Annotated in this window: 56 protein-coding genes; 23 read left to right on the top strand and 33 right to left on the bottom strand. The window is 65.8% G+C overall.

Annotated features, from left to right (window positions below):
• Positions 1–177 precede the first annotated feature (177 nt).
• On the bottom strand, positions 178–1,203 hold the full coding sequence (gene ruvB / locus IFR23_RS19110; protein WP_056061260.1) for a Holliday junction branch migration DNA helicase RuvB: 1,026 nt from the start codon (positions 1,201–1,203) through the stop codon (positions 178–180).
• A 54-nt stretch (positions 1,204–1,257) separates the two neighbouring features.
• Between ruvB and IFR23_RS19105 the strand changes: the two genes are divergently transcribed.
• Positions 1,258–2,166 carry a 2-hydroxyacid dehydrogenase gene (locus IFR23_RS19105; protein WP_192977204.1) on the top strand — a complete coding sequence of 303 codons (909 nt, stop codon included), beginning with the start codon at positions 1,258–1,260 and terminating at the stop codon, positions 2,164–2,166.
• 152 nt (positions 2,167–2,318) lie between these two features.
• Here IFR23_RS19105 and ruvA read toward each other — a convergent pair whose 3' ends face one another.
• The 5 genes from ruvA to IFR23_RS19080 form a co-directional block, all read right to left on the bottom strand.
• Positions 2,319–2,918 (bottom strand): Holliday junction branch migration protein RuvA, encoded by a 600-nt coding sequence (ruvA, locus tag IFR23_RS19100; protein WP_093399715.1) that lies wholly within the window; start codon positions 2,916–2,918, stop codon positions 2,319–2,321.
• A gap of 71 nt (positions 2,919–2,989) precedes the next feature.
• Positions 2,990–3,979, bottom strand: coding sequence for a hypothetical protein (locus IFR23_RS19095; RefSeq protein WP_192977203.1), 990 nt, complete (start codon positions 3,977–3,979; stop codon positions 2,990–2,992).
• A 346-nt stretch (positions 3,980–4,325) separates the two neighbouring features.
• Entirely contained in the window at positions 4,326–4,832 is a 507-nt protein-coding gene (ruvC, locus tag IFR23_RS19090) for a crossover junction endodeoxyribonuclease RuvC (RefSeq protein WP_056061275.1), read from the bottom strand.
• Between the two features lie 195 nt (positions 4,833–5,027).
• A complete protein-coding gene (locus IFR23_RS19085; protein ID WP_056051712.1) occupies positions 5,028–5,771 on the bottom strand; it encodes a YebC/PmpR family DNA-binding transcriptional regulator in 744 nt (247 codons plus the stop codon).
• A 30-nt stretch (positions 5,772–5,801) separates the two neighbouring features.
• Positions 5,802–6,347, bottom strand: coding sequence for a DUF1003 domain-containing protein (locus IFR23_RS19080; protein WP_192977202.1), 546 nt, complete (start codon positions 6,345–6,347; stop codon positions 5,802–5,804).
• A 113-nt stretch (positions 6,348–6,460) separates the two neighbouring features.
• Between IFR23_RS19080 and IFR23_RS19075 the strand changes: the two genes are divergently transcribed.
• Positions 6,461–7,924 (top strand): ATP-binding protein, encoded by a 1,464-nt coding sequence (locus IFR23_RS19075; protein WP_055873757.1) that lies wholly within the window; start codon positions 6,461–6,463, stop codon positions 7,922–7,924.
• Here the strand turns inward: IFR23_RS19075 and IFR23_RS19070 are convergent.
• The 4 genes from IFR23_RS19070 to IFR23_RS19055 form a co-directional block, all read right to left on the bottom strand.
• Positions 7,921–8,358, bottom strand: coding sequence for a nuclear transport factor 2 family protein (locus tag IFR23_RS19070; protein ID WP_192977201.1), 438 nt, complete (start codon positions 8,356–8,358; stop codon positions 7,921–7,923). The two genes, IFR23_RS19075 and IFR23_RS19070, sit on opposite strands and share 4 nt — an antisense overlap.
• Before the next feature lie 79 nt (positions 8,359–8,437).
• The gene (locus tag IFR23_RS19065) at positions 8,438–8,722 is read right to left on the bottom strand and encodes a DUF1294 domain-containing protein (RefSeq protein ID WP_192977200.1); all 285 of its coding nucleotides are present in this window, start codon (positions 8,720–8,722) and stop codon (positions 8,438–8,440) included.
• 89 nt (positions 8,723–8,811) lie between these two features.
• Complete coding sequence (locus tag IFR23_RS19060; protein WP_197942503.1) at positions 8,812–9,054, bottom strand: DUF2312 domain-containing protein; 243 nt, start codon at positions 9,052–9,054, stop codon at positions 8,812–8,814.
• A gap of 181 nt (positions 9,055–9,235) precedes the next feature.
• Positions 9,236–9,556 carry a DUF1244 domain-containing protein gene (locus tag IFR23_RS19055; protein WP_192977199.1) on the bottom strand — a complete coding sequence of 107 codons (321 nt, stop codon included), beginning with the start codon at positions 9,554–9,556 and terminating at the stop codon, positions 9,236–9,238.
• A 79-nt stretch (positions 9,557–9,635) separates the two neighbouring features.
• Between IFR23_RS19055 and pyk the strand changes: the two genes are divergently transcribed.
• The 4 genes from pyk (at position 9,636) to IFR23_RS19035 (ending at position 14,473) form a co-directional block, all read left to right on the top strand.
• Positions 9,636–11,099, top strand: a complete 1,464-nt coding sequence (gene pyk / locus IFR23_RS19050) for a pyruvate kinase (protein ID WP_192146814.1) — start codon at positions 9,636–9,638, stop codon at positions 11,097–11,099.
• A gap of 619 nt (positions 11,100–11,718) precedes the next feature.
• Positions 11,719–13,773, top strand: coding sequence for a carbon starvation CstA family protein (locus IFR23_RS19045; protein WP_192977198.1), 2,055 nt, complete (start codon positions 11,719–11,721; stop codon positions 13,771–13,773).
• A complete protein-coding gene (locus tag IFR23_RS19040) occupies positions 13,770–13,958 on the top strand; it encodes a YbdD/YjiX family protein (protein ID WP_056061299.1) in 189 nt (62 codons plus the stop codon). The genes IFR23_RS19045 and IFR23_RS19040 overlap by 4 nt, the downstream gene beginning before the upstream one ends.
• A complete protein-coding gene (locus IFR23_RS19035) occupies positions 13,955–14,473 on the top strand; it encodes a biliverdin-producing heme oxygenase (protein WP_192977197.1) in 519 nt (172 codons plus the stop codon). Before IFR23_RS19040 ends, IFR23_RS19035 begins: the two co-directional genes overlap by 4 nt.
• A gap of 11 nt (positions 14,474–14,484) precedes the next feature.
• On the opposite strand, the gene IFR23_RS19030 is transcribed toward IFR23_RS19035, so the two are convergent.
• Together IFR23_RS19030 and IFR23_RS19025 are read right to left on the bottom strand one after the other, a co-directional pair.
• Positions 14,485–14,787: a polyhydroxyalkanoic acid system family protein gene (locus IFR23_RS19030; RefSeq protein ID WP_056051730.1), complete on the bottom strand. Its 303-nt coding sequence runs from the start codon at positions 14,785–14,787 to the stop codon at positions 14,485–14,487.
• A gap of 26 nt (positions 14,788–14,813) precedes the next feature.
• Positions 14,814–15,233, bottom strand: a complete 420-nt coding sequence (locus IFR23_RS19025) for a VOC family protein (protein WP_192977196.1) — start codon at positions 15,231–15,233, stop codon at positions 14,814–14,816.
• Between the two features lie 354 nt (positions 15,234–15,587).
• Here IFR23_RS19025 and lnt point away from each other — a divergent pair, with 354 nt between their 5' ends.
• Complete coding sequence (lnt, locus tag IFR23_RS19020) at positions 15,588–17,120, top strand: apolipoprotein N-acyltransferase (protein WP_192977195.1); 1,533 nt, start codon at positions 15,588–15,590, stop codon at positions 17,118–17,120.
• Between the two features lie 72 nt (positions 17,121–17,192).
• A complete protein-coding gene (gene metK / locus IFR23_RS19015; protein ID WP_107963296.1) occupies positions 17,193–18,410 on the top strand; it encodes a methionine adenosyltransferase in 1,218 nt (405 codons plus the stop codon).
• Between the two features lie 393 nt (positions 18,411–18,803).
• On the opposite strand, the gene IFR23_RS19010 is transcribed toward metK, so the two are convergent.
• From IFR23_RS19010 to IFR23_RS18995, 4 genes are all read right to left on the bottom strand, one after another.
• A complete protein-coding gene (locus IFR23_RS19010; protein WP_192977194.1) occupies positions 18,804–19,883 on the bottom strand; it encodes an AI-2E family transporter in 1,080 nt (359 codons plus the stop codon).
• A gap of 149 nt (positions 19,884–20,032) precedes the next feature.
• Positions 20,033–20,317, bottom strand: a complete 285-nt coding sequence (locus tag IFR23_RS19005) for an LptM family lipoprotein (protein ID WP_107963164.1) — start codon at positions 20,315–20,317, stop codon at positions 20,033–20,035.
• A 143-nt stretch (positions 20,318–20,460) separates the two neighbouring features.
• The gene (locus tag IFR23_RS19000) at positions 20,461–21,090 is read right to left on the bottom strand and encodes a phosphatase PAP2 family protein (RefSeq protein ID WP_192977193.1); all 630 of its coding nucleotides are present in this window, start codon (positions 21,088–21,090) and stop codon (positions 20,461–20,463) included.
• Entirely contained in the window at positions 21,090–21,914 is an 825-nt protein-coding gene (locus IFR23_RS18995; RefSeq protein WP_192977192.1) for a formate/nitrite transporter family protein, read from the bottom strand. The genes IFR23_RS19000 and IFR23_RS18995 overlap by 1 nt, the downstream gene beginning before the upstream one ends.
• Before the next feature lie 64 nt (positions 21,915–21,978).
• Here IFR23_RS18995 and trmB point away from each other — a divergent pair, with 64 nt between their 5' ends.
• From trmB to IFR23_RS18980, 3 genes are all read left to right on the top strand, one after another.
• Positions 21,979–22,659, top strand: coding sequence for a tRNA (guanine(46)-N(7))-methyltransferase TrmB (trmB, locus tag IFR23_RS18990; RefSeq protein WP_192977191.1), 681 nt, complete (start codon positions 21,979–21,981; stop codon positions 22,657–22,659).
• A gap of 154 nt (positions 22,660–22,813) precedes the next feature.
• A complete protein-coding gene (locus IFR23_RS18985; protein WP_056053043.1) occupies positions 22,814–23,272 on the top strand; it encodes a DUF2721 domain-containing protein in 459 nt (152 codons plus the stop codon).
• Positions 23,269–23,664 (top strand): DUF4345 domain-containing protein, encoded by a 396-nt coding sequence (locus IFR23_RS18980; RefSeq protein WP_192977190.1) that lies wholly within the window; start codon positions 23,269–23,271, stop codon positions 23,662–23,664. Before IFR23_RS18985 ends, IFR23_RS18980 begins: the two co-directional genes overlap by 4 nt.
• Before the next feature lie 33 nt (positions 23,665–23,697).
• Here the strand turns inward: IFR23_RS18980 and IFR23_RS18975 are convergent, their stop codons facing one another.
• Entirely contained in the window at positions 23,698–25,278 is a 1,581-nt protein-coding gene (locus IFR23_RS18975; RefSeq protein WP_192977189.1) for an amidase, read from the bottom strand.
• A 119-nt stretch (positions 25,279–25,397) separates the two neighbouring features.
• On the opposite strand from IFR23_RS18975, the gene IFR23_RS18970 reads away from it, so the two are divergent.
• Positions 25,398–26,561 (top strand): MBL fold metallo-hydrolase, encoded by a 1,164-nt coding sequence (locus tag IFR23_RS18970; RefSeq protein WP_192977225.1) that lies wholly within the window; start codon positions 25,398–25,400, stop codon positions 26,559–26,561.
• Between the two features lie 291 nt (positions 26,562–26,852).
• Here IFR23_RS18970 and IFR23_RS18965 read toward each other — a convergent pair whose 3' ends face one another.
• Positions 26,853–27,239, bottom strand: a complete 387-nt coding sequence (locus tag IFR23_RS18965) for a VOC family protein (protein WP_056489810.1) — start codon at positions 27,237–27,239, stop codon at positions 26,853–26,855.
• Between the two features lie 165 nt (positions 27,240–27,404).
• Positions 27,405–28,235, bottom strand: a complete 831-nt coding sequence (locus IFR23_RS18960) for a ferredoxin--NADP reductase (RefSeq protein ID WP_056065556.1) — start codon at positions 28,233–28,235, stop codon at positions 27,405–27,407.
• 166 nt (positions 28,236–28,401) lie between these two features.
• Between IFR23_RS18960 and uvrB the strand changes: the two genes are divergently transcribed.
• Positions 28,402–30,600 (top strand): excinuclease ABC subunit UvrB, encoded by a 2,199-nt coding sequence (gene uvrB / locus IFR23_RS18955; RefSeq protein ID WP_192977188.1) that lies wholly within the window; start codon positions 28,402–28,404, stop codon positions 30,598–30,600.
• A gap of 51 nt (positions 30,601–30,651) precedes the next feature.
• Here the strand turns inward: uvrB and IFR23_RS18950 are convergent, their stop codons facing one another.
• Positions 30,652–31,029: a PRC-barrel domain-containing protein gene (locus IFR23_RS18950; RefSeq protein WP_056065550.1), complete on the bottom strand. Its 378-nt coding sequence runs from the start codon at positions 31,027–31,029 to the stop codon at positions 30,652–30,654.
• A 112-nt stretch (positions 31,030–31,141) separates the two neighbouring features.
• On the opposite strand from IFR23_RS18950, the gene IFR23_RS18945 reads away from it, so the two are divergent.
• Entirely contained in the window at positions 31,142–31,717 is a 576-nt protein-coding gene (locus IFR23_RS18945; protein ID WP_244655799.1) for a hypothetical protein, read from the top strand.
• A gap of 684 nt (positions 31,718–32,401) precedes the next feature.
• Here IFR23_RS18945 and IFR23_RS18940 read toward each other — a convergent pair.
• From IFR23_RS18940 to IFR23_RS18925, 4 genes are all read right to left on the bottom strand, one after another.
• On the bottom strand, positions 32,402–32,896 hold the full coding sequence (locus IFR23_RS18940; protein WP_192977187.1) for a DUF2501 domain-containing protein: 495 nt from the start codon (positions 32,894–32,896) through the stop codon (positions 32,402–32,404).
• A gap of 69 nt (positions 32,897–32,965) precedes the next feature.
• On the bottom strand, positions 32,966–33,592 hold the full coding sequence (locus tag IFR23_RS18935; protein WP_192977186.1) for a hypothetical protein: 627 nt from the start codon (positions 33,590–33,592) through the stop codon (positions 32,966–32,968).
• 44 nt (positions 33,593–33,636) lie between these two features.
• The gene (locus tag IFR23_RS18930; protein WP_056489828.1) at positions 33,637–35,154 is read right to left on the bottom strand and encodes a fumarate hydratase; all 1,518 of its coding nucleotides are present in this window, start codon (positions 35,152–35,154) and stop codon (positions 33,637–33,639) included.
• A 217-nt stretch (positions 35,155–35,371) separates the two neighbouring features.
• Entirely contained in the window at positions 35,372–36,166 is a 795-nt protein-coding gene (locus tag IFR23_RS18925; RefSeq protein ID WP_192977185.1) for a hypothetical protein, read from the bottom strand.
• A gap of 217 nt (positions 36,167–36,383) precedes the next feature.
• Between IFR23_RS18925 and IFR23_RS18920 the strand changes: the two genes are divergently transcribed.
• A complete protein-coding gene (locus tag IFR23_RS18920; protein WP_192977184.1) occupies positions 36,384–37,082 on the top strand; it encodes an NAD-dependent deacylase in 699 nt (232 codons plus the stop codon).
• Between the two features lie 259 nt (positions 37,083–37,341).
• On the opposite strand, the gene era is transcribed toward IFR23_RS18920, so the two are convergent.
• From era to lepB, 3 genes are all read right to left on the bottom strand, one after another.
• Positions 37,342–38,265 carry a GTPase Era gene (gene era / locus IFR23_RS18915; protein ID WP_235518981.1) on the bottom strand — a complete coding sequence of 308 codons (924 nt, stop codon included), beginning with the start codon at positions 38,263–38,265 and terminating at the stop codon, positions 37,342–37,344.
• Positions 38,266–38,546: 281 nt separating this feature from the next.
• The gene (rnc, locus tag IFR23_RS18910) at positions 38,547–39,209 is read right to left on the bottom strand and encodes a ribonuclease III (protein ID WP_107954640.1); all 663 of its coding nucleotides are present in this window, start codon (positions 39,207–39,209) and stop codon (positions 38,547–38,549) included.
• Positions 39,206–40,015, bottom strand: a complete 810-nt coding sequence (gene lepB / locus IFR23_RS18905; RefSeq protein WP_192977183.1) for a signal peptidase I — start codon at positions 40,013–40,015, stop codon at positions 39,206–39,208. The genes rnc and lepB overlap by 4 nt, the downstream gene beginning before the upstream one ends.
• 125 nt (positions 40,016–40,140) lie before the next feature.
• Here lepB and pgi point away from each other — a divergent pair, with 125 nt between their 5' ends.
• From pgi to gorA, 3 genes are all read left to right on the top strand, one after another.
• Complete coding sequence (pgi, locus tag IFR23_RS18900) at positions 40,141–41,631, top strand: glucose-6-phosphate isomerase (RefSeq protein ID WP_192977182.1); 1,491 nt, start codon at positions 40,141–40,143, stop codon at positions 41,629–41,631.
• Between the two features lie 160 nt (positions 41,632–41,791).
• Positions 41,792–42,169 (top strand): DUF4174 domain-containing protein, encoded by a 378-nt coding sequence (locus IFR23_RS18895; protein WP_192977181.1) that lies wholly within the window; start codon positions 41,792–41,794, stop codon positions 42,167–42,169.
• 106 nt (positions 42,170–42,275) lie between these two features.
• Positions 42,276–43,649 (top strand): glutathione-disulfide reductase, encoded by a 1,374-nt coding sequence (gene gorA / locus IFR23_RS18890; protein ID WP_342345012.1) that lies wholly within the window; start codon positions 42,276–42,278, stop codon positions 43,647–43,649.
• Between the two features lie 91 nt (positions 43,650–43,740).
• On the opposite strand, the gene IFR23_RS18885 is transcribed toward gorA, so the two are convergent.
• On the bottom strand, positions 43,741–44,529 hold the full coding sequence (locus IFR23_RS18885; protein ID WP_192977179.1) for an enoyl-CoA hydratase/isomerase family protein: 789 nt from the start codon (positions 44,527–44,529) through the stop codon (positions 43,741–43,743).
• A 123-nt stretch (positions 44,530–44,652) separates the two neighbouring features.
• On the opposite strand from IFR23_RS18885, the gene IFR23_RS18880 reads away from it, so the two are divergent.
• Positions 44,653–45,849: a thiolase family protein gene (locus tag IFR23_RS18880; RefSeq protein WP_192977178.1), complete on the top strand. Its 1,197-nt coding sequence runs from the start codon at positions 44,653–44,655 to the stop codon at positions 45,847–45,849.
• 145 nt (positions 45,850–45,994) lie between these two features.
• Positions 45,995–46,771 carry an SDR family NAD(P)-dependent oxidoreductase gene (locus tag IFR23_RS18875; protein ID WP_197978554.1) on the top strand — a complete coding sequence of 259 codons (777 nt, stop codon included), beginning with the start codon at positions 45,995–45,997 and terminating at the stop codon, positions 46,769–46,771.
• 119 nt (positions 46,772–46,890) lie between these two features.
• Here the strand turns inward: IFR23_RS18875 and IFR23_RS18870 are convergent, their stop codons facing one another.
• The 5 genes from IFR23_RS18870 to IFR23_RS18850 form a co-directional block, all read right to left on the bottom strand.
• Positions 46,891–47,115 carry a hypothetical protein gene (locus IFR23_RS18870; RefSeq protein ID WP_192977177.1) on the bottom strand — a complete coding sequence of 75 codons (225 nt, stop codon included), beginning with the start codon at positions 47,113–47,115 and terminating at the stop codon, positions 46,891–46,893.
• A 6-nt stretch (positions 47,116–47,121) separates the two neighbouring features.
• Positions 47,122–48,522 (bottom strand): dihydrolipoamide acetyltransferase family protein, encoded by a 1,401-nt coding sequence (locus tag IFR23_RS18865; RefSeq protein WP_192977176.1) that lies wholly within the window; start codon positions 48,520–48,522, stop codon positions 47,122–47,124.
• The gene (locus tag IFR23_RS18860; RefSeq protein ID WP_056053047.1) at positions 48,522–49,529 is read right to left on the bottom strand and encodes an alpha-ketoacid dehydrogenase subunit beta; all 1,008 of its coding nucleotides are present in this window, start codon (positions 49,527–49,529) and stop codon (positions 48,522–48,524) included. Before IFR23_RS18860 ends, IFR23_RS18865 begins: the two co-directional genes overlap by 1 nt.
• Before the next feature lie 56 nt (positions 49,530–49,585).
• Complete coding sequence (locus IFR23_RS18855) at positions 49,586–50,875, bottom strand: thiamine pyrophosphate-dependent enzyme (RefSeq protein WP_192977222.1); 1,290 nt, start codon at positions 50,873–50,875, stop codon at positions 49,586–49,588.
• A 139-nt stretch (positions 50,876–51,014) separates the two neighbouring features.
• Complete coding sequence (locus tag IFR23_RS18850; protein ID WP_192977175.1) at positions 51,015–52,034, bottom strand: fumarylacetoacetate hydrolase family protein; 1,020 nt, start codon at positions 52,032–52,034, stop codon at positions 51,015–51,017.
• A 150-nt stretch (positions 52,035–52,184) separates the two neighbouring features.
• Here IFR23_RS18850 and IFR23_RS18845 point away from each other — a divergent pair, with 150 nt between their 5' ends.
• The 3 genes from IFR23_RS18845 to IFR23_RS18835 form a co-directional block, all read left to right on the top strand.
• Positions 52,185–52,427 (top strand): DUF6894 family protein, encoded by a 243-nt coding sequence (locus IFR23_RS18845; protein WP_192977174.1) that lies wholly within the window; start codon positions 52,185–52,187, stop codon positions 52,425–52,427.
• 247 nt (positions 52,428–52,674) lie between these two features.
• Entirely contained in the window at positions 52,675–53,352 is a 678-nt protein-coding gene (locus IFR23_RS18840; protein WP_107963138.1) for a Crp/Fnr family transcriptional regulator, read from the top strand.
• Positions 53,353–53,604: 252 nt separating this feature from the next.
• Positions 53,605–54,984, top strand: a 1,380-nt coding sequence (locus IFR23_RS18835) for a DEAD/DEAH box helicase (RefSeq protein ID WP_192977173.1), incomplete at its 3' end; no start/stop codon positions are given.

The following is a 54,984-nucleotide window of genomic DNA, read 5'->3' as shown; positions in this document are numbered from 1 at the left end:
CGCACCCAAGTTCGATCGATCTCTGGGTGTGGATTCTTACAAATGAGATTGGTGCTGATCGCGGCGCGTAAATCTCATCGGCTCCGGTTGCCCCTCCCCCTTGTTCTCCCGCGAAGGCGGGAGCCCAGTCTGGGTCCCCGCCTTCGCGGGGAAACACGGTAGCGCGTACGCAACCAGTTACGCGTCGAACAGGCCGTCCTGGCTCCCCGCCGGCGGGTTCAGGCCAAGGTGCTTCCACCCTCCCGCATTCAGGAACCGACCGCGAGCGGTGCGCGCGATCAGGCCGAGCTGGATCAGATAGGGCTCGATCACTTCCTCGATCGTGTCGCGCGGTTCGCTGAGACCTGCCGCCAGCGTCTCCACGCCGACCGGGCCACCGCGGTAGATGTCGGCGATCATCATCAGATAGCGGCGGTCCATCGCGTCGAGCCCAAGCGAATCGACTTCCAGCCGGTTGAGCGCAGCATCCGCCGCCCGTGCATCGACCGTCTCATGCCCTGCGACATTTGCGAAATCGCGCACCCTTCGCAGCAACCGCCCGGCGATACGCGGGGTCCCCCGCGCACGCCGCGCAATCTCCATCGCGCCATCCTTTGCGATGCCCAGCCCGAGCAGCCCTGCAGCGCGCGTCACCACCCGCTCCAGTTCCTCGACCGTATAGAATTGCAGCCGCACCGGGATGCCGAAGCGATCGCGTAACGGAGTCGTCAGCAACCCCTGCCGCGTCGTCGCACCGATCAGCGTGAACCGCGGCAAGTCGATCCGCACCGATCGCGCGCTCGGCCCCTCGCCGATCATCAGGTCGAGCGCACGGTCCTCCATCGCCGGGTAGAGCACCTCCTCGACCGCGGGCTGCAACCGGTGGATTTCGTCGATGAACAGCACGTCGCCATCCTCGAGATTGGTCAGCAGCGCGGCGAGATCGCCCGACTTGGCGATCACCGGCCCCGAGGTGGCGCGAAACCCGACTCCCATTTCGCGCGCGACGATCTGCGCGAGAGTGGTCTTGCCGAGTCCCGGCGGGCCGAAGAACAGCACGTGATCGAGCGCATCGCCACGCGACTTCGCCGCCTGAATGAAGATGCGCAGATTCTCGCGCGCGGCCTTCTGCCCGACGAATTCGTCTAGCGTCTTCGGGCGCAGCGCGGCGTCGACGTCTTCGGGACGCTTGGCGGCAGTCAGGATGCGGTCTGTATCGGTCACATCCCCGCGATAGCGCGCTCGCGGTGAAGGGGGCAAGGCGGCTATGGGGGTGGGATGACCAACGACACCTCGCACCCCGATTTGTATCTGCTGGGCGGAGTCTCGCCCGCGCTGGAGGCGACGCTCGCCGAGCGCTTCACGCTGCACCGCAAGGATCCGCCGGCGACGACACGCGCGCTCGTCGGTGGCGGGAGCAGCGTGGTCGATGCGGCGCTGCTCGATCGCTTGCCCGCACTGGAGATCATCGCGATCCACGGCGTCGGCTACGACGGGATCGACCTTGCCGCGACCAAGGCGCGCGGCATCGCGGTGACGACGACGCCGGACGTGCTGACCGACGACGTCGCGGACCTCGCTATCGGGCTGATGCTGGCGGTGCAACGGGGGATCGTCGCGAACGACCGCGCGGTGCGGGACGGCGGGTGGCAGGTCGATCTCGCGCGCCGGGCGAGCGGGCGACGGATCGGGATCTTCGGGCTCGGCCGGATCGGGAGGGCCATCGCCAAGCGTGCTGCGCCGTTTGCGAACGAACTTCACTACACCGCGCGTTCCGCCAAGCCGGATTTCGCGGGCATTTTCCATGCCGACATCGCGTCGCTTGCAGCCGCGTGCGACGTGCTGATCATTGCCGCACCCGGGGGCGAGGCGACGTCGCATATCGTGGATGCGGGGGTTCTCGCGTCGCTTGGCGAGGACGGTATCCTCGTCAACATCGCTCGCGGTAGCCTGGTCGACGAACCGGCGTTGGTGGCGGCACTACTGGACGGGACGATCGCCGGGGCGGGGCTAGATGTGTTCGCCGACGAACCTGCGATTCCCGACGCGGTCAAGGCGCTGGATCAGGTTGTCCTGTCACCGCATCAGGGTAGCGCGACCGTCGACGGGCGGACGGCGATGGCGGCGTTGGTGGTTGCGAACCTCGACGCGCATTTCGGCGGACGACCATTGCCGACTGCACTCTGAGACAGGGACCTTGGGAAACCAAGCCCCCTTTCCGTTCGCCCTGAGCGAAGTCGCAGGGTGTGCCCCAAGAGAAGGTGCTTCGACTTCGCTCAGCACGAACGGAAGGTGGGAACGAGCAAAGGGTTAAAAAACGGACTGAACGAGTCCGAACCCTACGCCTTCGATGCCTTGCGTAGCGCCAGCCGGACCAGCGCATCGAGCGAAGCGCCCGGTCCCAGCTCCTCGTCCGCCGCCGCCACCGCGACACTCGCCTCGTTCGGGCGGAACCCGAGGTTGAGCAAAGCCGACACCGCATCCGCGGACGCGCCGGGTGCGGCGTTGACCACCGCCGGCCCGAGACCGAGCGCGATGCCGCCGACCTTGTCCTTCAGTTCCATCACGATGCGCTGTGCAAGCTTCGGCCCCACGCCGTTCGCGCGCGCGACCATCGCCTTGTCGCCACTCGCGATCGCGCGGCTCAGATCGACGGGCTCCAGCGCCGACAGGATCGCGAGCGCGACGCGGGCGCCGACCCCCTGCACGCCCGTCAGCAACCGGAACCAGTCGCGCTCGTCTGCGCTCGAAAATCCCACGAGCCGCTGAAAATCCTCGCCCACCAGCAATTCGGTGAACACGGTACAAGCCTCGCCGATCGGGCCTAAGGCCGACAGCGTGCGCGCCGACGCACCGACCAGATACCCGACGCCGCCGACGTCGATCACGGCATGGTCGATACCCGTTGAGTCCAGACGTCCCTTGAGATGCACGATCATTCGGCATGCGGTAGATCAAAGGAGGAGCGTCGTCATCCAGTCAAAATCCGCTCTCCGCACTTCACGGCTCGTTACACGCTCGGCCGCAACCGATCTTCCCCGGTCGTCGATCGCCCCGTGACCGGCGCAGGCGATTTGACGACGCCGTGAAGGGCCTGGGTCGGAGCGCCGATCACCGCAGCGCGCGCGCGCAGGCTTGCCCTCAGAAACACCGTGTCGGATGCAACGAAACGCCGCGGCGTCGTGCCGAGGAACGTGCCCGCGTCGCGCAGGAAATGCGAGGCATCGAAATAGCTGCTGTCAATCTTCGAATAGTCGGCCATGCCGTCCGTCCGGATCAGCCCGATGAACGACCGGAGAAACCGGGCACGTCGCAGCAGCAGCTTCGGTGGCATGCCGAAATGGCGCGTCGCCATGCGCCGCAGTTCGTGCGTCGGGATATCGAGTCGATCGGCGACGTCCTTCATCTCGATCACGCCGTCGGTCACCGTCAGCGCGGTGAAGGCGCGGATCAGATCTTCGCGCGGGTGCGCTCGCTGGAACAGCGGACCGAGAACCGCGTCGAGCAGCGGCTTGATGAACGAGTCATCGTCCAGCGCATCGAGCCCCTCGATCAGACGCGCGGAAAGCTCTGCACCGAGCACTGCCGACAATGGCGTGACCCGATTGTGGAAATCGCCTGCCGACCGGGCCGTCAGTCGCGACCAGCCCAGCGCGCTCAGGCCAATGCCCACGGCGATCCCACCGGTCGTTTCCGTCCGGAAGGCGCGGCTGGTAGGGCCGTAGAAGCTGGCCCGATCGACTGGCCCGAACCGGTGATTGCCGATCGATACGGTCAACGGGCCCGCATCGACGACGACCGAGATCATCGCCGGGGCGGGCAGATACCAGTTGAGCATCGGGGTACGATCGTCCGATGCATAGATCGCATAGCCCGTCAGATATTCGGACAGGCTGGGATCGGGGAGATCGTACCGCATCCGCATTCCGGGTGGCATCGCAAACGCGCCTGCCGGAACATTATGGCTGTTGGTGCCGCCGCTTACCTGATCGAGGTTCATCGCTCTACCTTGATCTATATTAAAGATTAACCATGGCGCGACTGCCACACTGTCATCGGTCTGGCCAGAAAAACTTTAATGGCCGGTAAGTCTTGGAATTTGCATCCGTTATGGACCCAAATCTAGAAACGCATCGAGCACACGGAGTGTCAGTCGGACAGTCCGTTTCAGTTACGATCGTCCTCCGTGAACGCCGTCGATAAGTTCTGCGGGGAGCAGCTTACCTGCCAACTCTAGTTGTCGGACTTTGTCCGATCTCAGCGTCATGATCGACGTCGGACAAAGACTATCACGCGTCGCCGGGTCTTCAAAGCTTCTAAGACCGAGCCGGACGCGGCGGCGAGGATCAGGCCCCGATCCCGGATCGCCGCGCCAGGGCGGCGGCACTCGCGACGTGATGCGCATGCGTGATCGCGACCGCGAGCGCATCGGCGGCGTCGGGTCCGGCAAGCTTGGCGCCCGGCAGCAGTACCGCCATCATCGCCTGGATCTGTTTCTTGTCCGCGCCGCCGGTGCCGACGACGCCCTTCTTGACGGTCGAGGGGTGATATTCGCCGATATGCAGCCCTGCACCCGCCGCCGCGAGCAGGACGACGCCGCGCGCCTGGCCAAGCTTCAACGTCGATTGCGCGTTGGTATTGCCGAGCACTTCCTCGACCGCGGCACCATCGGGGCGTTCGGTGCGAATGACGTCGATCAGCGCATTGTAGAGCGCTGTCAGGCGGCGAGGGAGCGCCATCGATGGATCGGTCTTGATCTGGCCGTTGGCGATATGGCTCAGGCGGTTGCCGTCGGCGCGAATAACGCCCCAGCCGGTGGTGCCGAGGCCAGGGTCAAGTCCTAGGATGATCATGAGAAGAAAGAAGATTGGTTCGCGCGGAGGCGCGGAGGCGCGGAGGGGATGCGTTCCTGGCGATCGTCTCGCGTCAGCGGGACTTTCGATTCTCCGGGCCGGCCGACAGAAATGAGGCCGCTGGCGCGGAGGACGTAGCCACGAAGCGCTACTCTCCGCGCCTCCGCGTCTCCGCGCGAACCAACCTTCTTCATCTCAACCCAAGGTCTCCATGATCTCGTCGGAGATCTCGTAATTGCCCCACACCGTCTGCACGTCGTCGTCGTCGTCGAGCGCGTCGATCAGCTTGAACAGCGTCGCCGCATCGTCCGCACCGACCGCGACCATCACCTGCGGGCGCCAGGCGAGCTTCGCGCCTTCCGCCTCGCCGAGCTTCGCTTCCAGAGCCTTCGCCACCTCGTGGAGGTCGCCCTGCGCGGTCCAGACCTCATGCCCGTCCTCGCTCGACGTGACGTCCTCGGCACCCGCCTCGAGCGCCGCTTCGAACACTGTGTCGGCATCGCCCGCGCTCGCCGGATACGAGATCAACCCGACGCGGTCGAACGCGTGGCTGACAGAACCGCCCGCGCCGAGGTTGCCGCCGTTCTTGCCGACCGCGACGCGCACGTTGGTCGCGGTGCGGTTGCGGTTGTCGGTCAGCGCCTCGATGATCAGCGACACGCCGCCGGGGCCGAAACCCTCGTAGCGGATCTCTTCGTAATTCTCGGCATCGCCGCGGCTCGCCTTGTCGATCGAGCGCTGGATGTTCTCCTTGGGCAGCGACGCCGCCTTGGCCGCGTTCACCGCCGCACGCAGGCGCGGGTTCATGTCGACGTCGGGCAGGCCCATCTTGGCCGCGACCGTGATTTCCCGGCTGAGCTTGCTGAACGCCGACGAGCGCTTCTTGTCCTGCGCGCCCTTGCGGTACATGATATTCTTGTATTTGGAATGGCCTGCCATCGGTGCCTCTAATAGCCTGATGCGGTGGCTTTAGGACGGTGAGGCCGTTTTCGCCAGAGCGTCGATCTTCTGCTCGATCGCGTCGAGCCGCGCGAGCACCAGATGATCGATCTTGTGGTGCACGCGCAAAATGTCGAGTTCGGCGCGCAGGTTGGTCTCGTAGTCGAGGCTCGCCGCCAAGCGATCCTTCGCCGATTGCCGGTTCTGGCTCATCATGATCACAGGCGCCTGGATCGCGGCGACCGTCGACAGCATCAGGTTGAGGAAGATGTAGGGATACGGATCGAACGCCGCGCCGAAATGCGTCAGGATATCCGAGTTCAGCAGCATCCAGCCGAGCAGCACGACCGTAAAGGCGATGATGAACGCCCATGATCCACCGATCGCCGCGACCCGGTCCGACAGGCGTTCGCCGAACGTCGATCGCTCGTCCGACACGTCAGCGGCATCGCGGCTGACCGTTGTGCCCGCCTCGATGCCGGCGAGGACGCGGCGCTCCTCGTCGTCGAGATCGCCCGGCGCCTTGCCGAGCAGTCGCTGCGAGAGATCGGCGAGCAGGGATTGTTTCGTAGCCATGTTTTGCGCCCTAGCCCGGAATGCGGATTATGCCAGTGCGCAAAGCCCCCACTTGCGACGGAAGCGACAAAGACTCCTTGCTCCCACACGCCCGCACCTGCCAAACGCGCGGCATGACGGTTAGCGTGAATATGGGCACCGACGGCAATGGTACTGCCGTCGGCGTCGACCTGGAGGAACTACTCGCCACCCGCCTGTTGGTGCAGGGCAATTCGGGCTCGGGAAAATCGCATCTGCTTCGCCGCTTGCTCGAGCGATCGGCGGGGCATGTCCAGCAGATCGTGATCGATCCGGAGGGCGATTTCGTGACGCTCGCGGGGCCGCACGGTCATGTCGTGATCGAAGCCGGCGACTATAGCGAACGCGAAATCTCGCGCATCGCGACGCGGTTGCGCGAACACCGGACGTCCGCGGTGCTCAGCCTCGAAGGACTCGAGGTCGAGGGCCAGATGCGCTGCGCCGCGTCGTTCCTGTCCGCGCTGTTCGATGCGCCGCGCGAGCATTGGTATCCCGTGCTGGTGGTGGTCGACGAGGCACAGATGTTCGCGCCGGTTACCGGCGGCGAGGTCTCGGAAGAGGTTCGTCGGGCGTCACTGGCGGCGATGACGAACCTGATGTGCCGTGGGCGTAAGCGCGGTCTCGCCGGGGTGATCGCGACGCAGCGTCTGGCGAAGCTTGCGAAGAACGTCGCCGCGGAAGCGTCGAACTTCCTGATGGGCCGCACTTTCCTCGACATCGACATGGCGCGCGCGGCGGATTTGCTCGGCATGGAACGGCGCCAGGCGGAAGCGATTCGCGATCTCCAGCGCGGCACGTTCATGGCGCTTGGGCCGGCAGTCTCGCGGCGGCCGATCACGGTGAAGATCGGCGACGTCGCGACCTCCGCGCGCAGCGGCAGCCCGAAGCTCACCCCCCTCCCCAGCGCCGCGCCGATGGACCTTCAGGACCTGCTGTCCGAGCCGGTGGTCGACGCGCCCGAACTCGGCCTGATGTTCGATTCGCGCCCACGTCGCGTGCCGGCGGAGGAACTGCTCGACGGCATCGCCCGCCCGCCCGAACCACGCACCGCCGCGCCGCCGCCGCCCGAGAAGACCGACGACGAGGTCGAGGCGGTCTACGCGGACGTGTTCCGCGCGATCGTCGAGGATCCGGAGTCGACGCTGCGGCCGCCGTCGGTGCTGTTCCAGGATTTCCAGGTGCGCTGCCGGATGGGGGGGCTGGCGAAACCGCCGCTAGACCTTCCCGGTTTCGTGCGTCGCCTAAGCTGCGCCCGCGCCGGCATCTTCGACATGACCGACGAAGCCTGGACGGCCGCCCTCGACGTTGCGAGCGGCCTCCCCGACGACATGCTCGGCGCGTTCCTTTTGGTGGCGCGCGCGGCACGTGAAGGCGAACCCTGCCCGTCCGACGCGCGCATCGCGGCCACGTACGGCACGAGTTCGATCGGCCGGGTGAAGCGCCTGATCGGCTACATCGAAAGCCGCGAACTGATCGTGTGCCGCACCGATCTCGCCGGCAAGCGCTCGATCACGATCCCCGGGCTGGGCTGGACAACGCTACCGGCGGAAGCGGCCTAGCGGATCGGCGTGAACTGCGCCGACACGAAACGCCACTCCTTGCCGATCCGTCGCGCGACGAAGCCGGCCCGCAGCGCGCGCGTCTGCATCTGGCCGTCCTTGCCGGGCACCGCATAAGCGATCCGCATCGTGACGACACCGATCGTGCCAGCAGGGCGCGCGACGGTTTCGGTAATCGTCATCGGCGGCGCGGGCTTCTTCTTGTCGGGAGCATAGAAACCGAACACGCGCTCGCGGGAATCGACCTCGCCGACGGGCGACACTTCCTGGTATTCGGGCGCCATCATCGCGATCATTGCCGCCTGATCGAACCTGTTGCGGACCTGAACGAACGCCTCCGCCCGCTGGGCGAGGTTGTGCGCCTCGGCCTCGACCGATTGCGCCGCCACGGGAGCACTGACCAGTGCCGCCGCGATTCCCAGAAATACCCGCATGCCTGCCCCCGATGCATTGTTGCATAACGGCAATACACCCAAGCTTCAGGTGCAGCAATGACGATACAAGTTGCCCAAACTAGAATGCGAAAGCGATGGCGAGACCGGCGATCACGCCGACTTGTACCATCGCGATCAGCTGGAGCCGGCTAACGAACGGTTGCTTACGTGTCTTGTGCCGGTAGCGACCTCGCGCCCAGAACGCACCGGGGCTACCGCCGAGTGCCGCGAACCAAAGCAAGCGGGACTCGGGGACGCGCCACGCGCCGGTCGACGATCGCCGTTTGTCGATCGCGAACGCGGCGACGGTGATCATGTTGATGATCAGGAACAGGACTAACGCCGCCACGATCGGGAGAAACATTCTCTACCGGTACATCGAGCGGGTTAACGCGGTGCCCCCTAGTGACCCGACACCATATCGGGCGAGGCACCGCGCGAGATCAGAAATCCTCAGATCATCCCCAACGCCTGAAGATACACTTCGAGGATCGCTTCCTCCTCCTGATATTCTTCCTTCTTCTTCTTCCGGATCGACAGGATTTTCCGGATCGCCTTGGGGTCGTAGCCACGGCCCTTGGCTTCGGCCATCACGTCCTTGATGTCGTCCGAGATACCCTTCTTCTCTTCTTCGAGACGCTCGGCGCGCTCGATCAGCAGGCGCAGTTCGTCCGCTGCGACCGCGCCGCCGCCCATGCCGTGTTGCCGTTCGTCAGACATCGAAAATTCCCCACTCGCCAGCGCCCACGCGCCGGTCAAAAGCCAATCAAGATACAAGCCCGCACCGGTGATCGCCGTCCGGAGACGTCCTGAATCATGCCGAATTGGGTGCGGGCCTGCGTCTAGGCGTTTACCGTGTTAGGCTCAATCGCCTGAATCAGACGGCCCCGTTTTTGGGCGCGTTCTTCGCGACGCTTTCCTTCATTCGCGCGAGTTGCTCGGGGTTCGCGTCGCCCTGGTGGTGCGCCTTCCATTCCGCATACGGCATCCCGTACACCGTTTCCCGCGCCGCATCCTTCGACATGCCGCCGGCCTCTTCGACCCAGTCCGACAGGCAGTTGCGGCAGAAACCGGCTAGGCCCATCAGGTCGACGTTCTGCGCGTCCTCGCGGTGTCGGAGGTGGCGGATCAGGCGACGAAAGGCCTGCGCCGCTACGGCATCGTCGAGTGTGGCAAGCGAGTCGCTTTCGGGATTCATTCGTATGCTCCGTGGTTGATCCCGCGGAGATAGGGTTTAAGGCCCGTCGCGGCAAAGACCTCCCCCAGGAAACGCACGCATGACAATGGCCATCGCCCCCCGTTCGCGGAAAGTCCGCATCCTCGCGACGCTCGGCCCTGCCAGCAGCACCCCCGAGATGATCGCGACGCTCTTCCGCACGGGCGCAGACGCGTTCCGGATCAACATGAGTCACGGCGATCAGCAGTCGAAGATCGCCGTGATCCAGGCGATTCGCGCGCTGGAGAAGGAATTCGGCCGCCCCTCGACGATCCTCGCCGATCTCCAGGGACCGAAGCTGCGTGTCGGCAAGTTCGACGGCGGCCGGACCGTGCTCGAAACCGGCTCGACCTTCGTACTCGACCGCGACCCGACGCCGGGCGACGCGACGCGGGTGGAACTGCCACACGACGAGATCTTCGCGGCGATCGAGCCGGGCGCGCGCCTGCTGCTCGACGACGGCAAGCTCGTGTTGCGCGTCGTGTCGCATAGCCCGCGTGAGATCACGACGCGCGTCGAGGTCGGCGGCGCGCTGTCGAACAGCAAGGGGCTGAACGTCCCCGACGTGGTGCTGCCGATGGCGGCGCTGACCGAGAAGGATCGCAGCGATCTCGACTTCGCGGTCGACCAGGGCGTCGACTGGATCGCGCTGTCGTTCGTGCAGCGACCGGAAGATCTTTGGGAAGCGCGGAAACTGATCGGCGGCAAGGCAGCGCTGATGGCGAAGATCGAGAAGCCGGCGGCGATCGAGCGGCTCGAGGAGATCGTCGAGGCCTGCGACGGCGTGATGGTCGCGCGCGGCGATCTTGGCGTCGAGCTGCCGCCGCAGCAGGTGCCGCCTTTGCAGAAGCGCATCGTCGAGGTCTCGCGCCGGATGGGCCGCCCGGTGGTGGTCGCGACGCAGATGCTCGAATCGATGATCACGTCGCCCTCCCCTACGCGGGCGGAAGTGTCGGACGTCGCGACCGCGGTGTATGACGGTGCCGACGCGATCATGCTGTCGGCGGAGAGCGCGGCAGGCGCGTGGCCGGTCGAATCGGTGGCGATGATGGATGCGATCGGTGTGTCGGTCGAGGCCGATCCCGAGCATGGCGACCGCATGCACTTCACCGTGATGAAGCCCGACCCGACGACCGCGGATGCGCTCGCCGAGGCCGCGAAGAACATCGCCGCGACGGTTTCGGCGGTGGCGATCATCTGCTTCACCACCTCGGGCTCGACCGCCCGCCGGATCGCGCGCGAGCGGCCGTCGGTGCCGCTGCTGGTGCTGACGCCGAGCGATGAGACCGCACGGCGCCTGGGGCTGCTGTGGGGGACACATGCCGTGCATACGCGCGACGTCGAGTCGTTCGAGGACATGGTGGCCAAGTCGAAGCGGATGGCGTTGCGGCACGGGATGGCGAAGGCCGGCGACCGGGTGATCGTGCTCGCGGGCGTGCCGTTCCGGACGCCTGGGTCGACCAACGTGTTGCACGTGGTGCGGATCGTCGGCGATGAGCTGAAGGGGCATCATTCGCAGGTTTGATTTTTTGGGGGGGGGAGCTGGCGAAGGGCGCTTGCTCGTCGCTGCCGCGCACTACGTCTGCCCTCAAGGCTGGGGAGAGCCCACCCAAGCTGTTCCCCCGCGAAGGCGGGGGGCCAGGATACCAAGCGCCACGGTATTCAACTGTTCCCCCGCGTCCGCGGGGGAACGGCCTCGTTGGAATGCGCGCTACGGCCGCGAGAATGCCCCGCGCAAACCGGAACAGCAACCAGCCCCCTTCCCCGTCATGCCGGGCTCGTTCCGGCATCCGCCGTTCCGCATACTCGCAGCCTTTGGAGTATGCGGGCCGGTGGGCCCCGGCCTCCGCCGGGGTGACGGGATGGAGTTGAACTGCGTTTTGCATGCCGCCTGCTCAGATCGAGCCCCGTTGACCGGGGAGCGCCACCTTTATCCAACCAAGCCACCACCCCGGCGAAGGCCGGGGCCCAATTGGGGAACGGTAACGGTGAAGCTCTCACTGCGTTACGACGACCTTTCCAATTGGGCCCCGGCCTTCGCCGGGGTGGAGCTGTGGGGCGGGTGTACGAGCTAATCTAGGCTAGCGCTCCGCGCCTGAATACGCGATGCCGCGCGTAACGGACCGCACGGGAGGGCGAACGCAATGACATTACGCGAGAAGATCGGTTGGGGCGCCCTTGCGCTCCTCGCAGCCTGCGCGCTCGCGGTCGTCGCGTTCGAGCGCGGCGAGCATGTCAACGCGCTGTGGATCGTCACCGCGGCCGTGTCGGTCCAGCTGATCGCCTACCGGTTCTACGCGCGGTATATCGCGCGGCATGTGATGCAACTCGACCCAAGTCGCCAGACCCCGGCGCTGCGCCGCGCGGACGGCCTCGACTACGTCGCGACCGATCGCAACGTCCTGTTCGGGCATCACTTTGCCGCCATCGCGGGCGCAGGCCCACTCGTCGGCCCTGTGCTCGCCGCGCAGATGGGCTATCTCCCCGGCACGCTGTGGATCCTCGCCGGCGTCGTGCTCGCGGGTGCGGTGCAGGACTTCATGATCCTGTTCATCTCGATGCGCCGCGACGGGCGGTCGCTCGGCGAGCTTATCCGCATGGAGATGGGCGCGGTTCCCGGCGTGATCGCGCTGATCGGTGCGTTCGCGATCATGGTCATCATCCTCGCCGTGCTAGCGCTGATCGTGGTGCGCGCGCTCGCCGGGAGTCCGTGGGGGCTGTTCACCGTCGCCGCGACCATCCCGCTCGCCTTCCTGATGGGCATCTACACGCGCTGGATCCGGCCCGGGAAGGTCGGCGAAGTCTCCGTTCTCGGCGTCATCGGGCTCCTCGCCGCGATCGTCTATGGCGGCACCGTCGCCGCCTCGCCGACGCTCGCGCCGCTGTTCACGCTGACGCCGGTCCAGCTTTGCGTGCTGATGGTCGGCTACGGCGCAGTCGCTTCCGTCCTGCCGGTGTGGCTGTTGCTCGCCCCGCGTGATTACCTGTCGACCTTCCTGAAGATCGGCGCGATCGTCGCGCTGGCGATCGGTATCGCGGTCGTCGCGCCACCGCTGCGGATGCCTGCGCTGACCCCGTTCATCGACGGCAGCGGCCCGGTCTGGTCGGGCGGGCTGTTCCCGTTCCTGTTCATCACGATCGCGTGCGGCGCGGTCTCGGGCTTCCACGCACTGATCGCCAGCGGCACCACGCCGAAGCTGATCGCCAACGAGGGCGACGCGCAGTTCATCGGCTACGGCGCGATGCTGATGGAAAGCTTCGTCGCGATCATGGCACTGGTCGGTGCGTCGATCCTCGATCCCGGCGTGTATTTCGCGATGAACAGCCCGGCGGCGGTGGTCGGTACCGACTTCGCGTCCGCTGCGACCGCGGTTACGGCAATGGGCTTCCCCATCACGCCGGAACTGCTCGCGCAAACCGCGAAAGACGTCGGCGAGACCACGATCGTCTCGCGCACCGGCGGCGCGCCGACGCTGGCGGTGGCGATGTCGGAGATCTTCAGCCACCTCGTCGGTGGGCAGGCGATGAAGGCGTTCTGGTATCACTTCGCGATCCTGTTCGAGGCGCTGTTCATCCTCACCGCGGTCGATGCGGGGACGCGCGCCGGGCGGTTCATGCTTCAGGACCTGATCGGGCTCGCGGTGCCGTCGTTCCGTAATGCCTCGGCGATCGTGCCCGGGCTGATCGCGACCGCGCTCTGCGTGATCGCCTGGGGGTTCTTCCTGTACCAGGGCGTTACCGACCCCTTGGGCGGCGTGAACACGCTGTGGCCGTTGTTCGGCATCTCGAACCAGATGCTCGCGGCGGTCGCGCTGGTGCTGGCGACGGTGGTGCTGTTCCGGATGAAGCGCCAGCGGTACGCCTGGGTGACGATCCTGCCCGCCGCGTGGCTGTGCCTGTGCACGATCACCGCAGGGCTGATGAAGTTGTTCGCGAGCGATCCGAAGGTCGGCTTCCTCGCGCATGCGTCGAAGTTCGCGGACGCGGCGGCGCGGGGTGAGTTGCTCGCGCCGGCCAAGACGATGGCGGAGATGCAGCGGATCGTGCTCAACGACCGGATCGACGCGGCGCTGTGCGCGCTGTTCCTCGCGGTGGTGCTGTCGATCGTCTTCTTTGGTATGCGGACGTGTCTGGCGGCGCTGAAGATCGACCGGCCGACGGTGACCGAAGTCCCGCCGCAGCTGGTGGCCGCAGAATGATCCGCGCGCTCTACGCAAAGGCACGCGAGACCGCGCTGCTGATGGTCGGCGTGCCGTCCTATGCCGCGTACCGCCAGCACATGGCCGAGCGGCATCCCGACCACGCGCCGATGGACGAACGCGCGTTCTTCCGCGATCGGCAGGAGGCCCGATACGGCAGCAAGGGCGGGGGACGCTGCTGTTGACCGATGGGGTTTCCACCGTTGCGCGATTGCGGAGCGCGACGGCAGCGGATCACGACGCGGTCGATGCGGGTTTCGGGCGCTACAACCTGACGGATACGGACGATTACCGCGCTTTCCTGATCGCGCATGCCAGGGCTTTGCCCGCCATCGAGACTTGGTTGGCCGCGATTCCGGGGCTGTCGGCGGTCCGATCGCGGGGGGCGGCGCTGGCCGAGGATCTTGCCGCGCTAGGGGAGGACATGCCCGCGCCGATGACGTTCGACGTGCCGGCGAGCGCTGCCGCCGGGTGGGGCGCGATGTATGTGGTCGAGGGGTCGCGGCTCGGCGGTATCATGTTGTCGCGGTCGGTGCCCGACGGGATGCCCTCGGCCTATCTCGGCGCGAAGCATCTGTCGGGCGAGTGGCGCGCATTACTGACCGCGATCGACGAGGAGCCCGCCGACGATGCCTGGGTCGAGGAGGCTATCGTCGGCGCCAAGGCGGCGTTCGACCTGTATCGGCGCGCGCCGGCCTGATCTCCCCGATCTCAGCGGAGGAGCTTCGGTGCTTCCTTGCGGATCATGTCCTGCACCTTGCTCGCGAACAGGCCGAGGATCCCGGGCAGGTCGACGACCGCGTGGACGTTGGTCTCGAACACGGTGACCGCGCTGGCAATCGTCTGCCCCATCGCCTTGACGGTGAAGTGCAGCGTGTCGCCATCCCAGCGGTGATCGGTCACAGAACCGCCGGGAATGTTCGCGCCGATCTTGTCGATGCTGCCGTCGAGCCGCGCGCGAACCGCCGCCTTGCCGAGCTGATGGGGTACGTCGACGGTGATGGGAGTGCCCATGTGCGTTCCTTGAATCGAGTATGGCCTTAAGTGGCGAAAATCATGTCGTCGTTGGCGAACGCCTTGAATTCGAGAGCGTTGCCGCTGGGATCGAGAAAGAACATCGTCGCCTGCTCACCGGGCTCGCCCTTGAAGCGGATGTACGGCGCGATCCCGAACTGGACGCCGGCGGCGGTGACGCGTTCCGACAGCGCGGTCCAGTCGTCCATCGTCAGCACAACGCCGAAATGCGGGACCGGGACGGCATGGCCGTCGACCGCGTTCTCGACCGCGACGGGTTTGGCCGTAGGGTCGAGGTGCGCGACGATCTGGTGGCCGAACAGGTCGAAGTCGATCCAGTGGTCGCTGGAGCGGCCTTCGCGGCAGCCGAGGGTGTTGCCGTAGAAGGTGCGGGCGGCGGCCAGGTCGTGGACCGGGAAGGCTAGATGGAAGGGGCGTAGGGTCATTGGGGGAAGATAGGTCGGGAAGGTAGGTTCGTCACCCTTGGGTTTATGTGCTTTGCCTGTGGTACATGGCGGAGCGCGTTCTTGTTCTCCCGCGAAGGCGGGAGCCCAGTCTGGGCTCCCGCCTTCGCGGGAGAACAAACTTTGATGCGGGCGCCCTACCCCTCACACTGCACCACCCCGGCGTAGGCCGGGGCCCAATTGGGGAACGTTGCTAACGAAAGGCAGCGCGTCGTTACTCCACCTTTCCAGTTGGGCCCCGGCCTACGCCGGGGTGGTGGAGAGCGCGGCGGCGGTGCAGTAACCAACCGAGGCTAAGAGATTGCCCGGCTCCCTCCGCCACGCCATAGCGCGAGCGTGAACCGTTACCCTGCCCTCGCCTGCCTCGTCCTCGGTGCGATCGCTGCCACTGGGTTCGCCCCGCTCGATCTCTGGCCGCTGACTCTCGTCGCCTTCGCGCTGTGGATGAAGCTCGTCCACGACGCTCCAACCCTGCGCGGTGCACTCTGGCGCGGGTGGGTGTTCGGGGTCGGGCATTTCACCGTCAACAACAACTGGTTCAAGCACGCGTTCGACTTTCAGGATGCGATGCCGCCGGTGCTTGGCTATTTCGCCGCGGTCGGCCTAGCGCTGTATCTCGCGCTGTTCCCGATGCTCGCCGCAGGATTGGCCTGGCGGACGGCACGTCGCCCCGTCACGCCCGATGCGACGTTCGTGCTCGTCTTCGCCGCGGCCTGGATCGCGACCGAATGGCTCCGCGCGACGCTGTTCACCGGCTATGCCTGGGATCCGCTGAGCGTCGTCTGGCTCCCCGCGATCGGCATCGCGCGGCTGTCCGCCTGGATCGGCACCTACGCGCTGTCCGGCGTGACGATCCTCGCCGCCGGGGCGCTGCTGATGCTCGCCGTGCGCCGCTGGACCCTGCCCGCAATCGCGATCCCCGCGCTTGCGCTGGCCGCCATCTCAGCGCTCTGGACCAACGCACCGCCCCCCGCCCCCGGCACGCCTCTGGTTCGCGTGGTCCAGCCCGATATCGGTCAGGAAGACCGCAACGAATCCGACGGCGAACGCGTGCTCTCCGCGCTCGAAAAGCTCTCCGGCCAGGGCGGCGCTACACCGCGCCTCGTGGTCTGGCCGGAAGGCGTCGTTCGCGACTATCTCGAGGATGGCTATCCGTTCTACGCCTATGGCTGGTCGAGCCCGCTCTATCTTCGCCGTCGTATCGCACGCTTGTTGGGCCCCGAGGACATTCTCCTCACGGGCGGCACCGCGCTCGAGTTCGATGGCCAGGACCGCATATCGGGCGCCGCCAATTCGGTGTTCGCGCTGGACTCGCAAGCCCGGTTGCGCGGCCGTTACGACAAGGCGCATCTGGTGCCGTTCGGTGAATATCTGCCGCTCCCGTGGCTGCTCAAACCGCTCGGTCTTGCGCGTCTGGTGCCCGGCGACATCGACTTCACCTCGGGCAAGGGGCCGGCCAACCTGGCCTTCCCCGGCTTCGGTTCGATCGGCATGCAGATCTGCTACGAGATCATCTTCTCCGGCCACACCGTAGACCCGAATCACCGCCCGCGCCTGATCTTCAACCCGTCGAGCGACGCGTGGTTCGGCAAATGGGGTCCGCCGCAACATCTCGCGCAGGCCCGGATGCGTGCGATCGAGGAAGGGCTGCCGATCGTCCGCGCGACCCCCACGGGTATCTCCGCGATCATCGCCGCCGATGGCCGCCTCGTCGCGACCGTGCCGCACGAGACGGCGGGCGCGATCGAGCAGCCGATGCCGTCCGCGCTCCCGCCCACGCTGTTCTCGCGCGTCGGCAATGCAATGGCTGCGATCGTCGCCGGATTGATGCTTGCAAGCGCGGTTGCCCTGCGCCGCCGCCAGCGTTAGAAGGTCATATAAAGCTTTCCTTATATGACGCTCTATCGGCAGTTCGCCGGCGGGCATGACGAAGAGGCCCTCATGCGCAAGTCTTTCCTGTTCACCTCCGAATCGGTCTCCGAAGGCCATCCTGACAAGGTCGCCGACCAGATCAGCGACACGATCGTCGACCTGTTCCTCGCCAAGGACCCGCAGGCACGCATCGCCTGCGAGACGCTGACGACCACGCAACTCGTCGTCCTCGCCGGTGAAATCCGCGGCAAGGGTATCTACGAGAACGACCAGTGGGCCGACGGCGTCCTCGACGAGATCGAGGCCGCGGTGCGCAACACCGTCAAGGAAATCGGCTATGAGCAGTCGGGCTTCCACTGGGAGACGTTCCGCTTCGAGAACAACCTCCACGGCCAGTCCGCGCACATCGCGATGGGCGTAGACGAGAGCGGCAACAAGGACGAAGGCGCCGGCGACCAGGGCATCATGTTCGGCTATGCGACCGACGAGACCCCCGGCCTGATGCCTGCAACGCTGTATTACAGCCACAAGATCCTCGCCAAGATGGCCGAAGATCGCCACTCGGGCGCCGCGCCGTTCCTCGAGCCCGACGCCAAGAGCCAGGTCACGCTGTCGTACGAGAACGAAGTGCCGGTCGGCGCGACCGCACTCGTTGTCTCGACGCAGCACGCACCGGGCTATTGCGAGAAGGGCGACAACGCCGATGCCGCCAAGTACGCGGTGCTGCGCGACTATGTCATGGGCGTGTTCCAGGACGTGCTGCCCGACGGCTTCATCACCGACGAGACCGCGATCTACATCAACCCGACCGGCCAGTTCGAGATCGGTGGCCCCGACGGCGACGCCGGCGTGACGGGACGCAAGATCATCGTCGACACCTACGGCGGCGCTGCCCCGCATGGCGGCGGCGCGTTCTCGGGCAAGGATCCGACGAAGGTCGATCGTTCGGCAGCCTATGTCGCGCGCTATCTGGCGAAGAACGTCGTTGCGGCCGGCCTTGCGCGTCGCTGCACGATCCAGCTGAGCTACGCGATCGGCATCGCCGAGCCGCTGTCGGTGTACGTCGACACGCATGGCACCGGCACCGTCGACGAAGCCAAGCTCGAGGCGGTCCTGCCGAAGCTCGTTCGCCTGACGCCCAAGGGCATCCGCGAGCACCTCAAGCTCAACGCGCCGATCTACAAGAAGACGGCGGCGTACGGTCACTTCGGTCGCGAGCCCGAGGGTGACACGTTCACCTGGGAAAAGACCGATCTGGTCGATGCTCTGAAGGCTGCCGTCGCCTAATAGCGACGCCTTTGGTGATGCAAAAAAGCCTCCCGCGGATCGGTCCGTGGGAGGCTTTTTTGTTCACTCGGTCATCCTGAAAAAAGTCAGGATCAGGGTTACTGGCGGCGTCCATCATGGCTCTGGATCTGTCAGGATGACGGTCGGGGTTGGTTCGCACCGCGGAAATTGAGCCTTACTAGTCCCTCTCCCCGCCGGGGAGAGGGAGGGAGGAACCGCTTGGCGACGGAAGGGTGAGGGGCGTTGCGGAGAGGGCCCTAGCCTCACTCCCCCTCACCCTCCCACCCGGCTTCGCCGTGCGGGCCCCTCCCTCTCCCCGAGGGGAGAGGGGTTATCAAGGGCGAGGCGCGTACTAACCCATCCTTCGACATGCCGCTACGACACGCCCCGCGGCTACTCAGGACGAACGGCGTCGGTAACCTGAGCATGCCGCTGCTCGGTCAGGATCTGCCACGCAGTCAGGAACAGCGCAGCAACCAGCGGGCCAACAACGATACCGCTGAGCCCGACGATTTCGATCCCGCCCAGCGTCGTCACCAGCACGATGTAATCCGGAATCCCGGTATCGCGCCCGACCAGGATCGGCCGCAGGATATTGTCGGCCAGGCCGATCACCACAACGCCGGAGACGATCACGACCACACCCTGCCAGATCGCGCCCGTCGCCAGCAGGTATACCGCAACCGGCACCCAGACGATCGCGGGTCCGAGCGCAGGCAGCAGCGACGTGAGTGCCATCAGCAAACCCCAGAGCAAGGCCGCCGGTACGCCGACGATCCAGAAGGTCAGGCCGCCCAGAGCACCCTGGACGAGCCCGACGATCACCGATCCCTTGATCGTCGCGCGCACCACCGCGACGAACTTGTCGACCAGCTTCGCCGCCACCGAATGCTCGAACGGCAGTGCACGACGGATCGCAGGTCCCACCTTGTCACCGTCGCGAAGCAGGAAGAACGTCACGTACAGACCGACGCCGAACGACAGCAGGAACGCGGCTGCGTTACGGCCGATCGACAGCGCTTGCCCCGCGATCGAGCGGACGCTGTTGCCGAGAATGGTCGACACGCGCGACTGCGCCTGTTCGAAGCTGTTGAGCCCGGCCTTGTCGAGCGCGCCCTGAATGCGGTTCGGCATTGCGTCGTGAATCTGCTGGAAATACGCGCCGAAGTTGATCTGGCCGCTTTGCAGCTTGGCGTAGACCGAGGCGGACTGGTCGATCATCAGGCTGCCGATGAACAAGGTCGGCACGATCACCGCGACGAAAATGATCAACAACGTCAGCGCGGCCGCCAGATTGCGACGGTCGGGCCAGCGCTTGAGCAACCACTGGTAGAGCGACTGGAACAGGATCGCCGCCAACGCACTCCACAGCAACGCCGCCGCGAACGACGACACGACCACGCACAACGCGATCGTGATCGCCACCAGGAAGGTGATGAAGCCCCCCGTTTCCAGTCGACGCCTGTCGATCATTGCCGTGTCCCCTATCGTCGTATTGGTGTCGTCGTATTCGTATCGTCGTACTGGCCGGCCGAGCCGGTTCGTTTCAGAACGTCAAAACCGCCCCCCGGTGCGTACCGGAAGGCGGTCAAGACGCCGGCGCTGGTGGAGCGCCTAGAAGATCAGCGCAGCTTCTCGCTGCCGTTGATCAGTGCATCCTTCTGCGCCTGCGGCATCGCCTGCGCGTTCACGTCGGCATCGTCGATCGCATCCGACTGGTGCTCGGCATTGTCACGGACGGCCTCGGCCTGGTCTTCGAGATTGTCGGCGGTCGCTTCGAGCGCGTCGGCGCGGTTGTCCGCGGCCTTCTCGACCTGGCTGCCGAGCTTGTCATCGCCCTTGCCGCCGCATGCTGCGAGCGAGACGGCCATGGCGGCGAGCGTGACGGCGATGGAAAGCTTCTTCATGGGGATAGTCCATTCTAGTTACGATGCGGTGGCAACCGTCACGCGGGCGTAACGGTTCCGCTATCTCTTTCCGTAGCTTCACAAATCTTCGATTTCGCCGGCGAGTGTGTTCGTCGGGTAACACCGTGCCGCCCCATCAGCGTTCAGGTCTTGGCGTGCTCGATCAGCAACGGTGCCGTGTTCGCCACCGCCGTCTCGACCACGGGCGCAACCCGGTCGAACACCGCGCTGACAAGCGCTTCGGCGATCCAGCCGACTGCCGCACCGACGACCAGATCGGACAGATAATGCTTCCCGTTCACCGGTTGCGCCGCTGCGACTGCGCCGGAAATCAATGCCGCCGGACCGCCCGCGCCGGTAATGTCGCGCGACGCGGCACGCGCGACCGCAACCGCGCCCGCGGTGTGACCGGACGGGAACGACGTCTGCTCGTGATCGTCGCTGTTGCCCGGTTCGAACCGCGCCTTGCCGTCCTCGATCGCCTTTTCGGGGCGTGTGCGATCGATCGACGCCTTGATCGCCGACTTGACGAAGGTTGCCGCCGCGTGTGCCGCCAGCATGCGCACGCCGCCGCGGATCACCTCCGGTCGGCGCGCGATCAGGCCGATCACGACCGTGCCGATCGACGTCGCCACGAGCTGCGGCTGGTCGCCGATCTCGGCGAGGAACCCGGTCGCCTTGACCAGCGGTTCGTCGCGGTGCTCGGCGGCCTTGTACGTCGCCTCGCGGTCCACCTTCTCGACGGCCTTTGCGGCGTCCTTGGTCTTTCCCATCACGTCTCGCCCTGCCCGTCCATCTCGCCGCGCACCTGTGCATGCGCGAGCAAGGCGAACAACCCCGCACCGCCCAGCAAGTTGCCAAGCACCGCGGGCAGTATCAATTCGACCAACGTCTGCCATGCGCCGACATGGCCGGAGAACAGCAGCAGGAACGCCTCGTCCGAGCCGACGATCGAATGGCTGAACCCGCCGAGTGCGACGACATAGGTGATCGCGAAGATCACCAGGAACGCCTGTTGCCGCGCGTTGGGCAGCGACCAGGCGAGGATCGCGATCATGAACCCGGCGGGGATCGCGTTGACGAACGTCGCCCAGGCCGACAGCTCGGTGATCCGCATCGACACTTCGATCATCGCGCCGCGCAGCTCGCTGCTGCCGAGCACCCCCGCCGCGATCGCGCCGCCGGTAATTGCCGTCCCGATCAGATTTGCCGCGAGCACGACGCCCCACAGCCGCAGCGTCCGCTTCAGCGCCCAGCTCGACGGCTTCGTCACCAGCGGCAGCATCGCGCTGATCGTGCTTTCCGTGAACAGCTGCATCCGCCCGAGTATCACGACCAGGAAGCCGATCGGATAGCCGAGCGACACGACGATTGTCCGCCATGGCGTGTCGGGCAGCGCCTGATGCAGCGCACCTTCCGCGATCAGCGAACTGGAGATCGCCATGCCCGCGGCAAGCCCCGAGAAGAACAGCGACGACACCGGGCGGTCGAGTTCCTCCTCGCCCGCCTCGCGCACGGCCTTGTGCAGGTCCTGCGCATCGGCGGCCTTGAGGTCCTCGACGTCTTCGCCGGACGAATTGGAAGCGTTGTCGACCATTACGAGCGTGTAACGGTTCGCGTCATGCTTTGCTCCGAGGCAATCGCCCGCTAGAGCGCGCGCGATGAACGATCCTTCTGTTATCCGCCGCCTCTATGGCCGTCGCCAGGGCCACAAGCTGCGTCTCGGCCAGGCCGCGCTCGTCGAGGAAACGCTCGCCGAGCTGTCGGTGCCCGAAGAAGGGCCGATCGATGCGATGACGCTGTTCGGCGACAATCGTCCGCTCCATGTCGAGATCGGCTTCGGCGCGGGCGAGCATCTGGCGGGACAGGCCGCGATGAACCCGGACGTCGGCTTCATCGGCTGCGAGCCGTTTCTCAACGGCGTCGTCGGTGCACTCGCGCACATCCGCGACGGCGAACTGACCAACGTCCGGTTGCACATGGGCGACGCGCTGGAAGTGATCGAGCGCCTGCCCGACGCCAGCCTGGACCGGCTGTACCTGCTGCATCCCGATCCATGGCGGAAGGCACGCCATGCGAAGCGCCGCATGGTCAACCACGGCCCACTCGACACGATCGCCGCCAAGCTGAAGCCAGGCGCGGAGTTCCGGCTAGGCACCGACGATCCGACCTATTGCCGCTGGTCGATGATGATCATGAACGCCCGCCGCGATTTCGAATGGCAGGCAAACACCCCGCACGACTTCCTGGCTCGCCCCGACGACTGGCCCGAGACGCGGTACGAGCGGAAAGCGCGGCGGCAAGGGCACGAGGTCTGGTATTACCGGTATATTCGGATCTGACCGGATACCGGGAAAGCCATCGATCTTGGTATCGAAAAGCCGCGCCTTTCAAAGCGTATGGGTCTGAGACGCCAACGGCCAAACTGCGACGATCTATCGGTCGGACGACGTTCACGATCTTCCTATCCGGCATATTTTCCCACATGGTGCCGGCATGCCGACGATCCCCGCCATTTCGACGATCGCCCAGACGATCCAGCTTTCGCTTGCGCCGGTCTTCATGCTGGCGGGCATCGGACAGTTGCTCAACGTACTCGCCGGACGATTGTCGCGCGTGATCGACCGCGCGCGGAAGCTGGAGCAGTTGCACCCGAATTTTTCCGCGGCCGATCGCACGCGCTACGGCTGGGAGCTGCGGTTGCTCGACCGCCGGATGACGATCATCAACGCGGCGCTGTTCCTAGCGGTGTCGAGCGCGATCATGACCTGCGTGCTAATCGCGCTGCTGTTCATCGCCGAACTCGCCAAGCTTCATTTCGGCACCGCGGTCGCGCTGTGCTTCATCCTCGCGATGATCCTGCTGATCGCAGCGCTTGTCTCGTTTATCTTCGAGGTCCGGATGTCGTTGCGGGCCTTCCGGATCCGGCCGGAGTTGCTGAAGGACCTGTTATGATCGAGAAGCGCGTGCTGCAGGCGGTGATCGCGGTCGCGTGCCTGTTGCCGCTGATCGTCGGTGGCCAAGGCGTGCTGCAGGGCCCCACGCCGTTCGGCCATCTCACCGAGGTGCCACGCGATCTCGACAGCCACTTCCGGTATATCTCCGGCATCTTCTTCGCGACCGGCCTGGGCTTCGTCAGTTGCATTCCGGATATCGAGCGCAAGGGACCGCGGTTTCGGTTGCTGGGCGGGTTGATCTTCGTTGGCGGGCTGTCGCGCGGGATCTCGTTGCTCGCGGTCGGTGTGCCGTCGCAGGGCCATGTGCTCGGGCTGGTGATGGAGACGGTGGTCGTGCCGTTGCTGATGCTCTGGCAGTGGAATTTCGCGCAGCGGGCTACCCGAGCCTGACGATCCTCCCCCGCCAAGGGGTGGATCGAGCGGTCAGCGTGCAGCGTCCAGGCCCGGACCGGCATCGGCGGTCGGCAGATACCGTGGCGCGACCCGCGCCTTCGCCCTCTGCTCATACGCATAGCCGGCACCGAGAACCGCTGCGTCGCCATACTTCGTCGCGATGAACGACAGCCCGACCGGCAAACCGCGAACCAGCCCCATCGGCACGGTCAGGTTCGGATAGCCCGCCACCGCCGGCAGTCCGCTCGAGCTCGGGCCACCATATTGATCACCGTACACAGGCTCGCTCAGCCACGCGGGGCCGTAGGTCGGCTCGACCAGTAATGTAGCGCCCGCCGCCTTGAGCATCGCGTCGATCCCCTCCGCACCCGCCAGCCGCAGCGATTTCGCGCGCGCTGCCTTGTACGCCGGATCGTTCAACCCCTTGGTCTTCGCCGCAGCCTCGAACGTCTCCTGCGCAAAGAAGGGCATTTCGGTCGCCGCGTTAGCCGTGTTGAACGCGATGACCTGATCGAGCGTCCGCGTGCGGACCGCCGCTGGCGTGGTCGCGAGATAGGTGTCGAGATCGGCCTTCAACTCGGTCTGGAGCACGACGAGTTCCGCCTCGCCGAGCCCATCGAGCTTGGGCTGCTTGACCTCGACCAGCACCGCGCCCGCAGCCTTCAACACATCAAGCGAGGCCTGGTATTTCGCCGCAAGGTCCGCGGTCATCTCGGGCCGGATCACGCCGATGCGCAGGCCCGATAGCGCGCTGGTCGACAGCCCCGCCGCATAGTCGCGCTGGTAAGCCCCTGCCCCCGCGGTCGCGGCATCGGCAGGATCGGCCGCGATCATCGCCGAGAACAGCGTCGCGACGTCGCGCACGCTCCGCGCCATCGGCCCCGGCGTATCCTGGCTGTGGCTGATCGGCACGACATGCGTGCGGCTCACGAGGCCCAGCGTCGGCTTCAACCCGACCAGTCCGTTAAGCGACGACGGGCACACCACCGAGCCGTCGGTCTCGGTGCCGATCGCCGCCGCCGCGAAGCTCGCCGCGATCGCCGCGCCCGAGCCGCTCGACGATCCGCACGCGGTCCGGTCGAGCGCGTAGGGATTCTTGACCAGGCCGCCGACCGCACTCCAGCCGCTCATCGACCGAGTCGAGCGGATGTTCGCCCATTCGCTGAGGTTGGTCTTCCCCAGGATCACCGCCCCCGCGGCGCGGAGTTGCGCGACCACGGGCGCGTCGCGACGGGTCATGTTATCCTTCAGCGCGAGGCTGCCGGCCGTCGTCGGCATAGCGTCGGCGGTCTCGACATTGTCCTTGATCAGCACCGGCACGCCGTGGAGCGGCCCACGGATGCGCCCGGCGTTACGTTCGGCGTCGAGCGCCCTGGCCTGCGCCAGCGCTTCGGGGTTGAGCGCGATGACGGCGCGTAAAGTCGGCCCCTTGCGGTCCATCGCCGCGATCCGCGCGAGATAGGCGCGGACGAGGTCGACGCTGCTCGCCTTGCCGGACGTCATCGCCGCCTGGAGCTGGTCGATCGACTGTTCCTCGACCGCGACCGTCTTGGCGCTCGCGACGGCTGGAACGGCGGTTGCGAGCAATAGCCCGATGATAACCTTACGCATTTTGCGAATCCCCTTTGGTGCGAGGCTATCGGGGTTGCGCATCCACGCCAAGCGGTCTGAACGATGCTCGACACAATGCGTTACGGATCGGCAACGGATAGGGGAATGGCGTGCGTCTCGTGTTGAAGATCGTCGGGGGCATCGTGCTGCTGGCGGTCGTGATCGTCGCGCTGGCGGTGACGATCGTCCCACGCTTCCTCGACCGCATCTACTATCGTGGGCCCGCGAGTGGCCATTTCGACGGCGCGCACTTCGCCAATCCCGACAACGACGCCGACACGCAGCAGATCCAGCCGGCCGGCGGGGGGCGTGCGAGCTTCTTCTGGCGCTATTTCACCGGCAGCGATGGGCGGCCTGCGTGGCCGACATCGGTCGCGGTAAACCGCATCGCGCCGCCCGCCCGCGTCGAGGGTGAGCGGATGGTCGTGACGTGGGTCGGCCATGCGAGCGTGCTGATCCAGACGCAGGGGCTCAACATCCTCACCGATCCGGTCTGGGCGGAGAAGGCCGGGCCGCTCGGCACGGGGCCGAGTCGTGTCGCCGAGCCGGGGATCGCGTTCGATGCGCTGCCCGGGATCGACCTCGTGCTGGTCAGCCACAATCATTACGATCATCTCGACAAGGCGACGCTGAAGCGGCTCTGGCAGCGCGATCGGCCGCGGATCGTTACGAGCTTGGGCAACGACAGCGTGATCGGCCAGACCGGCGCGCAGGCGACCGCGCTCGACTGGGGCCAGCGGGTGGCGATCAAGCCCGGCGTCGACGTCGTCGTGACGCGCAACCATCATTGGGGCAGCCGCTGGTTCACCGACAGAAATCGCGCGCTGTGGTCGAGCTTCGTCGTAACCCTGCCGGGCGGGAACGTGTTCTTTGCGGGCGATACCGGGATGGGCGACGGCCAATGGCCGGTCGAAGCCGCGGCGCTGGGGCCGATCCGGCTGGCGCTGATCCCGATCGGTGCGTTCCGGTTCGTCGACGGGCAGATGGAGTCGGGCAGCCATATCGGGCCAGTCGATGCCGTCGAGGTGTATCGCCGGCTGGGCGCCGCGCACGCGATCCCGATCCACTGGGGAACGTTCCGGCTGTCGTTCGAGGGATATGATACGCCGCCGAAACTGCTGGCGGCGGCGATGCGGTGCACGGGGCAGACTGGGTTTGCGCCGGTGGCGATCGGGCATCCGACGGAGGTTGCGGGGTATGTGAAGCCGGCGGCGGTTACGCCGATGCCGCGGGAGGCTTTGCTTAAATGCCTCGATACGCCACAGGTTCGCGCGCTCCGCTAAATTCTCCGTCACTCCGAAGCTGTTCGTCGGGTATCCTCTTCAAGCTAGTAAGCTTGTTTCCCCGCGAAGGCGGGGACCCAGACTGGGCTCCCGCCTTCGCGGGAGAACAAGGAGGATGAAGGGTAACGCCGGCTCCACATCCGACCTCCCCGGCGAAGGCCGGGGCCCAGTTGGAAAGGTCGCAGTAACGGAAGACCGCGTTAAGTTAGCGACGTTCCTCAACTGGGCCCCGGCCTTCGCCGGGGAGGTGTACCTGCTCGGACGCGATAGGCGCCGAACACAGCACGCACCTCACCCCATCTTGAACACGCAAAGCTTGTTGCCGTCCGGATCGCGGAAATATGCGCCGTAGAAGCCCATCTCCTCAGGTCCACGCGTGCCGGCAGCGCCTTCGTCCGCGCCGCCGAGTTCGATCGCCTTGGCGTAGACCTGGTCGACCTGCTCGCGCGAATCCGCCGCTAGCGCGACCATCGTACCATTGCCCGCGGTGGCGGCCGCGCCGTCATAGGGCTTGCCGATCACCAGCATCGGCTTGTCGGGGCCCGCGCCGTAGAAGGTCAACTGGCGCGCGTCGGGCATTTGCATCAGGCGCTTGCCGCCGACCGTCGCGAACAGCGCATCGTAGAACGCGAGCGCCGAGTCGATGTCGTTGGTGCCGAGCGTCGCGTAACCGATCATGGGTCTCTCCTCTTATGAATAAGGAGCGATATCGGCGGGTTACGCGGGGGACGCAACTAGCTGTTCCCCCGCGAAGACGGGGTCCAGGCCCGAACCCTCCCGGCATGGATGGTGCAGTAATCCCTGGGCCCCCGCGTTCGCGGGGGAACCCAAAGCTTAATGCCATCAGCCGACGAAGGCGCGCTCGATCACGAACGTACCCGGCTTCGAATTCGCGCCCTCCTCGAAGCCCTGCGCCTCGAGCATCACCGCGAATTCCTTGATCATCTCGGTCGATCCGCACAGCATCGCGCGGTCGGTCTCGGGGTTGAGCTTCTGCTCGCCGCGGACCGGGTGGCCGAACAGCGACGCATCCTCGATCAGCGCACCGATCCGTCGCGTCGTGCGGAACGGCTCGCGCGTCACGGTCGGGATGTAGTGGAACTGGGTCTGCGCCTCGTCCGCGATCAGCGGGTCCTCCGCCAGCAGCCCGACCATCTCGTCATGATAGGCGAGATCGCTCACGCGGCGCACGCTGTGCACGACGATCACCTGCTCATACGCCGCATAGACGTCGGGATCGCGCATCAGGCTGAGGAACGGCGCGAGTCCGGTGCCGGTCGAGAACATGAACAACCGCTTCCCCGGCAGCAACGCGTCGAGCACCAACGTGCCGGTCGGCTTCTTGCCGAGATACACTTCGTCGCCGGGCTGAATCAGCTGAAGCTTCGAGGTCAGCGGGCCATCCTCGACCTTGATCGACAGGAACTCCAGCTCCTCCGAATAATGCGGGGACGCGATCGAATAGGCGCGCATGATCGGCTTGCCGCCCTCCTGCGGAAGACCGATCATCACGAACTCGCCCGAGCGGAAGCGGAAGGTCGATGGCCGCTCGATCGCGAAGCTGAACAGATGTTCGTTCCAGTGACGCACCCACAGCACCTTGGCGTTGAGGAACGCGGGGGTCTCGGGGATCAGCGCGGGCGCGCGGGTTGCTTCGACGGTCGGGGCGGTCATGCGTCTATTCCTTGGCCTGCGCGCGGGCGCTGGCGGATCGATGGCTTGCGAAACGGTCGCATTATGGGCGCGAGCCGGACGGGTCAACAACAGCTAAACTTGGCATCGGCCAAACAGGTCCCGTGGCCGTTGCCGACTCAGGCCATGTTCCCCATATTCCCCCTCGATGGCCATTCAGATCCGCACCAGCCTCGCCGAGCCCGAAACCGGCGAAAGCTTCGTCCCGCACCGCCCGACCGCGCGCCCCGACAAGGTCGAGGGCGGCAAGCGGTTCAACCTCGTCAGCGAGTACGAACCCGCGGGCGACCAGCCGACCGCGATCGCCGAACTCGTCTCCGCGATCGGCGACGGCGAGAAGGACCAGGTGCTGCTCGGCGTCACTGGCTCGGGCAAGACCTTCACGATGGCCAGCGTCATCAACCGCGTCCAGCGCCCCGCACTGATCCTCGCGCCGAACAAGATTCTCGCCGCGCAGCTGTACGGCGAGATGAAATCGTTCTTCCCCGACAACGCGGTCGAATATTTCGTCAGCTATTACGATTATTACCAGCCCGAGGCGTATGTCGCGCGCTCCGACACCTACATCGAGAAGGAATCCTCGACCAACGAGTCGATCGACCGGATGCGGCATTCCGCTACCCGCGCGTTGCTCGAACGCGACGACGTGATCATCGTCGCGTCGGTGTCATGCCTGTACGGCATCGGCTCGGTCGAGACCTATTCGGCGATGATCTTCGACCTGAAGAAGGCCACGACGGTCGACCAGCGCGAGATAGTGCGGAAGCTCGTCGCGCTCCAGTACAAGCGCAACGACGCGGCGTTCCAGCGCGGCAATTTCCGCGTGAAGGGCGACACGCTGGAGATCTTCCCGTCGCATTACGAGGACAGCGCGTGGCGCATCTCGTTCTTCGGCGACGATATCGAGGAGATCATCGAGTTCGATCCGCTGACCGGCAAGAAGGTCGCGTCGCTGAACTCGGTGCGCGTGTACGCGAACTCGCATTACGTTACCCCCGGCCCGACGCTCAAGCAGGCGGGCGAGGCGATCAAGCACGAGCTCGCCGAGCGGCTGAAGGAGCTGGTGCTGGAGGGCAAGCTGCTGGAAGCACAGCGGCTCGAGCAGCGCACCAACTTCGATCTGGAGATGATCGCGGCGACCGGCTCCTGCGCGGGGATCGAGAATTACAGTCGCTTCCTCACCGGCCGCATGCCTGGCGAACCGCCACCCACTTTGTTCGAATATCTCCCGGACAACGCTTTGCTTTTCGTCGACGAGAGCCACGTCACGATCGGCCAGATCAACGGCATGTCGCGCGGCGATCACCGTCGCAAACTGACACTGGCGGAATACGGCTTTCGCCTGCCGTCGGCGATCGACAACCGCCCGCTGCGCTTCAACGAATGGGACGCGATGCGCCCGCCGACGACCTATGTCTCGGCGACCCCGGGCAGCTGGGAAATGGAGCAGACCGGCGGCGTGTTCGCCGAGCAAGTCATCCGCCCGACCGGACTGATCGATCCGCCCGTCGAGATCAAGCCGGTCGAGGAACAGGTCCAGGACCTGATCGTCGAGGTCGGCAAAACGACCGCGCTCGGCTACCGCACCCTAGTCACCACCCTGACCAAGCGGATGGCAGAAGATCTGACCGAATACATGCACGAAGCGGGCATAAAAGTCCGCTACATGCACAGCGACGTCGAGACGCTGGAACGCATCGAACTGATCCGCGACCTACGGCTCGGCGTGTACGACGTGCTGATCGGCATCAACCTGTTGCGTGAGGGATTGGACATCCCCGAATGCGGGCTGGTCGCGATCCTCGATGCGGACAAGGAGGGCTTCCTGCGGTCCGAGACGTCGTTGATCCAGACGATCGGGCGTGCGGCGCGCAACGTCGATGGCCGCGTGATCCTGTACGCCGACCGCGTCACCGGATCGATGGAGCGCGCGATGAACGAAACCTCGCGCCGCCGCGAGAAGCAGGTCGCGTACAACACCGAGCACGGCATCACCCCGACGACGATCCGCCGCAACATCGGCGACATCATCGCGCACGTGGCGAGCCAGGATCAGGTGACGATCCCGATCGACGAGGACCGCCCGCACATGGTCGGTCACAACCTGCGCGCGTATATCGAGGACCTCGAGAAGCAGATGCGCAAGGCTGCGTCGGATCTGGAGTTCGAGACCGCAGGGCGACTGCGCGATGAAATCCGCCAGCTGGAGAACGAGGAGCTCGGCCTGCCAGTCGACCAGCAGAAAGCGCCGGTCATGGGTCGCTCTAACGAGGGCAAGCCAGGCACGCGAAAAACGCGTTACGGCAAGAGCCAGAAAATGCGGATGGGGGGATCGCGATCGCGGTGACCGCGGACGTGACCGGTGCGGGCAACTCACCCGCACCGGTCGAAGTGCAACTCAGCCGACGACGAGGTCTTCGCTGCTCGACCCGTAATAGCTTGCGACGCGGTCGGCATAGGCCTGGTCGAACACTGGTGCGTTGTTCGCCCAACTCGGGCCGCCTTCGAGGACGCGCTTGTCGATCGTGACGACGTAGAGGTCGCGGACGGCGTCGAACTGGAGGAGCGCGAACGGCAGCGGGTAGAAGCTCTTGCCCATGCCGAGGAAGCCGCCGAGGCTGAGCACGGCATGCGTGACGCGGCCGGTGCCCTTATGCACCATGAACGCGTGGACCGAGCCGACATTGTCGCCGTCGCGGCTCTCGACCTTCATCGTGCCGGAGATGTTCGACTGGACGAGTAGCTGGGTCGGCGTCTGGGCGGCGGTATCGGACATTGACGTTCTCCTGATTTCTTCCGTCGTTGAACCGGTATCACCGTGCGGCGGTTCCCGCCGGGCGCGCTTCGTCGTACTTGAGCGACCGCCGGGCGTGCCGCATAGCGATGCGATGCGCACACCGTCCCTTCACCTCGTCGGCTTGCGATCGCTTGCCCGCCCCCGCGTCCTGGCGCGACTTGCCGGTCTGGCGACGCTAGCGTCGATCGCGGGCTGCGTACCGCCTCCGCGTGCGGAAGCGCCGCCCCCGCCGCGCACCGTGGCCCCGGCCCCGGAGCCGCGTCCGGCACCGATTGCTGCCGACTGGCGCGACTGGCCGTATTCGCCGGGGACGTGGGTGTACCGCCGCGATGCCCGCGGTTCGATTGCGTTGTTCGGGCCAGCCAATGCCGACGCGTCGCTGACGGTGCGGTGCGACACTACGGCGCGCCAGGTATATCTGTCGCGCGCGGGCAGTACGCCGACGCCGCTGACGATCCGCACGTCGAGCGTTACGCGCGCCGTGTCCGTACAGCCGACCGGAGGCACGCCGCCCTATGTCGCGGCTGCGCTGATGCCGAACGATTCGTTGCTGGAGGCGATGGGGTTCAGCCGAGGGCGGTTCGTCGTCCAGCAGGCCGACCTGCCGCCGCTGGTCGTGCCCGCCTGGGCCGAGATCGAGCGCGTCACCGAGGATTGCCGCGGCTGATATCGACGAACCGGCAGTCGCACAGGATTGACCGAAAACTTCCGTAAAACAAGGCTTGTATCGCAGGCGCGGTCGGCACACATTGGCGTTGCGGTCAGGCTTGGCCGCGTTGTTTCAACAAGCGAAAGGAGGTGATCCGATGTCTCATGGTTCAGCAGTGAGTTCGGTTCGGTTCGTTCGGAGGACGCACCGCTAACGCCGCCGACATGCGTGGGGAGTATCCTCTCCCAGTCAACGCGTGTGTCACAGGATAGGTGGTACGCATGGTCCTCCGGGCTGGAGCTCTCCGGCCGCTGACCATGTCAGGAGGCTGTCGGTTCGTCGGGAGACGATCCGGCAGCCTCTTTTCGTTTGTGAGAACTACGGGGCGTGTTGGCATGCTGCGCTCGGGGGCAAACCCATTGCCCGGCCCGCGCCGCCTAATGTGAGGCCAGTTCCAGACTCCACAGCGCTACGTACTTGATCGGTTAAGTTTTGCGGCATTGTGTGCCGAAACTATCCAGAGATTCCGGGACGTTTGGCACGCCGCCGTCCGTGCCAGATCGAAGGGGCAGCGCACGTCCTTGGTCTCCCGCGAAGGCGGGAGCCCAGTCTGGATCTCCGCCTTCGCGGGGAAACATGCTGGTTTAGGTGCACATGCTACGCTTTGCCCCGTCGAGGCGCCGGCTGCCCAAGACCGCGGCCTTACAGGAACGACTTCGCCCGGTTGAGGACGATGTTGCACATCCGCGTCTTCACCTGCCCGCCGAGGTCGTCGAGCGAAAACGCCTGGCCGTTCGGTGCCTGCACTTCGCCATCCTGTCCGGCGGCATAGCCCGGCGACGTCTGCACACCCTGTCGTCCCGTCAGTCGCTGGAGGATCGATTGCGCGCCGGTCGCCTGGGCTCTCGTGGTGCTGCCCGCTCGCGGTGCATTCCGCCCACCGGTCAGCGCGCCAAGCGCGCCGCCCTGCCCGAGCAGATTGTTCTTTAGGCAATACCCGAGCAGGCCAGCCGCGTTCCCGGCACCGATCGATCCGACGCTCGGCAACGCACCACCTAGCAGGCCACCGAGGCCGCCAAGTCCACCCAGACCGCCAAGACCGTTTTGCGTCGACGCCGACTCGGGTGCGCTGGTCTGGGCCGATGCGGAGGTCGCGAGGGCGAAGGCTGCGACGAGGGCGATTGCGGTCTTGGGCATGATACGGAGCTCCGATAAGGTCGTATTACCAACAGGACTGGCGGGGGTGCGTTCCGAGCTCGGCTTCGCTCAGCCGCCCGCAAAGAACGCGTCGACGGATCCGCGCTTGGCGCTCAACGCCGCCGCCACCCGTCGGCGGGCATCGTAATATGCCAGCGCCGGCGCCGCCGGATCGGTCCTGCGAAGGCGTGCGGCCTCCGCGTCCGTCAGGCTGCTCTCGCGCGCAACATGATCCGCATACCCCTCCTGCTGCCAAGTCGGGAGCATAGCACTGCGCACTTCGCCAAGATGGTTGGCGATCATGATGTGCGTCGTCTCGTGCGCGATCACGCCGGACAGCGTCCGGGTACCACCGATCGCACGACCGTTCGTGACGCGATCCGCGGCGACGTCACTGCGGTTGAAGACGATCGCCGAACTGAAGGGCCGGCGGAACGCGAAGGCGCCCGGCGACTGGATCGCCAGAAGGCGCCACCGCCAGCCGCCGTCCGTCAGGAACAGCGACCGATCGAGCGGCCCGGTGTAGATCGGGCTGGCGCGCAACAACCCTTCCGCGTGCGCCAGTTCGCTGGCGATACGCGGATCGATCGGACGCTCAGCAAAGATGGTGACGGTGCCGACGCGCTGTTTGTACGGAAACGCTAGCGACTGCGGCGTGTAGACCACCGCGACGGCAAGCAGAAGGAGGATGGCCACGACCCACTGGACGGGGCCCTGCCCCCTTCTGCGTGCGCGGGTCGTCATGCCGGCGTCAGCAAGCCTTCACGCGCGATCTTCTCGCGCCACACCAGCGGTGCAAGCTGGTGGACGTTCTCGCCCGCGGAATCGACCGCGACGGTCACCGGGAAGTCGCTGACCTCGAATTCGTAGATCGCCTCCATCCCGAGATCGGCGAAGCCGACGACCTTCGAGCCCTTGATCGCGCGCGCGACCAGATACGCCGCCCCGCCGACCGCCATCAGATACGCGGACTTGGCCTCGGCGATCGCCTTGGTCGCATCGCCCCCGCGCTCCGCCTTGCCGACCATCGCCAGCAGGCCCTGGTCGAGCATCATCCGGGTGAACTTGTCCATTCGCGTGGCGGTGGTGGGTCCCGCCGGGCCGACGACTTCCTCGCCGACCGGATCGACCGGGCCTACGTAATAGATCACGCGACCCTTGAAATCGACCGGCAGCGGCTCGCCCGCATCGAGCATGTCCTTGATCCGCTTGTGCGCCGCATCGCGCCCGGTCAGCATCTTGCCGTTGAGCAGCAGGCGGTCGCCATGCTTCCACGTCTGCACGACGTCGGGCGTCAGCGTGTCGAGATCGACGCGGATCGCGGCCTTGTCGGGCGTCCAGTTGACGTCGGGCCATTCCTCCAGCTTCGGCGCTTCCAGATACACCGGGCCCGAGCCGTCGAGCACGAAATGCGCGTGGCGCGTGGCGGCGCAGTTGGGGATCATCGCGACCGGCTTCGACGCGGCGTGCGTCGGCCAGTCGAAGATCTTGACGTCGAGGATGGTGGACAGGCCGCCCAGCCCCTGCGCGCCGATGCCGAGCGCGTTGACCTTGTCGTAGATCTCGATCCGCAGCGCCTCGATGTCGTTCCTGGGGCCGCGCGCTTTCAGCTGCGCCATGTCGATCGAGCCCATCAGCGACTGCTTGGCGAGGATCATCGACTTCTCGGCGGTGCCGCCGATGCCGATGCCGAGCATCCCCGGCGGGCACCAGCCGGCGCCCATCTGCGGGATCATCTCGAGCACCCAGTCGACGATCGAGTCGGATGGGTTCATCATCTTGAACTTCGACTTGTTCTCGCTGCCGCCGCCCTTTGCCGCGACGTCGATCGAGACGGTGTTGCCGGGCACCATCTCGACATGCATCACGCTCGGCGTGTTGTCCTTGGTGTTGCGGCGGGTGAAGGCGGGGTCGGCGAGGATCGACGCGCGCAGCTTGTTCTCGGGGTTGAGATAGGCTTTCCGCACGCCTTCATCGATCACTTCCTGCAAGGAACGGGTCGACTCGAGGCGGCAATCCTGGCCCCATTTGACGAAGATCGTGACGATCCCGGTGTCCTGACAGATCGGGCGGTGGCCCTCCGCGCACATCCGGCTGTTCGTGAGGATCTGCGCGATCGCATCCTTGGCGGCGGGGCTCTGCTCGGCCTCGTACGCGACACCCAGCGCACGGATATAGTCCATCGGGTGGTAGTAGCTGATGAACTGGAGCGCGTCGGCGACGCTTTCGATCAGGTCGGCTTCGGTGATGACGGTCATGCAGCGCCTTTACGGATACAGGTTTGCCGGGGTCTTAGCGGCGATCGCGCGATTTTTGAAGATGGGGTCGTTGCGGTGATCGGGGCGCAAACGGCCAAAGGTTACGATAAGGTCACACCAACGTGCCCTCTCATCTACGATGCCACCAAACGGAAAAGGTCGGGATGACCTCAGCGCCACCCCGACCTTTCCCAGTTATAACAAATGGTTAGTGCGATTACATCGGTGGCGTCAGGCCGTCCTTGCCCACTGCGACCGACCTAGCGCCCTTGGAGTCCGCCGAGATGATCGCGAACAGCTTCTGGCCCTTGGCGAGGACCGTGCGCTGGGCCGGCTCGAACCGGACGATCGGCGTGCCGACGGGAACGACGACCTGTGCCTTACCGCCCTTGTACGAGATGCTAAGCTTGGTCTCGCCGGGCTTGCCTGCACCGCCTGTAACGGTGCCGTTGGTCATGCCGCTCTGCTGCGCGACCGTGCCGTTCGTCATCGCGCTCTGGCCATCGACCGTACCGTTGGTCATCGCGCTCTGCCCGTCGACGGTGCCGTTGGTCATTGCGCTGGACCCGTTTGTGCCGCCGCCTGCAGCCGCGACCGCGCCGGGGACGTCCCAGGGATAATGACCCTCGCCGGTGCCGCGCATCGCCTCGGGGAAGATGACCAGTTCGACCGCGCGCAGGGCGTCGTCGGGGCCGGTCGTCGCGGTGCCGATGAAATCGCCGTCCTTGAGCGTCGACAGGTCGGACTTCACCACCCAGGCGAACTTGGTGTTGGCGTCGAGCGGCACGGTGGCCGACTCGCCGTCATAGGTCTGGACGGTCAGCGCGTCGGCGCCGATCGCGGTGATGACACCGCGGACGCGGTTGACCGCCGGGGTCGCGCTCGCCGCGGCGCTGGTGTTGCCCATGGCGATGTTTGCGGTCGAGGTGTTCGAGTCCGTCGAAGTCGTCTGACCACAGCCGCCGAGGACCGCGATCATGCCGCTCAGCAGCATCAGCTTTTTCGTCAACATCGCAGTAAATCCTTCACAATATCAAAGCGTAGCGCCGAGACGGCACCGGCGATCGGTTCGCAGACGGCCATGATGATATGGTCGATGTACCTCAACGCCGGAAGGGACAATCGGTCGCATCGCATGGACAGGGCGGGCGGGCGACCGGAAGGCCATTTCGGCGGCGGCAGGCCGACTTCGGCTTTCCGCGCGGCGCTGCCCCGCCTAGAATGTGCCGATGCAGGATATCAGAAACATCGTCGTCCTGACGGGCGCGGGCATCTCGGCGGAAAGCGGGATCGCGACGTTTCGCGGGCCGGGCGGCTTGTGGGAGGGGCACCGTGTCGAAGACGTGTGCACCCCCGAGGCGCTCGCGGCGGATCCCGAACTGGTGCACCGGTTCTACGATCTGCGGCGCGCGGCTCTGGCGACGGTCGAGCCTAACACCGCGCACCATGCGCTGGCACGGCTGGATGCGGCTTGGGACGGCGAGCTGCTGATCGTCACGCAGAATGTCGACGATCTGCACGAGCGAGCGGGCGCGACGCGGATGCTGCATATGCATGGCGAGTTGTTGTCGGCCTTGTGTGCCGTTTGCGGCGCGCGTGAGGCTTGGACGGGGGCGTTGCCGGAGGGGTCGGTGTGCGGCGCGTGCGGGGCGGCGGCGTTGCGGCCGGACATCGTGTTCTTTGGCGAGATGCCGTACCAGATGGAGCGGATCGAGGCGGCGTTGGCGAAGGCGGATCTGTTCGTGTCGATCGGGACTTCGGGCGCGGTGTATCCGGCGGGGGGGTTCGTGCAGACCGCGGCGAATCATGGTGCGCGGACGCTTGAGCTGAACCTTGATCCGTCGATGGGGAGCGTGTTCTTCGAGGAGACGCGGATCGGTGCGGCTGGGGTGTTGGTGCCGGCTTGGGTTGAGGAGGTTCTGTCCTAGGCTTGCTCCCCCGCTTAAGCGGACGCTACGCCACATCGCCCCCCCCCGGCGAAGGCCGGGGTCCAATTGGAGAGGTTGCAGTAACGATGCGCCGGCCGCCGTTATGGACGTCCCCCAATTGGGCCCCGGCCTTCGCCGGGGTGGTTGTGAGTTGGTGGCTTCGGCGCACCTAGTGGTCGACAGAAGATTTGTTCTCCCGCGAAGGCGGGAGTCCAGTCTGGGCCCCCGCCTTCGCGGGGGAACAGTCTCTTGGGTGGGTTCAGTCGACCCAGTCGAGGCCCATGTCGCGGTAGACTTCGCGGTCTTCGTCCCAGCCGGGTTTGACCTTTACGTGCAGGTACAGATGCACGGGCTTGCCGGTGATCGACGCGAGTTCGATGCGGGAGCGGGCGCCGATTTCCTTAATGCGGACGCCGCCCTTGCCGAGCACGATCGCGCGCTGGGTGGGGCGTTCGACGAGGATCTGCTGGTGGATTTCGAGGCTGCCGTCCTGGCGTTCGATATACTGCTCGGTCTCGATCGTGCTCGCATAGGGGAGTTCGGCGTGGAGCTGGAGATAGAGCTGCTCGCGCGTGACTTCCGATGCCAGCGCGCGCTCGGTCGAGTCGGAGACCTGGTCCTCGGGGTAGTGCCACGGACCTTCTGGCATCGCCTTGGCGAGCTGCGTCTTGAAGTGGGCGAGGCCGTCGCCGGTGCCGGCGCTGATGAAGAACGTTTCGGCGAAGGGGAGCAGTGCGTTGAGTTTCTCGGCGTGGATCAGCAGCTTGGTCTTGTCGGCGAGGTCGACCTTGTTGAGGATCAGCCAGATCGGCTCGGTCCGGCCGACCAGCGATTCGACGATCGTGGTGACCTTGCCGCCGATCCCGCCCTTCGCGTCGACCACCAGCGCGATGATGTCGGAGCCCTCCGCGCCACCCCAGGCAGCCGCGACCATCGCGCGGTCGAAGCGGCGCTTGGGCTCGAAGATGCCGGGCGTGTCGACGAGCAGGATCTGCGTGTCGCCCTCGATCGCGACGCCCATGAGCTTGGCGCGCGTCGTCTGCGCCTTGGGGCTGACGATCGCGACCTTCTGGCCGACGAGCGCGTTGACGAGTGTCGACTTGCCCGCGTTCGGCGCGCCGACGATGGCGACTAGGCCGCAATGCTTTGGGGCGGAGATTTCAGGCGTGGTAGGTTCGGTCACTTAGGCTCTTTTCGGCATCGGGATATTCGGGGGCGGTCATATAGACAAAACGCCCTCGCGTCATTCCCGCCAAACTGCGGCCCTGCCCGTCGTCGCTCGGTTCACAGTTCAGGAAAGAGAAGTTGGTTCACGCGGAGGCGCGGAGCCGCGGAGATGGTGTGGATGGGGCTCGCGCCGTCTTCAATTATGCACCGCCGATTAGCTCGGAGGCGTTCGGGGCACGGCCTGAGTTCCAATCGCACAACCTCCGCGGCTCCGCGTCTCCGCGTGAACCAACCTTCTTAGCCGAGCTTCTCGAGCAATGCCTTGGCCGCGGCAGTCTCGGCTTCCTGTTTGCTAGACCCTGTTGCGGTCGCTTCGGCGAGCTTGCCGACTGACACCAGCATCGTGAATTTCGGAGCGTGGCCGGGGCCGGTGCGTTCGACGATGGTGTATTCGGGGGGCTTGCGGTTGTGGGCGGCGGCCCATTCCTGGAGGGCGGACTTGGGGTGTTGCGGGGCTTTTGCGCCGGCTTGCACCCTATCCCCCCAGGCGCCGCGGACGAAGGCGCGCGCGGCGTCGAGGCCGGCTTCCTGGTACCAGGCGCCGATCAGCGCTTCCATCACGTCGCCGAGCACGTTGTCGCTGTCGCTGGCGCCGTCGTCGCGGGCCTGCTTGCCGAGCTTGAGGTGCGCGCGGACGCCGAGTTCTCGCGCGACGTCGGCGCAGACCGGGCCGGTGACGAGCGCGTTGAGGCGTTTCGACAGCGAACCCTCGGGGTCGGTCGCGAACAGTTCGTACAGCCATTCGGCGATGATCAGGCCGAGTACGCGGTCGCCTAGGAACTCGAGGCGTTCGTAGTTGGCCGCGGCCTGGCTGCCGTGCGTCAGCGCGCGCTCATAGGGGGCGAGGTTGGTCGGTGCGCGGCCGAAGAGCGTCTTTAGCCAGCCGGCGAGATCGCTCAAAAGCCTTCCCCGATACGGCTCCAGCGCGCGGCACTGACCCAGGTCCACGGCTTCAGCCATTCGGCATCGCCGTCGGTCGAGAAGAAGTTGACGATCGCCTTGCCCTCGACGTTTGCGAGCGGGACGTAGCCCATGCCCTGCGGTGCGGGGAAACGGCTGTCGCCGCTGTCGTCGCGGTTGTCGCCCATCACGAAGATGTGGCCGGCGGGGATCGTGTAGAGCCCGGTGTCGTCGCGATCGGGGAGTTCGGCCTGGTCTAGGACTTCGTAGCTGCGGCCGCCGGGAAGCGTTTCGCGGAAGCGGGGGTAGCGGCAGATCTGCACGTTGGCGACCACGTCGACGAACGGCGCGCCGCATTTCTCGGCATTGAAGTTCTCGGTCAGCGGGATCGTGAAGTCGGCGATGCGGAGCTTCGGAATGGCATTGCCGTTGAGGTAGACGGTGCCCTGGCGCATCTGGATGGTCTCTCCGGGGAGGCCGATGACGCGCTTGATGACGTCGTGGTCGAGCACTTCGGGTGCGCGGAAGACGACGACGTCGCCGCGCGTCGGCGTGCTGCCGAAGATGCGGCCGGGGATCAGCGGTATGCCGGCGGGGAGCGACCAGCGCGAATAGCCGTAGTTCCACTTCGAGACGAAGAGATAGTCGCCGATCAACAGCCGGGGCAGCATCGATTCGGACGGGATGCTGAACGGCGCGAAGATGAAGCTGCGCAGGATCAGCACGACCAGCGCGAGCTTCAGCAGGAAGCGGAACGTTTCGCTCGTTTCGGAACGTACGGGTTTGGTCTTCACGTCATTTGCCATGTGCGCGGGTTTGCGCAGACCGCGCCTATCGTCAAGCGTGTGCGGGATACGTGTCACCGAAAGACCGTTGTCGCGGTCTCGCGCTTGCAGCATGACCGGCGCGCACGTCTATTCGGAGAAGTAGCATGACCGCCGACTGGTCCAAGATCGAAGCCCTGCCCGCCACCAAGCTGACCGACCTGTTTTCGCAGGATTCGGAGCGTCTCTCGAAGCTCAGCCTCGATGTCGCGGGCATCCACTTCGACTGGTCGAAGACTCACCTGACGACCGACATGGTCACCGCGTTCGAGGAAATGGCGAAGACGCAGGACCTGTCGGGCAAGCGCCAGGCGCTGTTCTCGGGCGAGGTCGTCAACGTCACCGAGGGCCGCGCGGTCGAGCACACTGCCGAGCGCGGCGAGGGCAAGCCCGAGAGCGTCGCGATCGCGCAGGCTAGCCACCAGCGGATGCGCACGCTGATCGATGCGATCGAGGCGGAGGCGCTGGGTCCGGTGCGGCATATCCTGCATGTCGGGATCGGTGGGTCGGCGCTGGGGCCGCAGTTGCTGGTCGATGCGCTGGGGCGTGACGACAAAAGGTACGACGTTGCGATCGTCGCGAATGTCGATGGCGTTGCGCTGGAGGACGTGTTCGCGAAGTTCGATCCGGCGGCGACGTTGCTGGTGGTCGCGTCGAAGACGTTCACGACGACCGAGACGCTGATGAACGCCGAAAGCGTGCTGCAGTGGATGACCGAGCATAATGTCGAGGACCCGTATGGCCGCGTGATCGCGCTGACCGCGTCGCCCGAGAAGGCGATGGAATGGGGTGTCGACGAGACGCGTATCTTGCCGTTCGCCGAGAGCGTCGGTGGGCGGTATTCGTTGTGGTCGACGATCGGGTTCCCGGCGGCGATCGCGCTGGGTTGGGACCGGTTCGAGGAACTGCTCGAGGGTGCGGCCGAGATGGATCGGCATTTCCGGCTGTCGGCGCTCCATGAGAATGCGCCTGCGCTCGCCGCGTTCGCCGACCTGTATTACACGCAGATCCGCCATGCCGAGACGCGCGCGCCGTTCGCGTATGACGAGCGGTTGCGGTTGCTGCCGAGCTATCTCCAGCAGTTGGAGATGGAGTCGAACGGCAAGTCGGTGACGGTCGACGGGCAGCCGCTTGGGCGTCCTTCGGCGGCGATCACCTGGGGTGGCGTCGGTACGGAGGCGCAGCATGCGGTGTTCCAGTTGCTTCATCAGGGTACGCATCTCGTGCCGGTCGAGTTCATCGCGGTGATCGAGCCGGGTGATACGTTGCCGGAAGAGCATCACCGGGCGCTGTTGCTGAACGCGTTCGCGCAGGGGGCTGCGCTGATGGCGGGTAAGCAGGTCGAGGATCCGGCGCGGAGCTATTCGGGTGATCGGCCGTCTTCGACGCTGTTGCTGGATGATCTGGATGCGCGGACGCTGGGGGCGCTGATCGCGTTTTATGAGCACCGGGTGTTCGTGAACGGGGTGCTGTTGGGGATCAATTCGTTCGACCAGTTCGGGGTCGAGCTGGGGAAGGAGATGGCGAAGGCTGCTGAGAAGGGCGGGCAGATGTTCGATCCTTCGACGGATGACCTGATCAAGCGCGCATTTGGGTGAGGCTTGGGGGGGGGAGCGCGCGCCCCCCTCCCCTTACGTGTTCCCCCGCGAAGGCGGGGGCCCAGGATACCACGCGCAGCGCTCGTGACCCTGGGCTCCCGCCTTCGCGGGAGAACTAGAGGGCGCTGGAGAACTGGAGAGGCTGAGGCGTTACATCCTCATGCCTCTACTTCTTGCCATCGCGCTCGCCGCCTCTCCTACAATCGCGCAGATGAAGTGGGAGCGGCGGGTGTTGATCGTCTCTGCCCCGACTGCTGAAGATCCCGCACTCGCTGAGCAACGCCGCATCCTCGCCGGGTGGAAAACCAACGCCGCCGCTCGCGACCTCACCATCGTCGAGATCGTCGGCGACACGGTCCGTGGCGCGAGCGATCCGGCCGCAGCGCTCCGCCGCAAATACCACCTGCCCGCCAGCTTCACCGCGATCCTGATCGGAAAGGACGGCGGCGAGAAACTGCGTAGTGCCAAGCCCTTCCCCGCCGCTGCGTTGGAGGCCACGATAGACGCAATGCCGATGCGCAAGGCGGGGCAGCGATAGGCTGAGCCGATCAGCGTGATCGCGGCGCCGGGGTTGCCGCCTCGCGCCCCCTGCCCCAGATGGCATGCAAAGCCGCCCCGCGGCACGCGACCTACGAGGACTGCCCGTGACCGAGACCACATCCGCGACCGATACCCAATTCGACTACGACCTGTTCGTCATCGGCGCAGGCTCGGGCGGGACGCGTGCGTCGCGCGTTGCCGCGGCGCACGGTGCACGCGTTGCGGTCGCGGAGGAATACCGTGTCGGTGGGACCTGCGTCATTCGCGGGTGCGTGCCGAAGAAGTTGCTGATCTACGGCGCGCATTTCGCAGAGGATCTGAAGGACGCCAAGCGGTTCGGCTGGCAGGTGCCCGACGACTGCGCGTTCAGTTGGCCGACGCTGCGTGACAACGTGATGGAGGAGGTCGACCGGATCAACGGCGCCTACACGACCACGCTCCAGAACAATCACGTCGACATCATCCACCAGCGTGCGGTCGTCTCCGGCCCGAACGAAGTCACGCTCGCCGACGGCACGGTGAAGACCGCTGCGAAGATCCTGATCGCGGTCGGTGCGCATCCGTTGGTGCCCGAGTTCCCCGGTGCCGAGCACGGCATCACCTCGAACGAGGTCTTCCATCTCGACGACGTGCCGAAGCGCGTGCTGATCGCCGGCGCGGGCTATATCGCCAACGAGTTCGCTGGGATCTTCCATCAGTTCGGATCGCACGTGACGCTGGTCAATCGGACCGACGTGATCCTGCGCGGCTATGACGAGTCGATCCGCGACCGCCTGCTCCAGATCTCGATGAGCAAGGGAATCGATTTTCGGTTCAACGCGGCGTTCGAGAGCATCGAGAAGGACTCGGATGGCTGCCTGACGGTCAAGATGAGCGGGCATGAGCCGATCGTCGTCGATCTCGTGATGTTCGCTACCGGCCGTTTGCCTAATACGAAGGGCTTGGGGCTCGATACCGCGGGCGTCGAGATGGACGCGGCCGGCGCGGTGATCGTCGACGAGGATAATCGGTCGAGCTGCGACTCGATCTTCGCGGTCGGCGACGTCACCAACCGGATCCAGCTGACGCCGGTCGCGATCCGCGAAGGGCAGGCGTTCGCCGACACCTTCTATGGCAACAAGCCGACACGCGTTGATTACGCCAACGTGCCTGCCGCGGTGTTCAGCCATCCGCCGATGGCGGGCGTCGGCATGACCGAGTCGCAGGCGCGGGAAGCACTCGGGTCGGTCAGGGTGTATTCGAGCGACTTCCGGCCGATGAAGAACGTGCTGGCGGGCCGTAACGAGCGGTCGCTGTACAAGATGATCTGCGATGGCGAGACCGACCGGGTGGTCGGCATCCACATGATCGGGCCGGACTGTCCGGAGATTCTGCAATCGGCTGCGGTGGCGGTGAAGGCGGGGCTTACCAAGGCGGACTTTGACGCGACGGTCGCACTGCATCCGACGATGGCGGAAGAGCTTGTCTTGATGAAGTGAGGGAGCGCTCAGTCTGAGCGCACCCCCTGCCTCCTTATTCACCCGCGAAGGCGGGTGTCCAGACTGGATCCCCGCCTTCGCGGGGAAACAATCAGGTGCCTGTGAAATCGCCCGGACGGCGTTCGCTGACCGCGCGGACGCCTTCGGCAAAGTCGTCGGTCTTCTGCAACCAGGCCTGTTCGGCGAGTTCGTGATCGGTCTGTAACTGGACCAACGCGAACAGGTCTCCGCGTATCGTTTTGCGCGTCGATCCGACTGCGAGCGGCGCACCAGCCGCTATCTCCTTCGCCAGCGCCAACGCTTCAGCGCGCAACCGGTCCGCAGGAACGACTGTATCCGCCAGCCCCCAGGCCTCAGCCTGCTCCGCCCGGATGCGGCGCCCTGTCAGGTTCATCAGCAGCGCGCGCTGGCGACCGATCACGCGTTCCAGCACCGCGGAGATGCCGAAGCCGGGGTGGAAGCCGATCTGGACGAAGTTGGCGACGAACTTCGCCTCGGGCGCGGCCACGCGGAAATCGGCGACGAGCGCGAGGCCGAGCCCTGCCCCGACGGCTGCACCCTGGATCGCGGCGATGACCGGCGTCTCGACTGCGAACAGCTTGGCGGCGGCGACGTAGAACGGATTGCGCTCGCCCGCGGTCCGGTCCGCGGCGACCGGATTGGCGTTGACGAGGTCCGCTCCCGCGCAGAACACCTTGCCCTCCGATTGAAGCACGATCGCGCGGACGTCGCGGTCGGCATCCGCGGCGGCGAACGCAGCACCGATCGCTTCGATCAGCGCGAGATCGGCGAAGTTGTGCGGCGGCCGCGCGAACGTGACGATCGTGACATGCCCGTCGCGGGTGACGTCGACGCCGTTTGTGCGAGCCTGATCGGTCATTGCATTCTCCTCGAAGCCGTCTCGATATCCGCCCGCGTGCGCTCCGGATAGCGTCAAAGCACTTTCAAACGATCGTGCCACCGCCTAGATCATCTGCATACCCGATCCTCGAAAGGTTCCAGCATGCGTGAAGCCGCCATCGTCTCGACCGCCCGTACCGCTATCGGCAAGGCGTATCGTGGTGCGTTCAATGCGACCGAGGCGCCGGTGCTGGCGGGGCATGTGATGAATGCCGTCGTCGAGCGCGCCGGGATCGATCCGGCGCGGATCGACGAGGTGTTCTGGGGCGTCGGCAATCAATGGGGTACGCAAGGGGGGAACGCCGGGCGGATGGCGATATTCGCGGGCGGGCTGCCGGAGTCGGTGCCGGCGTTCACGCTCGACCGGAAGTGCGGGTCGGGGCTGACCGCGGTGGCGCTCGCGGCGCGGACGATCATGTGCGACGAGGCGGATGTCGCGCTGGCGGGCGGGATGGAGTCGATCAGCTATACCGTAACGAAGGACGCGCCGCGTTTCGTCAATGCGAGCGTCGTGGCGAAGGAGCCGGCGGCGTATATCCCGATGATCGAGACCGCGGAGATCGTCGCGGAGAAATACGGCATCAGTCGCGAGGCTCAGGACGAATACGCCGCGATGAGCCAGCAGCGTGCTGCCGCCGGGCTGGCGAGCGGAGCGTTTGCCGAGGAGATCGTGCCGATCACGGTCGAGAAGGCGCTCTACGACAAGCAGGGCGCGCATGCCGGGATCGAGAGCGTCACCCTGTCGCAGGACGAGGGTATTCGTGCGGGTACGACGCTGGAGGGGCTGCGCGGGCTGAAGACGGTGTGGCCGGGCGGCGAGTTCTCGGGGCCGGGATCGAGCGTGACCGCGGGCAATGCGAGCCAGTTGTCGGACGGGGCTTCTGCGCAGTTGCTGATGGACCGTAGGACCGCCGAGGCCGAGGGCAAGGATATCCTGGGCATCTATCGGGGGTTCCAGGCGGCGGGGTGCAGCCCGGCGGAAATGGGTATCGGGCCGATCTTCGCGATTCCGAAACTGCTCGAGCGGGCGGGGTTGTCGGTGGGAGACATCGGACTGTGGGAGCTGAACGAGGCGTTCGCGTCGCAGTGCCTGTATTGTCGCGATTTCCTCGGGATCGATCCGGAGAAGTACAACGTCAACGGCGGCGCGATCGCGGTCGGGCATCCGTTCGGGATGACGGGGTCGCGGCTGGTCGGGCATGCGCTGATCGAGGGGCGCAAGCGCGGCGTGCGCTATGTCGTGGTGTCGATGTGCACCGCGGGGGGCATGGGCGCGGCGGGGTTGTTCGAGATCGTTTGACGCGGGCGCCGACATAGGCGTGCGCTCACCCTTCCCACGGCGAAGACGCCGCGGGCCCCTTCCCTCTCCCCGATGGGAGAGGGGGTTGTTGCCAAGACCTTGGCGGCGGCGCAGGTTCGTGGCTTCTCGGATGGGGATGCGGGCTATGACGACGGCATTGATCACCGGCGCATCGGCGGGGTTGGGCGAGGGTTTTGCGCGGGCGCTTGCGGCCCAGGGCAATGCGCTGATCCTGACGGCGCGTCGGGTCGATCGGTTGGAAGCGTTGGCGGCCGAACTGCGTGCGGCGCACGGCGTTACGGTGCATGTGTTTGCCGCCGATCTTACGGATCAGGCTGGTCCGGACACGCTCATTGCTGCCATCGCAGCCGCCGCATTGCCGATCGATATACTCGTCAACAATGCTGGGTTCGGTGCGCGGGGTGATTTCGCCGAGCTGGATGGCGCGCTGCAACTGGGCATGATCGACCTCAATTGCCGTGCGCTGGTGGCGCTGACGCATGCCGTGCTGCCGCAGATGATCGCGCGCGGGTCTGGCGGGATTCTCAACCTTGCCTCGGTCGCGTCGTTCCAGCCGGGGCCGTGGATGGCAGTCTATTATGCGAGCAAGGCGTTCGTGCTGAGCTTTTCCGAAGCGCTGCACGAGGAGGTGAAGGGCAAGGGCGTGCGTGTTGCGGCGCTGTGCCCCGGGCCGACGCGGACCGAGTTCGCCGATGTGGCGGGGCTTGGCGATACCGCGCTGTTCGAGCGATTGGCGAGCGATCCGGCGGCGGTCGTGCGTGACGGGTTGGCGGCGCTGGCCGCAAACCGGGCGGTGAAGGTGTCCGGTGCGCTGAACTTCGCGATGGCCGAGGGGATACGGTTTACGCCGCGGAGTCTTGCGCGGCGGATCGCGGGGTCGTTGCAAAAAGCTCGTAGGTAAGGCGCGACCTAGACAGCGGCTCCGCTTGCCGCCCCCTCCGTCAGGCTTTGCCTGCCACCTCCCCCTGGCGGGGGAGGATTGTCTGGGTTCTTCGCTTCCGCTGCGTAGGGACGCGGCGGTTAGCGGCTGACCATGCCGGTTACGGTGATCTGACCGCCGCGATCGACGATCTCGCCGTCGACCATGCCGCTGACGAGCACCGTCGCGCCGGGTTCGACGATCAGCGTACCGTCGATCATCCCGGCGATCTCAGCGGTGGCGCCAGCCGGGACGATCGCGGTGCCGTCGAGCATGCCCTCGAATTTACCTTCGATCGTCAGGTCTCCGCGGTGCATGCCCTTCATGCTCGCTCAGTCGGCGAAGAGCAGGACGGGGGTTTCGAGGTACTTCTTGAGGCCCTGGACGAAGCTTGCCGCGTCCCAGCCGTCGACGACGCGGTGGTCGCAGCTGATCGACAGGTTCATCAGCTTGGCGCGGACCACTTCGTCGCCCTTGAAGACGGGGCGCTCGACGATCTTGTTGGGGCCGATAATCGCGACTTCGGGGCGGTTGATGACCGGGGTCGTGGCGATGCCGCCGAGCGGGCCGAGCGAGGTGACGGTGATCGTGCCGCCGCCCATTTCGTTCGGCGCGAGCTTTCCGGCGCGGGCTGCTTCGGCGAGGCGGGTGATCTCGGTTGCGAGCTGCCAGACGTTGCGGTCCTGTGCGTCGCGGATCACGGGGACGGTGAGCCCGGCGTCGGTCTGTGCGGCCATGCCGAGGTGGATGGCGCCGTGGCGCGTGACGACGCCCGCCTCGTCGTCGTAGCGCGCGTTCATCATCGGGAAGTCGGGGATCGTCTTGCAGATCGCGACGATCATCAGCGGCAGCATCGTCAGCTTGGGGCGGCCGCCGCGGTTGGCGTTGAGGTCGGCGCGCATCGCTTCCAAAGCGGTGACGTCGATCTCGTCGACATAGGTGAAGTGCGGGATCGCGCGCTTCGACGCGGCCATGTTCTCGGCGATGCGGCGACGCATGCCGATGACCTTGATGGACTGGTCTTCGCGGGCGCGCGACGCGTGGGGGGCGTGGTAGCCTTCGCCCGAGCCGTAGCGGAGGTAGGCGTCGAGGTCGGCGTGGCGGACTCGGTCGGAGTCGGTCTTTACCGAGGCAAGGTCGATGCCGAGATCGCGGGCCCGGGCGCGGACTGCGGGGGATGCGAGCGCGTGGGGCTTTTGCTCCGCCTCAGCCGCAGGAACGGCGTGCGCCTTCGGCTCCCTCTCCCCTGCGGGGAGAGCACGTGCTTGCTGCTCCCTCTCCCCGTTGGGGAGAGGGTTGGGGTGAGGGGCTGGGGCAGTTGCCTGCGTTTCCGCCTGGGGCTGCCCCTCACCCCGACCCTCTCCCCGCAGGGGAGAGGGAGTTGTCTCAACCACCTCTTCGACGCCCGGGTTCTCGGCTTCGTATTGTTCGGCTGTTTCCGCCTGCGCCGACGTAAGCGGCGCGGCGACGACTTCGGTTGCGGCGTCGACCGCGTCCATCTCGATCACCACCAGTGCGGCGCCGATCGAGACCTGGTCGCCGACTTCGCCGGCCAGTTCGACGACCACGCCGGTTACTGGCGACTCCATCTCGACGGTGGCCTTGTCGGTCATCATGTCGGCGATCGGCGAATCCTCTTCGACGCGGTCGCCGATGGCGACGTGCCATGCGACGATCTCGGCCTCGGAGATGCCTTCGCCGATGTCCGGCAGCTTGAAGGTGAAGCGGGCCATTATGCGTCCTTCATGATCTTTTTCAGGGCTTCGCCGATGCGAACCGGCCCCGGGAAATACGCCCATTCGAGGCTGTGCGGGTACGGCGTGTCGAACCCGGTCACGCGCTCGATCGGCGCCTCGAGATGGTAGAAACAGCGTTCCTGCACGATCGCCGACAGCTCCGCGCCGAACCCGCTGGTGCGGGTCGCCTCGTGGACGATCATGCAGCGGCCGGTCTTCTTCACCGACGCCTCGATCGTCTCGATATCGAGCGGCACGAGCGTGCGCAGGTCGACGATCTCGGCGTCGATCCCGGCCTCCGCGACCACAGCCGCGCAGACATGGACCATCGTGCCATAGGCGAGGATGGTGAGCGCCTCGCCGGCGCGGACGATCTTCGCCTTGCCGAGCTCGATCTTGTAATAGCCGGTCGGGACTTCGCCGGCCGGATGCTTCGACCAGTTCTGCGACGGGCGATCCCAGTATCCGTCGAACGGGCCGTTGTAGATGCGCTTGGGTTCGAAGAAGAGCGTCGGATCATTGTCCTCGATCGCGGCGATCAGCAGGCCCTTGGCGTCATACGGCGTCGACGGAATCACCGTCTTGATACCGGACATATGGGTGAAAAGCCCTTCCGGCGACTGGCTGTGCGTCTGGCCGCCGAAGATGCCACCGCCGAACGGCGAGCGCACCGTGATCGGCGAGGTGAACTCACCGGCGGAACGGTAGCGCAGGCGCGCCGCTTCGGAGACGAGCTGGTCGAGCGCGGGGTAGATGTAATCAGCGAACTGGATTTCGGGGACCGGGCGCAGGCCGTACGCGCCCATGCCGACCGCGACGCCGATGATCCCGCATTCGGTGATCGGGGTGTCGAACACGCGGGTCTTGCCGTGCTTGGCCTGGAGCCCGGCGGTCGCGCGGAAGACGCCACCGAAATAACCGACGTCCTCGCCCATGACGATCACGTCCGGGTCGCGCTCCATCATGATGTCCATGGCGGAGTTGATCGCCTGGATCATGTTCATGCGGGTGGTGGGCTCGGCGTCCGTTGCCTCGGACTCGAGTGCTTGCGTCATGTCGCTCATGCCTTGCGATCCCATGGACGGCCGCTGGCCGTTTCTTCATCGAGCATCTGCTGACGCTGCTCCTTCAGATGCCACGGCAGTTCCTCGAACACGCCGTCGAACAGCGACTCGAGCGGCTGGTGCAGGCCGTGGCCAAGGATGCCATTCTTCTCGGCCTCCTTCTGCGCGGACTTGACCTGCTCGGCGAGTTCCTTGTCCTGCGCGGCGTGGCGCTCGTCGTCCCATTCGCCGATCGCGATGAGATGATCCTTCAAGCGCTTGATCGGATCGCCGAGCGGCCAGGCGTTCGGCTCGCCTTCGCTGCGATACTGGCCGGGATCGTCGGAGGTCGAATGGCCTTCGGCGCGGTAGGTGAAGTGCTCGATCAGCGTCGGGCCCTGGTTGGTACGCGCGCGCTCGGCAGCCCATTCGGTCGCTGCATAGACCGCCAGCGCGTCGTTGCCGTCGACCCGAAGTCCGGCGATGCCGTAGCCGACGGCGCGCGCGGCGAACGTCGTCGCCTCAGCACCGGCGAACCCGGAGAAGCTGGAGATCGCCCACTGGTTGTTGACGACGTTGAAGATCACCGGCGCGCGATAGACCGCGGCGAAGGTGCATGCCGAGTGGAAGTCGCCCTCCGCGGTCGAGCCCTCGCCGCACCAGGTCGCGGCGATCCGCGTGTCGCCCTTGGCCGCCGACGCCATCGCCCAGCCGACCGCCTGCGGATACTGGGTCGTGAGGTTGCCCGAGATCGAGAAGAACCCGGCTTCCTTGACCGAATACATGATCGGCAGCTGCTTGCCGCCGAGCCTATCCGCGGTGTTCGAATAGATCTGGTTCATCATGTCGACGAGGCTCCAACCCCGTGCGATCAACAGCCCCTGCTGGCGGTACGAGGGGAAGCACATGTCCTCGTAGTCGAGCGCGTAGGCCGCCGCGACCGCGACCGCTTCCTCGCCGAGCGCCTTCATGTAGAAGCTGGTCTTGCCCTGCCGCTGTGCGCGGAACATGCGTTCGTCGAACGCGCGGAGCAGCGCCATGCTGCGCAACATGCGGCGCATCACGTCGGGCGACAGCTTGGGGTCCCAGGGGCCGACCGCGTTGCCGGCGTCGTCGAGCACGCGGACCAGCGTATAGGCGAGGTCGATGAAGTCGGACGCCTTGTCCGCGGTGTCGGGACGGCGTGCCTCGCCGGCGGGCGGCACGTCGACTTCGGCGAAGTCCACCGCGTCGCCGGGGCGGAACTTCGGCTCGGGGATATGCAGCGTAAGTGGCTGCAAATTGGCGCGCGGATGCTCGCTTGCCATCGTCATTCCATCTCCATGAGGCCGCTGTGACCGCGGAACACTCTTACCGAGGCTTGTTATTAAATTTCAACGCAGATTGCGAGGGGGAGTTACGCATTCACGATGTGCCGCGCGGGTTTTTCTCCCCCTCGGCAGGAAATCAGCCCCCGACGGTCTGTTCGATCACACCGAAGATCGGATGGCGCTTGTCGTCCTCCGCCCAGATGCGGACGACGTCACCCTGCTTGAGGAAGGGGGTGACGGGCTTGCCACCCTGGATGGTTTCGATCGTCCGCACTTCGGCGAGACAGGAATAGCCGACGCCGCCCTCGGCAACCGACTTGCCGGGGCCGCCATCGGCACCGCGGTTCGAGACGGTGCCCGAGCCGATGATCGTCCCCGCGCCCAGCTTCCGCGTCTTGGCGGCGTGCGCGACGAGCGTGCCGAAATCGAACGTCATGTCCTCGCCGGCCTCGGCACGTCCGAGCGGCTGGCCGTTGAGGTCGACCATCAGTTTGCGGTGCAGCTTGCCGTCCTTCCACCAGTCGCCGAGCGAGTCGGGGGTGACGAAGACGGGCGAGAACGCGCTGGCCGGCTTCGACTGGAAAAAGCCGAAGCCCTTGCCGAGCTCGCCGGGGATCAGGTTGCGCAAGCTCACGTCGTTGGTGAGCCCGACCAGCAGGATCGCCGCCAGCGCCTCGTCGCGACTCGCGCCGAGCGGGACGTCGCCGGTGACCACGACGACCTCGCCCTCCATGTCGCAACCCCAGGACTCGTCGGCGAGCGGGATCGGATCGCGCGGGCCCAGGAACCCGTCCGAGCCACCCTGGTACATCAGCGGGTCGTGCCAGAAGCTGTCGGGCATGTCCGCCGCCCGCGCCTGTCGCACGAGGGCGACGTGGTTCACATATGCCGAGCCGTCCGCCCACTGATACGCACGCGGCAACGGCGACTCGGCGTCATGCTCGTGGAAGCGCCGCATCGGGATCATCTCGTGCTCGAGATCGGTCGCCAGGTTCTTGAGGTCTAGCGACAATCGGTTCCAGTCGTCGAGCGCCGCCTGCAGCGTCGGCGCGATATGGCTCGCATCGGCGTACCAGGCGAGGTCGTTGGAAACGACGACGAGCTTGCCGTCTCGCCCGCGGGTGGCATCGGGATGCTTCAGGCTGGCCAGTTTCATGCAGCGGATCCTCTATTTGTTTGCAACGTCCTACGCCCCTGAGGCAGTTCAAGTCGAGTATGCCGCTGGTGCCAAACCTGATTTTGGTGAAAGCGGTGCGATTTCCAGCCTGTTAGGATCGGGCTTGCGTAACGGTAGAGGAAGTCGAGCATGCCCAGATACTTCTTCGATACCGACAACCATACGCACGACGGCGACAACGAGGGCACGGACCTCGCGGACGACGACGAAGCGCGGGTCCAGGCGATAATTTTCGCCGGCGATTACCTGCGTGATCATCCCGGGATCGTCAGCGCGGGCAACCGCTTCAGCGTGTCGGTCCGCGATGCACGAGATTCGATACTGTTGACCGTCGTCGTCACGGTCGAAGACCCCCGCGAACCAAGCGAATGATGCCACGCGCCTGACTCGCGGCACGAGGCCTTTCGGCCCGCGCATCGATGCGAGACGCCGTCATATAGTTTAACATGGGTTTTACCATTCGGCTCAATCCTGGGATAAGGTGAGCACGTCCGCAACGCGCTATCCTTATGAAGGGGAGAGCGAGAAACCAGTGCTCCTGCCTTTGATGCGGAGCGTGCACGTGGATAATTCCACCGTGACTGAACAGTTGATTCGAAAGTTCGCATCGCGAGTCGCGATGAGTGCGGCCGATCGTGCGCACGTAGCGACATTGCCCTTCAAGGTCCGGACGATCGACGCGTCGACGTATGTCCTGCGCGAGGGGCAGCGACCGACCCGGTGCGCGTTCATCGTCGAAGGACTTGCTTACCGTCAAAAGCTGACGCCCAACGGCGAACGCGAGATCGTATCGATCCTGACGCCCGGCGAATTCGTCGATCTTCAAAACCTGTTTCTCGATGAATCCGACCACGACATCCAGGCATTGACCCGCGTCACGCTCGCGGAAATCCCCATCACCGCGTTGCGACAGCTTATTGCGGCATGTCCGGCGGCGGGTCATGCGCTGTGGATCGATGCGCTGGTCGAATCGTCGATACACCGGGAATGGCTGCTCAACATCGGTCGTCGCAACGCCCGCAGCAGGCTCGCGCATCTGCTGTGCGAGTTTTCCGTTCGGTTCAACAAATCGACCTCGGGCGGCGACATCGCCTATGAACTGCCGATGACGCAGGAACAGCTCGGCGATGCGCTCGGGCTGACCCCCGTTCATGTGAACCGCGTGCTGAAATCGCTGGAGACCGACCAGTTGATCGTCCGCAAGAAACGCCAGGTCAGCGTGGTGGATTGGTCGCGATTGCGCGACGTTGCGGAATTTAACGAACGCTATCTGCACCTTGGGCAGGTGATCGGCTGAACCGCGATCCGCACCGCGATCCGCATGGGGCTACGCTTGCCGTCCGAACGGCAAAGCTTGACTTTTCGCGCGGTTTGCTGCACCTGCGGCATATCGAGGCGTAATGCAGCGTGATTGGACCCTAGCCGGTCTTAGCTCCGCCTCGGTCGTTTCCAACGGGCTTCCCTTTTCACGCGGGGTGTCAAAACACCACCGCCCCTCGCGCGTCCTTGTGTGGATTCGCGAGCCCGGCATCTATTTGAGAGACTCTACATGTCATTTGCAAACCTCGGCCTTGCCGAGCCGCTCGTCCGTGCGCTCGAAGCCAAGGGCTATACCGAGCCGACGCCGATCCAGGCCCAGTCGATCCCGATCCTGCTCGAGGGCGGCGATCTGCTCGGCATCGCGCAGACCGGCACCGGCAAGACCGCCGCATTCGTGCTGCCGTCGATCCAGCGCCTGACCGAGAACCAGAAGCGCGTCCTGCCGACGCATTGTCGCATGCTGGTGCTCGCCCCCACCCGTGAGCTGGCGAGCCAGATTGCAGACAGTGCCCGCGCGTACGGTCAGTTCAGCAAGATGTCGGTGACGACCGTGTTCGGCGGCACCAGCATCAACAAGAACCGCCAGGACATGAGCCGCGGTGTCGACATCCTCGTCGCTACGCCGGGCCGCCTGATCGACCTGATCGAGCAGGGCTTCGTGAACCTGTCGATGATCGAGATCCTCGTGCTCGACGAAGCCGACCAGATGATGGACCTCGGCTTCATCCATGCGCTGAAGAAGATCGTCCGCATGCTGCCGAAGAAGCGCCAGACGCTGTTCTTCTCGGCGACGATGCCGGTCGCGATCCGCGAGCTGGCCAGCCAGTTCCTGCTCGACCCGAAGACGGTGTCGGTAAAGCCGGCTGCGACCACGGCAGAGCGCGTCGACCAGTATGTCACCTTCTGCAACCAGTCGGAAAAGCAGGCGCTCCTGACGATCACGCTGGCCGATCCTGCGATCGACCGTGCGCTCGTCTTCACGCGCACCAAGCATGGCGCGGACCGCGTCGTGAAGCTGCTCGCGGGTAACGGCATCGCCTCGAACGCGATCCACGGCAACAAGAGCCAGGGCCAGCGCGAGCGGGCACTCGGCGAGTTCAAGCAGGGCAAGGTCAAGGTCCTGATCGCAACCGACATCGCCGCACGCGGCATCGACGTCTCGGGCGTCAGCCACGTCATCAACTTCGAGCTGCCGAACGTCGCCGAGCAGTATGTCCACCGCATCGGTCGTACCGCGCGTGCGGGCGCCAGCGGCATCGCCGTCGCGTTCTGCGCGGATGACGAGAAGGCCTACCTGCGCGACATCGAACGGATCACCCGCCAGAAGGTCCAGGTCCGCTCGCTGCCGGACGATTTCGTCAACCTGTCGAACCAGATCAAGCAGACGCGCGTGAAGACGATGGGTGCCGATCCCGAGGTCCGGATCGACCGTCCGCGCGATCCGGCACGGCCGCGCGCGACGCATTCGCCGCGGGCGACCGGTACGACCGGCCGCAACTATGCGGGTGCTAGCCGTGGTGGCCAGGGTGGCGGCGGCGGTCAGGGCGGCGGCGGCGGTCGTCCCCAGGGCGGTGGTCGTCCCGGCGGCCAGAGCGGCGGCGGTCGTCCG

The organism is Sphingomonas sp. CFBP 13603, assembly GCF_014892665.1.
GTDB lineage: Bacteria > Pseudomonadota > Alphaproteobacteria > Sphingomonadales > Sphingomonadaceae > Sphingomonas.
This window is presented reverse-complemented; position numbering and strand designations above follow the sequence as displayed.

Bases quoted from the DNA above. Each gene is read 5' to 3' on its own strand.
- trmB (WP_192977191.1), top strand. From the start codon at position 21,979: ATGAACGATCCTTCTGTTATCCGCCGCCTCTATGGCCGTCGCCAGGGC.
- IFR23_RS18845 (WP_192977174.1), top strand. From the start codon at position 52,185: ATGCCCAGATACTTCTTCGATACCGACAACCATACGCACGACGGCGAC.
- IFR23_RS19055 (WP_192977199.1), bottom strand. From the start codon at position 9,556: ATGAATCCCGAAAGCGACTCGCTTGCCACACTCGACGATGCCGTAGCG.
- pgi (WP_192977182.1), top strand. From the start codon at position 40,141: ATGACCGCCGACTGGTCCAAGATCGAAGCCCTGCCCGCCACCAAGCTG.
- IFR23_RS18960 (WP_056065556.1), bottom strand. From the start codon at position 28,235: ATGACCGCCCCGACCGTCGAAGCAACCCGCGCGCCCGCGCTGATCCCC.
- IFR23_RS18940 (WP_192977187.1), bottom strand. From the start codon at position 32,896: ATGCCCAAGACCGCAATCGCCCTCGTCGCAGCCTTCGCCCTCGCGACC.
- IFR23_RS19080 (WP_192977202.1), bottom strand. From the start codon at position 6,347: ATGGCTACGAAACAATCCCTGCTCGCCGATCTCTCGCAGCGACTGCTC.
- IFR23_RS18885 (WP_192977179.1), bottom strand. From the start codon at position 44,529: ATGACCGATCAGGCTCGCACAAACGGCGTCGACGTCACCCGCGACGGG.
- IFR23_RS19040 (WP_056061299.1), top strand. From the start codon at position 13,770: ATGATCCGCGCGCTCTACGCAAAGGCACGCGAGACCGCGCTGCTGATG.
- IFR23_RS18950 (WP_056065550.1), bottom strand. From the start codon at position 31,029: ATGTCCGATACCGCCGCCCAGACGCCGACCCAGCTACTCGTCCAGTCG.
- IFR23_RS18840 (WP_107963138.1), top strand. From the start codon at position 52,675: ATGAGTGCGGCCGATCGTGCGCACGTAGCGACATTGCCCTTCAAGGTC.
- IFR23_RS19070 (WP_192977201.1), bottom strand. From the start codon at position 8,358: ATGCGGGTATTTCTGGGAATCGCGGCGGCACTGGTCAGTGCTCCCGTG.
- IFR23_RS18875 (WP_197978554.1), top strand. From the start codon at position 45,995: ATGACGACGGCATTGATCACCGGCGCATCGGCGGGGTTGGGCGAGGGT.
- IFR23_RS18965 (WP_056489810.1), bottom strand. From the start codon at position 27,239: ATGATCGGTTACGCGACGCTCGGCACCAACGACATCGACTCGGCGCTC.
- IFR23_RS18925 (WP_192977185.1), bottom strand. From the start codon at position 36,166: ATGTTGACGAAAAAGCTGATGCTGCTGAGCGGCATGATCGCGGTCCTC.
- IFR23_RS19010 (WP_192977194.1), bottom strand. From the start codon at position 19,883: ATGATCGACAGGCGTCGACTGGAAACGGGGGGCTTCATCACCTTCCTG.
- IFR23_RS18865 (WP_192977176.1), bottom strand. From the start codon at position 48,522: ATGGCCCGCTTCACCTTCAAGCTGCCGGACATCGGCGAAGGCATCTCC.
- IFR23_RS19095 (WP_192977203.1), bottom strand. From the start codon at position 3,979: ATGAACCTCGATCAGGTAAGCGGCGGCACCAACAGCCATAATGTTCCG.
- IFR23_RS18930 (WP_056489828.1), bottom strand. From the start codon at position 35,154: ATGACCGTCATCACCGAAGCCGACCTGATCGAAAGCGTCGCCGACGCG.
- IFR23_RS18870 (WP_192977177.1), bottom strand. From the start codon at position 47,115: ATGAAGGGCATGCACCGCGGAGACCTGACGATCGAAGGTAAATTCGAG.
- IFR23_RS18980 (WP_192977190.1), top strand. From the start codon at position 23,269: ATGATCGAGAAGCGCGTGCTGCAGGCGGTGATCGCGGTCGCGTGCCTG.
- IFR23_RS19045 (WP_192977198.1), top strand. From the start codon at position 11,719: ATGACATTACGCGAGAAGATCGGTTGGGGCGCCCTTGCGCTCCTCGCA.
- IFR23_RS19060 (WP_197942503.1), bottom strand. From the start codon at position 9,054: ATGGGCGGCGGCGCGGTCGCAGCGGACGAACTGCGCCTGCTGATCGAG.
- pyk (WP_192146814.1), top strand. From the start codon at position 9,636: ATGACAATGGCCATCGCCCCCCGTTCGCGGAAAGTCCGCATCCTCGCG.
- IFR23_RS19000 (WP_192977193.1), bottom strand. From the start codon at position 21,090: ATGGGAAAGACCAAGGACGCCGCAAAGGCCGTCGAGAAGGTGGACCGC.
- IFR23_RS18855 (WP_192977222.1), bottom strand. From the start codon at position 50,875: ATGGCAAGCGAGCATCCGCGCGCCAATTTGCAGCCACTTACGCTGCAT.
- IFR23_RS18985 (WP_056053043.1), top strand. From the start codon at position 22,814: ATGCCGACGATCCCCGCCATTTCGACGATCGCCCAGACGATCCAGCTT.
- IFR23_RS19085 (WP_056051712.1), bottom strand. From the start codon at position 5,771: ATGGCAGGCCATTCCAAATACAAGAATATCATGTACCGCAAGGGCGCG.
- IFR23_RS19030 (WP_056051730.1), bottom strand. From the start codon at position 14,787: ATGGGCACTCCCATCACCGTCGACGTACCCCATCAGCTCGGCAAGGCG.
- metK (WP_107963296.1), top strand. From the start codon at position 17,193: ATGCGCAAGTCTTTCCTGTTCACCTCCGAATCGGTCTCCGAAGGCCAT.
- lepB (WP_192977183.1), bottom strand. From the start codon at position 40,015: ATGGCAAATGACGTGAAGACCAAACCCGTACGTTCCGAAACGAGCGAA.
- IFR23_RS18945 (WP_244655799.1), top strand. From the start codon at position 31,142: ATGCGCACACCGTCCCTTCACCTCGTCGGCTTGCGATCGCTTGCCCGC.
- IFR23_RS18975 (WP_192977189.1), bottom strand. From the start codon at position 25,278: ATGCGTAAGGTTATCATCGGGCTATTGCTCGCAACCGCCGTTCCAGCC.
- ruvA (WP_093399715.1), bottom strand. From the start codon at position 2,918: ATGATCGTGCATCTCAAGGGACGTCTGGACTCAACGGGTATCGACCAT.
- IFR23_RS19005 (WP_107963164.1), bottom strand. From the start codon at position 20,317: ATGAAGAAGCTTTCCATCGCCGTCACGCTCGCCGCCATGGCCGTCTCG.
- IFR23_RS18995 (WP_192977192.1), bottom strand. From the start codon at position 21,914: ATGGTCGACAACGCTTCCAATTCGTCCGGCGAAGACGTCGAGGACCTC.
- IFR23_RS19065 (WP_192977200.1), bottom strand. From the start codon at position 8,722: ATGTTTCTCCCGATCGTGGCGGCGTTAGTCCTGTTCCTGATCATCAAC.
- IFR23_RS19025 (WP_192977196.1), bottom strand. From the start codon at position 15,233: ATGACCCTACGCCCCTTCCATCTAGCCTTCCCGGTCCACGACCTGGCC.
- IFR23_RS19075 (WP_055873757.1), top strand. From the start codon at position 6,461: ATGACGGTTAGCGTGAATATGGGCACCGACGGCAATGGTACTGCCGTC.
- IFR23_RS18920 (WP_192977184.1), top strand. From the start codon at position 36,384: ATGCAGGATATCAGAAACATCGTCGTCCTGACGGGCGCGGGCATCTCG.
- ruvC (WP_056061275.1), bottom strand. From the start codon at position 4,832: ATGATCATCCTAGGACTTGACCCTGGCCTCGGCACCACCGGCTGGGGC.
- IFR23_RS18850 (WP_192977175.1), bottom strand. From the start codon at position 52,034: ATGAAACTGGCCAGCCTGAAGCATCCCGATGCCACCCGCGGGCGAGAC.
- uvrB (WP_192977188.1), top strand. From the start codon at position 28,402: ATGGCCATTCAGATCCGCACCAGCCTCGCCGAGCCCGAAACCGGCGAA.
- IFR23_RS19105 (WP_192977204.1), top strand. From the start codon at position 1,258: ATGACCAACGACACCTCGCACCCCGATTTGTATCTGCTGGGCGGAGTC.
- IFR23_RS18860 (WP_056053047.1), bottom strand. From the start codon at position 49,529: ATGAACATGATCCAGGCGATCAACTCCGCCATGGACATCATGATGGAG.
- IFR23_RS18895 (WP_192977181.1), top strand. From the start codon at position 41,792: ATGCCTCTACTTCTTGCCATCGCGCTCGCCGCCTCTCCTACAATCGCG.
- IFR23_RS18880 (WP_192977178.1), top strand. From the start codon at position 44,653: ATGCGTGAAGCCGCCATCGTCTCGACCGCCCGTACCGCTATCGGCAAG.